This is a genomic window from Massilia sp. MP_M2, from assembly GCF_039123635.1.
Lineage (GTDB): Bacteria > Pseudomonadota > Gammaproteobacteria > Burkholderiales > Burkholderiaceae_D > Telluria.
This window is the reverse complement of the sequence record NZ_JBCHJF010000001.1, coordinates 1-55,870: the sequence shown is the minus strand read 5'-3', so window position 1 is coordinate 55,870 and position 55,870 is coordinate 1. Positions and strand designations below refer to the sequence as shown.

51 protein-coding genes, 1 tRNA gene, 1 pseudogene and 1 riboswitch (1 of these 54 cut by a window edge) are annotated in these 55,870 nt (G+C 64.9%); of the genes and pseudogenes, 25 read left to right on the top strand and 28 right to left on the bottom strand.

The window, feature by feature from the left end; translation table 11 throughout:
- The 3 genes in view from blaOXA (RCH14_RS00265) to blaOXA (RCH14_RS00255) are tightly spaced (at most 9 nt apart) and all read left to right on the top strand, a layout consistent with a single transcriptional unit that may run on beyond the window.
- A protein-coding gene (blaOXA, locus tag RCH14_RS00265) for a class D beta-lactamase (RefSeq protein WP_343024169.1) crosses the window boundary here: on the top strand, positions 1-1,500 show its 3' portion. Its footprint begins 225 nt before the window's first position; only the last 1,500 of its 1,725 coding nucleotides appear in the window; its start codon lies off the left edge, out of view; its stop codon occupies positions 1,498-1,500.
- A gap of 9 nt (positions 1,501-1,509) precedes the next feature.
- On the top strand, positions 1,510-2,373 hold the full coding sequence (gene bla / locus RCH14_RS00260; protein ID WP_343024168.1) for a subclass B3 metallo-beta-lactamase: 864 nt from the start codon (positions 1,510-1,512) through the stop codon (positions 2,371-2,373).
- Positions 2,373-3,149, top strand: a complete 777-nt coding sequence (gene blaOXA / locus RCH14_RS00255) for a class D beta-lactamase (RefSeq protein ID WP_407070050.1) — start codon at positions 2,373-2,375, stop codon at positions 3,147-3,149. Before bla ends, blaOXA (RCH14_RS00255) begins: the two co-directional genes overlap by 1 nt.
- A 107-nt stretch (positions 3,150-3,256) precedes the next feature.
- On the opposite strand, the gene RCH14_RS00250 is transcribed toward blaOXA (RCH14_RS00255), so the two are convergent.
- From RCH14_RS00250 to RCH14_RS00230, 5 genes are all read right to left on the bottom strand, one after another.
- Positions 3,257-4,489 carry an argininosuccinate synthase gene (locus RCH14_RS00250; protein ID WP_343024166.1) on the bottom strand — a complete coding sequence of 411 codons (1,233 nt, stop codon included), beginning with the start codon at positions 4,487-4,489 and terminating at the stop codon, positions 3,257-3,259.
- A gap of 110 nt (positions 4,490-4,599) precedes the next feature.
- On the bottom strand, positions 4,600-5,523 hold the full coding sequence (gene argF, locus RCH14_RS00245) for an ornithine carbamoyltransferase (RefSeq protein ID WP_343025010.1): 924 nt from the start codon (positions 5,521-5,523) through the stop codon (positions 4,600-4,602).
- Between the two features lie 84 nt (positions 5,524-5,607).
- On the bottom strand, positions 5,608-6,519 hold the full coding sequence (gene rsgA / locus RCH14_RS00240; protein WP_343024165.1) for a ribosome small subunit-dependent GTPase A: 912 nt from the start codon (positions 6,517-6,519) through the stop codon (positions 5,608-5,610).
- Positions 6,516-6,860: a 4a-hydroxytetrahydrobiopterin dehydratase gene (locus tag RCH14_RS00235; protein ID WP_343024164.1), complete on the bottom strand. Its 345-nt coding sequence runs from the start codon at positions 6,858-6,860 to the stop codon at positions 6,516-6,518. Before RCH14_RS00235 ends, rsgA begins: the two co-directional genes overlap by 4 nt.
- Positions 6,857-8,119 carry a M48 family metallopeptidase gene (locus tag RCH14_RS00230; RefSeq protein WP_343024163.1) on the bottom strand — a complete coding sequence of 421 codons (1,263 nt, stop codon included), beginning with the start codon at positions 8,117-8,119 and terminating at the stop codon, positions 6,857-6,859. The genes RCH14_RS00235 and RCH14_RS00230 overlap by 4 nt, the downstream gene beginning before the upstream one ends.
- A gap of 47 nt (positions 8,120-8,166) precedes the next feature.
- On the opposite strand from RCH14_RS00230, the gene orn reads away from it, so the two are divergent.
- On the top strand, positions 8,167-8,751 hold the full coding sequence (gene orn / locus RCH14_RS00225; RefSeq protein ID WP_183550437.1) for an oligoribonuclease: 585 nt from the start codon (positions 8,167-8,169) through the stop codon (positions 8,749-8,751).
- A 141-nt stretch (positions 8,752-8,892) separates the two neighbouring features.
- On the top strand, positions 8,893-11,325 hold the full coding sequence (locus RCH14_RS00220) for an ATP-binding protein (RefSeq protein WP_343024162.1): 2,433 nt from the start codon (positions 8,893-8,895) through the stop codon (positions 11,323-11,325).
- A gap of 28 nt (positions 11,326-11,353) precedes the next feature.
- Here RCH14_RS00220 and RCH14_RS00215 read toward each other — a convergent pair whose 3' ends face one another.
- A complete protein-coding gene (locus tag RCH14_RS00215) occupies positions 11,354-12,040 on the bottom strand; it encodes a UPF0149 family protein (RefSeq protein WP_343024161.1) in 687 nt (228 codons plus the stop codon).
- Between the two features lie 143 nt (positions 12,041-12,183).
- Entirely contained in the window at positions 12,184-13,224 is a 1,041-nt protein-coding gene (locus tag RCH14_RS00210) for an alpha/beta hydrolase (RefSeq protein WP_343024160.1), read from the bottom strand.
- A gap of 159 nt (positions 13,225-13,383) precedes the next feature.
- Here RCH14_RS00210 and RCH14_RS00205 point away from each other — a divergent pair, with 159 nt between their 5' ends.
- Both RCH14_RS00205 and RCH14_RS00200 read left to right on the top strand, forming a co-directional pair.
- The gene (locus tag RCH14_RS00205; RefSeq protein ID WP_343024159.1) at positions 13,384-14,391 is read left to right on the top strand and encodes a serine/threonine protein kinase; all 1,008 of its coding nucleotides are present in this window, start codon (positions 13,384-13,386) and stop codon (positions 14,389-14,391) included.
- 109 nt (positions 14,392-14,500) lie between these two features.
- Entirely contained in the window at positions 14,501-16,966 is a 2,466-nt protein-coding gene (locus RCH14_RS00200; RefSeq protein ID WP_343024158.1) for a hypothetical protein, read from the top strand.
- 29 nt (positions 16,967-16,995) lie between these two features.
- Here RCH14_RS00200 and RCH14_RS00195 read toward each other — a convergent pair whose 3' ends face one another.
- Together RCH14_RS00195 and RCH14_RS00190 are read right to left on the bottom strand one after the other, a co-directional pair.
- Complete coding sequence (locus RCH14_RS00195; protein ID WP_343024157.1) at positions 16,996-17,430, bottom strand: hypothetical protein; 435 nt, start codon at positions 17,428-17,430, stop codon at positions 16,996-16,998.
- A gap of 140 nt (positions 17,431-17,570) precedes the next feature.
- Positions 17,571-17,678 (bottom strand): annotated as a pseudogene (locus RCH14_RS00190) (DUF475 domain-containing protein); the annotation flags it as partial.
- Positions 17,679-17,956: 278 nt separating this feature from the next.
- Here RCH14_RS00190 and RCH14_RS00185 point away from each other — a divergent pair.
- The 4 genes from RCH14_RS00185 (at position 17,957) to RCH14_RS00170 (ending at position 27,522) form a co-directional block, all read left to right on the top strand.
- A complete protein-coding gene (locus RCH14_RS00185; protein ID WP_343024156.1) occupies positions 17,957-18,379 on the top strand; it encodes a divergent PAP2 family protein in 423 nt (140 codons plus the stop codon).
- A gap of 275 nt (positions 18,380-18,654) precedes the next feature.
- On the top strand, positions 18,655-19,800 hold the full coding sequence (locus RCH14_RS00180) for an efflux RND transporter periplasmic adaptor subunit (protein ID WP_343024155.1): 1,146 nt from the start codon (positions 18,655-18,657) through the stop codon (positions 19,798-19,800).
- Between the two features lie 27 nt (positions 19,801-19,827).
- On the top strand, positions 19,828-23,034 hold the full coding sequence (locus RCH14_RS00175; protein ID WP_343024154.1) for an efflux RND transporter permease subunit: 3,207 nt from the start codon (positions 19,828-19,830) through the stop codon (positions 23,032-23,034).
- 264 nt (positions 23,035-23,298) lie between these two features.
- Positions 23,299-27,522: an ATP-binding protein gene (locus tag RCH14_RS00170; RefSeq protein WP_343024153.1), complete on the top strand. Its 4,224-nt coding sequence runs from the start codon at positions 23,299-23,301 to the stop codon at positions 27,520-27,522.
- A gap of 88 nt (positions 27,523-27,610) precedes the next feature.
- Here the strand turns inward: RCH14_RS00170 and RCH14_RS00165 are convergent, their stop codons facing one another.
- The 3 genes from RCH14_RS00165 to RCH14_RS00155 all read right to left on the bottom strand — a co-directional run bounded on the left by RCH14_RS00165 (position 27,611) and on the right by RCH14_RS00155 (position 30,654).
- Positions 27,611-28,021 (bottom strand): hypothetical protein, encoded by a 411-nt coding sequence (locus RCH14_RS00165; protein WP_343024152.1) that lies wholly within the window; start codon positions 28,019-28,021, stop codon positions 27,611-27,613.
- 375 nt (positions 28,022-28,396) lie between these two features.
- Entirely contained in the window at positions 28,397-29,158 is a 762-nt protein-coding gene (locus tag RCH14_RS00160) for a histidine phosphatase family protein (RefSeq protein ID WP_343024151.1), read from the bottom strand.
- Between the two features lie 95 nt (positions 29,159-29,253).
- Positions 29,254-30,654, bottom strand: coding sequence for a cation:dicarboxylate symporter family transporter (locus RCH14_RS00155; protein ID WP_343024150.1), 1,401 nt, complete (start codon positions 30,652-30,654; stop codon positions 29,254-29,256).
- A 259-nt stretch (positions 30,655-30,913) separates the two neighbouring features.
- Here RCH14_RS00155 and RCH14_RS00150 point away from each other — a divergent pair, with 259 nt between their 5' ends.
- Positions 30,914-32,722: a methyl-accepting chemotaxis protein gene (locus tag RCH14_RS00150; RefSeq protein WP_343024149.1), complete on the top strand. Its 1,809-nt coding sequence runs from the start codon at positions 30,914-30,916 to the stop codon at positions 32,720-32,722.
- Between the two features lie 30 nt (positions 32,723-32,752).
- Here the strand turns inward: RCH14_RS00150 and RCH14_RS00145 are convergent, their stop codons facing one another.
- From RCH14_RS00145 to RCH14_RS00125, 5 genes are all read right to left on the bottom strand, one after another.
- Entirely contained in the window at positions 32,753-34,111 is a 1,359-nt protein-coding gene (locus RCH14_RS00145; protein WP_343024148.1) for a DUF3526 domain-containing protein, read from the bottom strand.
- Positions 34,108-35,538, bottom strand: a complete 1,431-nt coding sequence (locus tag RCH14_RS00140; protein ID WP_343024147.1) for a DUF3526 domain-containing protein — start codon at positions 35,536-35,538, stop codon at positions 34,108-34,110. Before RCH14_RS00140 ends, RCH14_RS00145 begins: the two co-directional genes overlap by 4 nt.
- A complete protein-coding gene (locus RCH14_RS00135) occupies positions 35,535-36,290 on the bottom strand; it encodes an ABC transporter ATP-binding protein (RefSeq protein WP_343024146.1) in 756 nt (251 codons plus the stop codon). The genes RCH14_RS00140 and RCH14_RS00135 overlap by 4 nt, the downstream gene beginning before the upstream one ends.
- A gap of 165 nt (positions 36,291-36,455) precedes the next feature.
- Positions 36,456-36,785, bottom strand: a complete 330-nt coding sequence (locus tag RCH14_RS00130) for a hypothetical protein (RefSeq protein WP_343024145.1) — start codon at positions 36,783-36,785, stop codon at positions 36,456-36,458.
- 72 nt (positions 36,786-36,857) lie between these two features.
- The gene (locus tag RCH14_RS00125) at positions 36,858-37,052 is read right to left on the bottom strand and encodes a hypothetical protein (RefSeq protein WP_343024144.1); all 195 of its coding nucleotides are present in this window, start codon (positions 37,050-37,052) and stop codon (positions 36,858-36,860) included.
- Between the two features lie 427 nt (positions 37,053-37,479).
- On the opposite strand from RCH14_RS00125, the gene RCH14_RS00120 reads away from it, so the two are divergent.
- Genes RCH14_RS00120 through RCH14_RS00110 form a run of 3 tightly spaced genes read left to right on the top strand, consistent with a single transcriptional unit; the run spans position 37,480 to position 40,517 of the window.
- The gene (locus RCH14_RS00120) at positions 37,480-38,760 is read left to right on the top strand and encodes a CmpA/NrtA family ABC transporter substrate-binding protein (RefSeq protein WP_343024143.1); all 1,281 of its coding nucleotides are present in this window, start codon (positions 37,480-37,482) and stop codon (positions 38,758-38,760) included.
- Between the two features lie 28 nt (positions 38,761-38,788).
- The gene (gene ntrB / locus RCH14_RS00115) at positions 38,789-39,694 is read left to right on the top strand and encodes a nitrate ABC transporter permease (RefSeq protein ID WP_343024142.1); all 906 of its coding nucleotides are present in this window, start codon (positions 38,789-38,791) and stop codon (positions 39,692-39,694) included.
- 13 nt (positions 39,695-39,707) lie between these two features.
- On the top strand, positions 39,708-40,517 hold the full coding sequence (locus RCH14_RS00110; RefSeq protein ID WP_343024141.1) for an ABC transporter ATP-binding protein: 810 nt from the start codon (positions 39,708-39,710) through the stop codon (positions 40,515-40,517).
- Here the strand turns inward: RCH14_RS00110 and RCH14_RS00105 are convergent, their stop codons facing one another.
- From RCH14_RS00105 to RCH14_RS00060, 10 genes are all read right to left on the bottom strand, one after another.
- Complete coding sequence (locus RCH14_RS00105) at positions 40,518-40,775, bottom strand: hypothetical protein (protein ID WP_258836033.1); 258 nt, start codon at positions 40,773-40,775, stop codon at positions 40,518-40,520.
- A 70-nt stretch (positions 40,776-40,845) separates the two neighbouring features.
- Positions 40,846-40,921, bottom strand: a tRNA-Lys gene (locus tag RCH14_RS00100).
- Between the two features lie 97 nt (positions 40,922-41,018).
- The gene (ybgF, locus tag RCH14_RS00095; RefSeq protein ID WP_343024140.1) at positions 41,019-41,774 is read right to left on the bottom strand and encodes a tol-pal system protein YbgF; all 756 of its coding nucleotides are present in this window, start codon (positions 41,772-41,774) and stop codon (positions 41,019-41,021) included.
- 130 nt (positions 41,775-41,904) lie between these two features.
- Positions 41,905-42,429, bottom strand: coding sequence for a peptidoglycan-associated lipoprotein Pal (gene pal / locus RCH14_RS00090; RefSeq protein ID WP_343024139.1), 525 nt, complete (start codon positions 42,427-42,429; stop codon positions 41,905-41,907).
- 33 nt (positions 42,430-42,462) lie between these two features.
- A complete protein-coding gene (gene tolB / locus RCH14_RS00085; RefSeq protein WP_343024138.1) occupies positions 42,463-43,734 on the bottom strand; it encodes a Tol-Pal system beta propeller repeat protein TolB in 1,272 nt (423 codons plus the stop codon).
- A gap of 31 nt (positions 43,735-43,765) precedes the next feature.
- The gene (gene tolA, locus RCH14_RS00080; protein ID WP_343024137.1) at positions 43,766-44,824 is read right to left on the bottom strand and encodes a cell envelope integrity protein TolA; all 1,059 of its coding nucleotides are present in this window, start codon (positions 44,822-44,824) and stop codon (positions 43,766-43,768) included.
- Positions 44,825-44,848: 24 nt separating this feature from the next.
- Entirely contained in the window at positions 44,849-45,280 is a 432-nt protein-coding gene (locus RCH14_RS00075; protein WP_332529818.1) for a biopolymer transporter ExbD, read from the bottom strand.
- A 16-nt stretch (positions 45,281-45,296) separates the two neighbouring features.
- Positions 45,297-45,980, bottom strand: a complete 684-nt coding sequence (gene tolQ / locus RCH14_RS00070) for a protein TolQ (protein ID WP_183550516.1) — start codon at positions 45,978-45,980, stop codon at positions 45,297-45,299.
- A gap of 23 nt (positions 45,981-46,003) precedes the next feature.
- Positions 46,004-46,408 (bottom strand): tol-pal system-associated acyl-CoA thioesterase, encoded by a 405-nt coding sequence (gene ybgC / locus RCH14_RS00065; RefSeq protein WP_343024136.1) that lies wholly within the window; start codon positions 46,406-46,408, stop codon positions 46,004-46,006.
- 246 nt (positions 46,409-46,654) lie between these two features.
- On the bottom strand, positions 46,655-47,401 hold the full coding sequence (locus tag RCH14_RS00060) for an SDR family NAD(P)-dependent oxidoreductase (protein WP_343024135.1): 747 nt from the start codon (positions 47,399-47,401) through the stop codon (positions 46,655-46,657).
- A 174-nt stretch (positions 47,402-47,575) separates the two neighbouring features.
- A riboswitch (ZMP/ZTP riboswitch) is annotated at positions 47,576-47,695 on the top strand.
- A 99-nt stretch (positions 47,696-47,794) separates the two neighbouring features.
- Here RCH14_RS00060 and glyA point away from each other — a divergent pair.
- From glyA to RCH14_RS00010, 10 genes are all read left to right on the top strand, one after another.
- Positions 47,795-49,042, top strand: coding sequence for a serine hydroxymethyltransferase (gene glyA / locus RCH14_RS00055; RefSeq protein ID WP_343024134.1), 1,248 nt, complete (start codon positions 47,795-47,797; stop codon positions 49,040-49,042).
- Between the two features lie 73 nt (positions 49,043-49,115).
- Complete coding sequence (gene nrdR, locus RCH14_RS00050) at positions 49,116-49,583, top strand: transcriptional regulator NrdR (protein ID WP_343024133.1); 468 nt, start codon at positions 49,116-49,118, stop codon at positions 49,581-49,583.
- Positions 49,584-49,686: 103 nt separating this feature from the next.
- Positions 49,687-50,214, top strand: a complete 528-nt coding sequence (gene pilV, locus RCH14_RS00045) for a type IV pilus modification protein PilV (RefSeq protein WP_343024132.1) — start codon at positions 49,687-49,689, stop codon at positions 50,212-50,214.
- On the top strand, positions 50,211-51,260 hold the full coding sequence (locus tag RCH14_RS00040) for a PilW family protein (protein WP_343024131.1): 1,050 nt from the start codon (positions 50,211-50,213) through the stop codon (positions 51,258-51,260). Before pilV ends, RCH14_RS00040 begins: the two co-directional genes overlap by 4 nt.
- A gap of 7 nt (positions 51,261-51,267) precedes the next feature.
- A complete protein-coding gene (locus RCH14_RS00035) occupies positions 51,268-51,912 on the top strand; it encodes a PilX N-terminal domain-containing pilus assembly protein (protein ID WP_343024130.1) in 645 nt (214 codons plus the stop codon).
- Positions 51,913-51,941: 29 nt separating this feature from the next.
- Complete coding sequence (locus RCH14_RS00030) at positions 51,942-52,394, top strand: type IV pilin protein (protein ID WP_343024129.1); 453 nt, start codon at positions 51,942-51,944, stop codon at positions 52,392-52,394.
- Positions 52,391-52,984 carry a GspH/FimT family pseudopilin gene (locus RCH14_RS00025; RefSeq protein ID WP_343024128.1) on the top strand — a complete coding sequence of 198 codons (594 nt, stop codon included), beginning with the start codon at positions 52,391-52,393 and terminating at the stop codon, positions 52,982-52,984. Before RCH14_RS00030 ends, RCH14_RS00025 begins: the two co-directional genes overlap by 4 nt.
- A 38-nt stretch (positions 52,985-53,022) precedes the next feature.
- Positions 53,023-54,186 carry a bifunctional diaminohydroxyphosphoribosylaminopyrimidine deaminase/5-amino-6-(5-phosphoribosylamino)uracil reductase RibD gene (gene ribD, locus RCH14_RS00020; RefSeq protein ID WP_343024127.1) on the top strand — a complete coding sequence of 388 codons (1,164 nt, stop codon included), beginning with the start codon at positions 53,023-53,025 and terminating at the stop codon, positions 54,184-54,186.
- Positions 54,187-54,192: 6 nt separating this feature from the next.
- Complete coding sequence (locus tag RCH14_RS00015) at positions 54,193-54,831, top strand: riboflavin synthase (RefSeq protein ID WP_343024126.1); 639 nt, start codon at positions 54,193-54,195, stop codon at positions 54,829-54,831.
- Between the two features lie 91 nt (positions 54,832-54,922).
- Positions 54,923-55,567: an integrase arm-type DNA-binding domain-containing protein gene (locus RCH14_RS00010; protein ID WP_343024125.1), complete on the top strand. Its 645-nt coding sequence runs from the start codon at positions 54,923-54,925 to the stop codon at positions 55,565-55,567.
- A 9-nt stretch (positions 55,568-55,576) separates the two neighbouring features.
- Here RCH14_RS00010 and RCH14_RS00005 read toward each other — a convergent pair.
- A partial coding sequence (locus tag RCH14_RS00005; protein ID WP_343024124.1) for an integrase core domain-containing protein occupies positions 55,577-55,870 on the bottom strand: 294 nt, incomplete at its 5' end.

Below are 55,870 nucleotides of genomic sequence, written 5' to 3'. Positions count from 1 at the left end.
GTCGACCTGTCGCCGACGACGGCCGACGCGGTCGCGATGCCCGCCCAGGCCGTCGGGTCCACCAGCACGTTGGCCAATCCCCGATCGTGGCTGGCCTGGAGCGCGTGGGCATGGGCGCTGGCTTACACGGGCGGTCTGCTGTGCATGCTTGCCCGCTTAATACATGGCCAGCGCGCGCTGGCGCGGCTGCTGCGCGCCGGTGCGCGCCTGCCGTCGGACGCAGCACTACCGCGCATGATCGAAGTCGACGCCGTGATTTCCCCGATGCTGGTCGGCCCGTTCCGGCCGCGCCTGCTGTTGCCGCTGGCCCTGCGCACGATCGATCCGCTGCAGCGTGACCTGATCGTTGCCCACGAACTGATGCACTGGCGCCGGGGCGATCTGTGGTGGCTCCTCGCCTGCGCGCTGCTCCAGGCGCTGTGCTGGTTCAATCCTGCGATGCGCCTGCTGCGCGCGCGCCTGGTCTGGGCCCAGGAGCTGGGCTGCGACCGCGACGTGCTGCGCGGCCGGCCGCAAGTCCAGCGCAAGGCCTACGCTGCCGCACTGGTCGCGCAGCTGCGCTTTCAGTACCAGGCGACGCCAGCGAATGCGCTGGCCTTCGGCGGCGTCGCGCCGGACACGCTGGCCGCGCGCGTCGCGCTGATCCGTACGCCAGGGCTCGACCGGCACGCGGCCCGCGCCCGCTGCGCCGGCCTGGGCGCGCTGGCGCTGGTGTTCGGCGCCAACCTTGCGCTGCAGCCGGCGCTGGCCTGGGACGATGCGCCGCAGGCGCTCGACTGCACCCTGATGCTCGACGCCGCCACGGGTGCGGTGCTGGTCGAAGAAGGGCGCTGCGACGTGCGCACCACGCCGGCGTCGATCTTCAATATTGCCGTGAGCCTGATGGGGTTCGACGCTGGCATCCTGCAGGATGCCCACACACCGGCGCTGCCGTTCAAGGCGGGTTACGTCGACTGGCTGCCGTCGTGGCGCGCCACCACCGATCCGACGAGCTGGATCCGCAATTCGACCGTCTGGTACGCGCAGCAGGTCACTGGCCGCCTGGGCGAGCGCCGCATGCAGGATTACATCGGCCGCTTCGACTACGGCAACCAGGACCTCAGTGGCGGCGTCGACATCGCCTGGATCGCCTCGTCACTGCAGGTCTCGCCACGTGAACAGGCCGCGTTTCTGCGCAAGGTGGCCAACCGCGAACTGCCCGTCAGTGCGCGCGCATTCGACATGACCGCGCAGCTGCTGCGCTTGCCCGCGCTGGCGGATGGCTGGCAGGTGTACGGCAAGACCGGCACTGCCTCAGGCAGCGCGCGCGATGGGGCCGGGGACACGGGCCGCGCGCTCGGTTGGTTCGTTGGCTGGGCCACGAAGGATGGACGCACCGTCATCTTTGCGCGGCAGACGCTTGGCCCACGCCACCCGGACCGCGCGGCCGGCCCGCTCCTGAAAGAACACTTCCTGCGCGCGCTGCCGGGAAGACTCGCAACGCTCTCTTTGTCCACATAAGGAATCGTCATGATGAAACACACAAGCCTGGCACTCGCCGCGGCTGGCCTCGTCGCGTGCCTGCAACCGGCCATGGCCAACGACTGGAACACGCCGCAGGAACCGTTTGCCCTGTACGGCAATAGCTACTACGTTGGCACGCGCGGCCTGTCGGCGGTCCTGATCACCTCTCCACAGGGCCACATCCTGATCGACGGTGGCAGCGATAAATCGGCCCCGCAGATCGTGCGCAATATCCGCCAGCTCGGCTTCAAGGTCGAGGACATCCGTTTCATCCTGAACTCGCACGCGCACTTCGATCACGCGGGCGGCATCGCCGCGCTGCAGCGCCTGTCGGGCGCCCAGGTATTGGCCGGCAGCGCTGGCATGCCGGTGCTGGCGAGCGGCCAGGCTGACAAGGGCGATCCGCAATTTGGCGACTTGCCGCCGATGGCGCCGATCGCGAACGTGCGGGCGGTGCGCGACGGCGAGGTCATCACCCTTGGCCCGCTGGCGGTGACGATGCACGCCACGCCCGGCCATAGCCGGGGTGGCGCCAGCTGGACCTGGACAGCGCTCGAGCAGGGCAAACCGGCACGCATGGTGTATGCCGACAGCCTCAATGCCTTTGGCGCGGGGTCGTTCCGCTACAGCGGCGATCCCGCCTATCCGACGGCGCGCGCCGATATCGAACGCTCGATCGCGGCGGTGGCCGGCCTGCCATGCGACGTGCTGGTCTCGGCGCACCCGGAAGGCAGCGACCTGTGGCAGCGCTACGCCATGCGTGCAGCGCGGGGCAATACCGCCTTCATTGACAATACCGCCTGCCGCACGTATGCCGACAAGGCCCGTGCGCGTCTTGCCACGCAACTGGCCAAGGAGGCCGCACAATGATGAAGCAGGTTCTTGCACTCGCCCTGATGGCGTGCTGCGCCGTCGCCCAGGCTACCGAATGGCACGACAGCGCCGCCATCACGCAGCTGTTCAAGAAAGAGGGCGTGACTGGCACCTTCGTCGTGCACGACGTGGCGAAGGACACCAACACGGGCCACGACCGCCAGCGCGCCGCCAAGCGGTTCATTCCGGCGTCGACCTTCAAGCTGCCGAACTCGTTGGTCGCACTGAGCACCGGCGCCGTCGCTTCGGTCGACGAGATCGTGCCCTACGGCGGCAAGCCGGTCGCCCGCGCCGAGTGGGCCAGGGACATGGGCCTGCGCGAAGCGATCAAAATGTCGAACGTGCCCGTCTACCAGGAAGTGGCGCGTCGCATCGGCATGGCGCGCATGCGCGCCGCGCTCGTACGGATGAATTACGGGAACCGGGACACCGGCACGGTCGTGGACCGCTTCTGGCTCGATGGCCCGCTCGAAATCAGCGCGCTCGAGCAGACGGTGTTCCTGGCCCGCCTCGCGCAAGGCCAGCTGCCGTTCGAGAACGTGCACATGGACGCCGTGCGCGCCATTGCGCGTCAGGATGGCCCGGCCGAACTGTATGCAAAAACCGGCTGGGGCAAGCGGCCCGGCCAGCCCGATATCGGCTGGTGGGTCGGCTGGATCGAAAAGGATGGCAAGCTCTACACGTTCGCGCTGAACATCGATATCCCGGACGGGGCGCCCGACAAGCGCGTGACGCTGGCGAAAGCGGCGCTGCAGTCGATGGGGCTGCTGTAGCGCCACGTCAGGTTGAGCGCGTGGGCGGGAAACCCGTCCACCCTACAAATGCAAAAAGCCGCCCGAAGGCGGCTTTTCTGTGACGGCCTCGTGGCCTGTCGCTGAACTTACTGCCCGCGCTTGGCGCGGGCCTTTGCCGCAATCCGCATGCGCAGCGCATTGAGCTTGATGAAGCCGCCCGCGTCGGCCTGGTTGTATGCGCCGCCATCTTCATCGAACGTTGCGATGTTCATGTCGAACAGCGAATCGGTCTTCGAATCGCGCGACACGACGATCACATTGCCCTTGTACAGCTTGATGCGCACCCAGCCGTTGACGGTGGCCTGCGTGTGGTCGATCAGCGTCTGCAGCGCGACGCGTTCCGGCGCCCACCAGTAGCCGTTATAGATCAACGACGCGTAGCGTGGCATCAGGTCGTCCTTCAGGTGCGCCACTTCGCGGTCGAGGGTGATCGATTCGATCGCGCGGTGCGCGCGCAGCATGATCGTGCCGCCCGGGGTTTCGTAGCAGCCGCGCGACTTCATGCCGACGTAGCGGTTTTCCACCAGATCCAGGCGGCCGATGCCGTGCTTGCCGCCCAGGCGGTTCAGCTCAGTCAGGACGGCGGCTGGCGACAGGCGCTTGCCGTTCAGGCCGACGATGTCGCCGCGCTCGAATTCGACGTCCAGGTATTCCGCTTCGTCCGGCGCCGCTTCTGGCGAGACGGTCCAGCGCCACATCGATTCCTCGGCTTCGGCGCTCGGGTTTTCCAGGTGACGGCCTTCAAAGCTGATGTGCAGCAGGTTGGCGTCCATCGAGTACGGCGCGCCGCCGTTTTTGTGCTTCATGTCCACCGCGATGCCCGCGTCTTCTGCGTACTTCAACAGTTTTTCGCGCGACAGCAGGTCCCATTCACGCCATGGGGCGATGATCTTGACGTCCGGCTTGAGCGCATACGCGCCCAGCTCGAAACGCACCTGGTCGTTGCCCTTGCCGGTCGCGCCGTGCGAGATGGCGTCGGCGCCGGTTTCGTTGGCGATCTCGATCAGGCGCTTGGCGATCAGCGGCCGCGCGATCGACGTGCCCAGCAGGTATTCGCCTTCGTACACGGTGTTCGCGCGGAACATCGGATAGACGAAGTCGCGCACGAATTCTTCGCGCACGTCGTCGATGTAGATGTTCTCTGGCTTGATGCCGAACTTGATGGCCTTGGCGCGTGCCGGTTCCAGTTCTTCACCCTGGCCGAGGTCGGCGGTGAAGGTGACGATTTCGCAGCCGTAATTGTCTTGCAGCCATTTCAGGATGACGGAGGTGTCGAGGCCGCCGGAGTAGGCCAGTACTACTTTCTTGATGTCGCTCATGGGAGTTCCAGTGATGGAGGATGGTAGAGGAGTAATGGTCAGCTGGCTCGCAAATCCAGCCCGGCAAGCGCCGGGATGGACGGCCAACGATCAAGCTTCAGGGGTAAAAATCAATCTTCGATGCGACCGAGCAGCAGGTACTCGATCAGGGCTTTTTGCACGTGCAGGCGGTTTTCGGCTTCGTCCCAGACCACTGATTGCGGGCCGTCGATGACCTCGGCGGCCACTTCTTCGCCGCGGTGCGCCGGCAGGCAGTGCATGAACAGCGCGTCGCTCGCAGCGCGGGCCATCTTGGCGCTGTCGACGATGAAGCCGTCAAACGCTTTCATGCGCTCGGCGTTTTCTTTCTCGTAGCCCATGCTGGTCCAGACGTCGGTATTGACCAGGTGTGCACCTTCGCAGGCATCCGACGGATTGTCGAACAGCGTATAGCGCGTGGTCGAAACCAGGCTCGGGTCCATCTCGTAGCCTTGTGGCGTGGCGACGTTCAGGTGGAAGCCGAACACTTCGGCCGCCTGCAGCCACGAGTACAGCATATTGTTGGCGTCGCCGATCCATGCGACCGTCTTGCCGGCGATGGAGCCGCGGTGCTCGTGGAACGTGAACACGTCCGCCAGCACCTGGCACGGGTGGTGTTCATTGGTCAGGCCATTGATGACCGGCACGCGCGAATTGGCGGCGAAGCGGTCGATGATGTCCTGGCCAAAGGTGCGGATCATGATGATGTCGCACATGCGGCTGATCACCTGGCCGGCGTCTTCCACCGGTTCGCCACGGCCGAGCTGGCTGTCGCGCGTGTTCAGGTAGATGGCGGCGCCGCCCAGCTGATGCATGCCGGCTTCGAACGACAGGCGCGTGCGCGTCGAGCTTTTTTCGAACACCATCACCAGCGTACGGTCGACCAGCGGGTGATACACCTCGTAGGCCTTGAACTTGCGCTTGATGATCGCCGCGCGCTTGATGACGTATTCGAACTCGTCGCGCGTGAAGTCGGAAAACTGCAGGAAGTGCTTGATCGGTGGAGTGCTCGTCATCATAAGTCTGCTCGTGTCTGCTGCGATGTTTGTCCCTTGAATTATAAGGGGAATTTCTTTCCGTTAGGGAAAGTAGTCAGGGCCTTAGTACAGGGTCTGCGCCGATTCGTGCAGCAGTTGCCCGTAGAGCTCATGGCGGTGCTTCCAGATTTTGCCCTGTTTCACGGCATCGAGAATGGCGCAGAACGGCTCGGCCATGTGGCGGCAGTTGTAGTACTTGCAGCCACCCAGATACGGCTTGAACTCCACAAAAGCGCGCTCGAGCATGCCCTCGCTCAGGTGATACAGGCCGAACTCCTGGAAGCCCGGCGAATCGATGATCGCGCCCGCCTTGCCATCGAATTCCGGCAGCCAGTACAGGCGCGTGAACGTGGTCGTGTGCTTGCCGGTGTCGAGCGCGGCCGAGATTTCGCGCACGGCGATGTCGGCGTCCGGGATCAAGAGGTTGATCAGCGACGACTTGCCCATGCCCGACTGGCCGATGAAAATCGACGACTGGCCAGCCAGCAGCGGCTTGAGGATCTCGACCGTTTCTTCAGGCTGCGCCTGGGCCGATACCTCGTGCACCGGGTAGCCGAGGCGTGAATACTGCGCAGCGCGTTCGCGCGCGCGCGGCAGCAGGTCCGTCACGTCAGTCTTGTTGAGGATCAGGTGCGCCTCGATGCCGGCCGCTTCGCAGGCCACCAGCGAGCGCGATACCAGGTCGTCGGCAAAGCCGGGCTCGGTGGCGATCACGATGAACAGGCGCGAAATATTCGCCGCCAGCAGCTTGGACTTGTACTGGTCGGAGCGGTACAGCAGCGTGGTGCGCTCGGCGATGCGCTCGATGACGGCCTGGTTCTCGGACGTCCGGACCACGTGCACGACGTCGCCCACGGCCACATTGGTCTTCTTGCCGCGCGTGACGCACTGCAGTTTTTCGCCGTCGATGTCGGCCAGATAGTGGCGGCCGTGGGCCGCGATGATGGTGCCGGTCAGTTCGTTGGATGCGCTCATGCGTTTTCCTGGTTGAGGTACAGCGCATTGGCTTTCGCGGCGCAAATAAAGTCGTTGTCGGACAGCGCACTGCCCGCAGAATGGGTGGTCCAGCTGACGCGGCAGGTGGCGTAGCCCACTGCCATGTCAGGGTGATGGTCTTCGTGCTCGGCAAGCGCAGCCACCGCGTTGACGAACGCGATCGTGGCGCGGTAGTCGGGCAGCGTGAAGGTGCGGGCCAGGACGTTGTCGGCCGCGCTCCAGCCGGGCACTTCGTGCAGCAGCGTGGCGATGGTAGCCGCGTCGAGCGCGGCCGACGTGCGCGTGCAGTGGCGCGACGTGAGTGGGAGCGTCAGGTTCATGCGGCCGCCATCGTCAGGCGCTTGACCCGGACCGATGCCGGCGGGTGCGAATCATAGAACGCCGAGTGCAGCGGATCGGGCGTCAGCGTCGACGCATTGTCTTCGTACATTTTCACCAGCGCCGACACCAGGTCGCGGTGATCGGTGTGCTGCGCAGCGAAGGCATCGGCCTCGAATTCATGCTTGCGCGACGTGATCGAGCCGAGCGGGGCGAGCACGAAGGTAAACACCGGCAGCACGAGCATGAACAGGATCAGCGCCATGCCGTCGTTCGACGCGTTCATGAACGGCAGCACGCCCAGGCCCGTGTAGAACCAGGCCTGGCCTTTCAGGTAGCCGAGCAGGGCGAGGAAGGCCAGCGAGATCGCGAACAGCGTGATGACGCGCTTGACGATGTGGCGCAGCTTGAAGTGGCCCAGCTCGTGCGCCAGCACCGCTTCGATTTCCTGCGGTTCGAGGCGCGCGAGAAGCGTGTCGAAGAACACGATGCGCTTGGCCCGGCCAAAGCCCGAGAAATACGCATTGCCATGGGCGCTGCGCTTGCTGCCATCCATGACGAACAGGCCGCGCGACGCAAAGCCCACGCGCGTCATCAAGCCATCGATGCGCTCCTTGAGACTGACGTCGGCCAGTGGCGTGAATTTGTTGAACAGCGGCGCGATCACGGTCGGGTAGAACGCGATCATCAACAGCTGGAACCCGCTCCAGACGAACCACGTGTACAGCCACCACAACGCGCCGCTCGCTTCCATCAGCTTGAGCACGACCCACAGCAGTGGCAGGCCGATCAGCGCGCCCACGAACGTGCTCTTGACCAGGTCGCCCCACCACAGGCCGGGCGTCATCTTGTTGAAACCGAAGCGCTGCTCGAGCACGAACTGGCGGTACCAGTCGAGCGGCAGGTCGAGCACACTGGCGATAACGGCAAAGGCGACCACCAGCACCAGCTGGTGCATCAGGCCCGGGCCGGTAAATGGCAGGACCGCCAGCGACAGCAGTTGCAGCCCGCCCATCAGCGTGAAGCCGATCAGGACGATGGCGCCCCACAGCGTGCCGATCAGGCCGAGCCGGGTCTTGGCGACCGTGTAGTCGGCCGCTTTCTGGTGCGCCGCGAGCGGCACTTTCGGCGCAAACTCGGCCGGCACGCTGGCGCGGTGGCGCGCGATGTGCCGGATATGGCGCGCAGCCAGCCAGGTGCGCAGCGACAGCGTGAGCAGCAGGAAAACGACGAACAAAACCGAAAACGCGAATGAAGACATTCTGTGCCTGTGAGAAAATGCAGGATTGATTAGGCAAAGAGAGAATTATGTCACAAGCGACACCTTCCGCAGTGCCGGGTACGCCCCAGCGTCCGAATGAATTCAACCTCGTCTGGCTCGACATGGAAATGACGGGCCTTGACCCGGACAACGACCGCATCATCGAGGTCGCCGTCGTCGTCACCGATCCCGACCTGAACATCATCGCCGAAGGCCCGGTGTTCGCGATCCACCAGTCGGATGAAACACTCGACAAGATGGACAACTGGAACAAGGGTACCCACGGCAAGTCGGGCCTGATCGACCGCGTGAAGGCGTCGACCGTGACCGAAGCCCAGGCCGAAGTCGAGCTGATCGAATTTCTCAAGCAATACGTGCCGAAAAACAAGTCGCCGATGTGCGGCAATTCGATCTGCCAGGACCGCCGCTTCATGGCGCGCGGCATGCCGAAGCTCGAAGCGTTCTTCCACTACCGCAATCTGGACGTGTCGACGCTGAAGGAACTGTGCCGCCGCTGGAAGCCCGAGCTGGCGTCCGGTTTCAAGAAGCACCAGAAGCACACGGCGCTGGCCGACATCGTCGAGTCGATCGAAGAGCTGCGTTACTACCGCGAGCACTTCATCAAGCTGTAAAGCGCGGCTGTGATGCGCAAGGTGTAAAGTTGGGCAAGAAATATTGTCAAACCCGAAAAAGCTGCAATTCGGCAAGCAAGATATGCGACAATCCTTGCCATGGCCTCGCTCTCAGCTATCGTTTTTTCGGGTGACAGTGTGATGGCTGCGCAGATGCGCAGCCACGACTGGCAGTCTTGTCCACTGGGCGACCCCGACACCTGGCCGCCGTCTCTCCGGACGGCGGTCGAGATGCTGCTGCATTCCGCGTTCCCGATGGCCGTTGCGTGGGGCGCGCAGCACATCGTCCTGTACAACGATGCCTATATCCCGATCCTCGGCGAGCGCCATCCCGGTGCGCTTGGCCAGCCGTTCGCGGCCGTGTGGCCCGAGGTCTGGCCCGAGCTGCAGCTGCAGGTCGAGCATGCCATGGCAGGTACGCCGGTTTTCCTGGAAGATTACGCGCTGTGCCTGCTGCGTAACGGCTATCCCGAGCCCACTTGGTTCACCTTCTCGTATGCGCCATTGCATGCTGCCGACGGCAGTGTCGGCGGCGTGTTCTGTACCGCGATGGAAACCACCGCCCGTGTGCTCGGCGAGCGCCGCGCGGCGTTCCGGCTCACGCTGTCCGACGCCCTCGCGTCGCTGGACAATCCGGGGACGGTGATTGCCACGGCCAGTGCGCTGCTGGGCGCAGAATTGGGCGCGGGGCGCGTGTTGTATGCCGAGACCGATCCGCTCAGCGGTGCGCTGGGCGCGCCGCACCCAGGCTCGCCGGCTGGCGCGGCGCTGCGCGCGCAGCCACATCCCATCGGCCCCGCCCTGATGGCAACGTTGCAGCGCGGCGCCGTGGTGTGCATCCACGACGCTGCCAACGATCCGCGCGCGGCGCAGTCGCCGTTCGACGAGCGCGTGGGCGCCGTGCTGATCGTGCCGCTCATGTCGGCGGGCCGTCTGGCCGCGTGCCTGCGCGTGGATGCGCCGACGCCCCGGTCATGGACCGAACACGATATCCGGCTGGCGCGCGATGTGGCCGAGCGCACCTGGACGGCGGCGGGCACGGCGCGCGCGCGCGCACAGCTGCGCGACGAGCGCGATCGGGGCCGCGAGATCTTCGCCAACATCTCCGAAGGGTTCGCGCTGTTCGACCGCAACTGGGTGATGCAGCGCATGAACGCCGAAGGCTTGCGCATTTGCGCTGTCACCAGCGAAGAGGTCATTGGACGCAATCACTGGGCCGTGTTCCCGGCCATGATCGATTCCGAGGCCGGCCGCATGTATGACAGCGTGATGGCGACCCGCAAGGCCGGCAGCGCCGAACAGTGTCGCGTGCTGCCCGATGGCCGCCGTGTCTGGATCGATATCCGCGCCTACCCGACGCAGGACGGCGGCATCGCCACGTTCTTCCGCGACATCACCGACCGCAAGCTGGCCGAAGAAAAGCTGGTCGAGGCCGACCGCCGCAAGGACGAATTTCTGGCGATGCTCGCGCACGAGCTGCGCAATCCGCTGGCGCCGATCAGCGCCGCGGCCGAACTGCTCCGGCTCGGCAACGTCGATGCGCGCCGGGTGCACCAGAGCAGCACCATCATCAGCCGGCAGGTGCGCCACATGACGCGGCTGGTGGACGATCTGCTCGATGTCTCGCGTGTCACGCGCGGCCTGATCACACTGGGCCAGTCGCGCGTGGCCGCGCGCACCGTGGTCGAGGAAGCGCTCGAGCAGGTGCGCCCGACCATCTACACGCGCGCGCAGACGCTCACCGTACGCCTGCCGCCCGAGGGTGTCGCCGTACGCGGCGACAAGGCGCGCCTGGTGCAGGTCGTGGCCAACGTGCTGGCCAATGCGGCCAAGTACACGCCGCCGGGGCGCGGCATCGACCTGCGCGCCGACCTGCACGGCACGCGCCTGGTGCTGAGCGTGCGCGACGAGGGCATCGGCATGGACCTTGAGCTTACCGGGCGCGTGTTCGACCTGTTTACGCAGGCCGAGCGCTCGTCGGACCGCGCCCAGGGCGGCCTGGGGCTCGGGCTGGCGCTGGTCAAGCACCTGGTCGAGCTGCACGGCGGCACGGTAGGCTGTTCGAGTCCGGGACTGGGCAAGGGCAGCACGTTCGTCATCACATTGCCGCTGCTGGTCGAAGAGGCGCCAGACCTGCCGGCGCCCGTGGTCAAGGCGCCAGCGGCTACCCCGCGTCTGAAAGTGCTGGTGGTCGATGACAACACCGATGCAGCCGAGATGCTCGGCCTGCTGCTGGCAGCGCAGGGGCATGAAGTGGCGATCGAGCACGGGGCGCTGGGCGCACTGGCGCGATCGCGCAGCATGCGGCCCGATGTCTGCCTGCTCGATATCGGCCTGCCCGACATCGACGGGCACGAACTGGCGCGGCGCCTGCAGCAAGACCCCGCGATGGCCGGGGCAGTGCTGGTTGCCGTGACGGGCTATGGGCAGCCGCAGGATCGCGAGGCGGCGCTGGCCTCAGGCTTTGCGCATCACCTTGTCAAGCCGCTTGAGGTAGAGGTGTTGCTGGAGGTACTGGCAGGGGTACGGGGCAGGGCGACCGAGCAGTTCGGGGAGAACGTCGGGCCGGATTGACGGCCAGGCCGCCAATCCCCCGGGGTACTTATTCAGCGCCGCAGCACTTCTTGAACTTCTTGCCACTGCCGCAGGTGCAATCGTCGTTGCGGCCGACTTTCGGCTCGTCGCGCACGATCGTTTCCACCGCCGGCTTGCGCAGCGGCAGCCAGTGGCGGTAGATCGCCGGCACGTTGGCCTCGATCTGCAGCGCCAGTGCATGCACCTTGACCGGATCGTCGACCTCGGCCAGTTCGGTTTCTTCGATTTCATCCGCGCCCAGCAGGTAGATCGGGCGGATCAGTTCGGCGACGTCGCTGTCCCAGATCGCATCCCACGAGCCGGCGCGCAGTTCGACGCCTTCCCAGAAGCCCCAGCACCAGGCTTCCGGATCGATCAGGACCTTGCCATCGACCTCATGCTCGCAGAACAGCGGCTCGAAGTCCTTCGGCGCGACCTCGAACGTGATCAAGACTTCGTTCATGAAGCGCATGATCAGATTGACGATGCGTTCTTCGTCGCGCTTGTTCTTCCATTTCGGCGCGGCGGCCTCGTCCTCGCCCCAGACCATCGGCAGCCACTCGGCCGGCATGATCGATTCCGGGCCGATCGCAATGGCGGTCAGGTAGCCGTGCAGGGTGTCCATCGTCATCGCGTCGTCGGAGCAACGGTCGGAGAGCAGGAACTGGTCGAGTTCGTCGAATTCTTTTTCGGAGAGGGGCTGTTCGAGGTGCATGGGGTAGGTGGTCTGTGGCGCGAGCGCGCCGGTTGCGTCAAAGGCGCCAGTGTAACGCCTGCGCCGTCGCCGGGCACGAAAAACCTGCCGGCGAGGCGCTGCTTGCAACGTTTACTTCAGTGTCGGACGGAAGTACAGCACAATTAACGCTTGGCGTTGAATGCCTTGGTCAGCTCGTCAGCTGCGAACTGCTGGGCTTCCTTGGCCTTCGGCACCACGGCGTCCATGCCGAAGAACTCGTGGGTCACGCCGGTGAAGTGGCGATAGTTGACGGTCACGCCTTCCTTCTTGAGGCGGTCGGCGTAGGCTTTACCCTCGGTCATGAGCGGATCGATTTCCGCAGTGATCACGGTTGCCGGTGGCAGGCCCTTGAGCGAGGCGGCCTTCATCGGCAGTGCGTGCGGGCTCTTCGGATCGGCGCCGTAGTGCTTGAAGAACCACGTCATCATCGCCTTGTTCAGCGGCTTGGCGTTGGCGTTCTTCTTGTACGACGCGTTGTTCATGTCGTCGTTGACGACCGGGTAGACCAGCAGCTGGTGCGCCGGCATCTGGATTTTCTTTTCCATCGCCATCATCGACACCACGGTCGCCAGGTTGCCGCCGGCCGATTCGCCCGCCACAGCCACGCGCATCGGGTCGCCATTGATGCTCTTGGCATTGGCCAGCGCCCACTCGTAAGCCGCGAACGCGTCTTCGGTCTGGGTCGGGAACTTGTGCTCAGGCGCCAGACGGTAGTCGGCCGAGATCACGATCGCCTTGGCCTTCTTGGCCAGGCCGCGCACCGATGATTCGTACACCTTGGTGTCGGCAATCACGAAGCCACCGCCGTGGAAGTAGACGACCACCGGGAACGGACCCGCGCCTTCAGGCGTGAAGATATGGATCGGGAAGCTGCCGCCCTTGCCCTGGATCGATTGCGTCTTCATCGTCACGCCTGGTTCCGGCGCCGTGCTCTTGCCGGCGTCGGTCAGGACCTTCTTGACAGCGTCAGTCGGCGTTGGCTGCTTGCGCGCTTCTTCCGGGGTCAAGGTGTCGATTGGCTTCGGCTTCAGGGCCGCCATCGCGTCCAGCACTTTCTGCATGTTCGGCTCGGCCTTTGCCGGCTGCGTAGCGGTTTGTGCAATGGCGGTGCCGGCCAGCAGGCCAGCGGCGAGAGCGACGACGGTCAAAGTCAGTTTTTTCATGGTCAGTCCGATGCAGTTGATTTGTTCGCAGCATGATTGCGCGGGTACATACATGACATGACACCTTGTTACATTGTCACACTCTGTGCGAGAACGAACACAGCAGCAGTGAAATGGTCGCAATCACCACGTGGACGTGCGCCGCCGTACAATGGGGGCATGGATACCTTGAATCTCGACAACGAAACGCCCGACCATCCCTACGCGCGTCTGGATCCAGCAACCGTGCTCGATGCGCTCGATAGCGTCGGCCTGTACGGCGATGGGCGCCTGCTGGCGCTCAACAGCTACGAGAACCGCGTGTACCGCGTCGGCCGCGAAGAGGGCGAGCCGGTGGTGGTCAAGTTTTACCGACCCGAACGCTGGAGCGACGAGGCCATCCTGGAAGAACACGCCTTTGTCGCCGAGCTGGTGGCGCAAGAGGTCCCGGTCGTGCCGGCCATCGCGATCGACGGGCGCACGCTGCATACGTTCGACGGCTTTCGCTTTTCAGTGTTCGAAAGCCGTGGCGGGCGCGCGCCCGAGCTGGGCGACCCCGCCGTGCTGGAATGGATTGGCCGCTTCATCGGCCGCATCCATGCGCAGGGCGCGGTCAAGCCTTTCTTGTTGCGCCCGGCGCTGGATCCGGTCACGTTCGGCCGCGAGCCGTTCGACTGGCTGCGCAGCCACGACTTCGTGCCCCCCGAGCTGATGCCGGCCTGGTCGAGCGTCATGGAGCAGGCGCTTGAAGGCGTGGCGCGCTGCTACGAGCGCGCCGGCGAATTGCCGCTCGTGCGCCTGCACGGCGATTGCCACGGGGGCAATGTGCTGTGGACGCCGGACGGGCCGCACTTCGTCGACTTCGACGATAGCCGCATGGGGCCGGCGGTGCAGGATCTCTGGATGCTGCTCTCGGGCGAACGACAGGAGATGGTGGGCCAGATGGCCGACGTACTGGCCGGCTACGAGGATTTTTGCGATTTCCACCCGCGCCAGCTGTATCTGGTCGAAGCATTGCGCACGCTGCGCCTGATCCATTACTCGGCGTGGCTGGCGATGCGCTGGACCGATCCGGCATTCCCGGCGGCTTTCCCATGGTTCAATACCCAGCGTTACTGGCAGGACCGGATCCTCGAATTGCGCGAGCAGGTTGCGCTGATGGATGAGCCGCCACTGTGGCAGATGTAGGCGGGTGTGCCAAAGCGCCGAGCTGACGCACGATTGCCATCCAGTTCGGCGTAGCACGTGAGCCGGTTTTGCCGGATAATCAACGGGACCGCCGCCACAGAGACTCCGCATGGAACCGAACCCAGCTCAACAAGACGACACCGACTTCACGATCGACCTGTCGCCGGCCTCCGGCGCGCTGGCGCCGCCCGATGCGAGCCCAATGCCCGTGGCCGCTGCCGCGTTCGCGCAGGCGGTTGTGCCGATTGTGCCTGTCTTGCCGGTGCTGCCAGTGCTGCCAGCTGCCAAGCAGACTGTTGAGCCTGCCGCGCATGGGGGGCGCAAACCACTCGAAATGCGCGAAATCCAAGAGGCCATCGCGCGCGTCGAAGCCGAAGCCAAGGCCAATATGGCCGCTGAAAGCCGCCACATTGCCGAAGCGCGCGCCCGTTCGCTGGCCGACGAGCGCGCGTCGATCGACGTTGCCGCGGCCGCCGCTGCGCAAGCCAATTCCCAGGCATCCGAAGACGCCATCGCCGCCAACCGCGAACGCCTCGACTCGCTGCGCGCCGCCGCGCAGGCCTCGAGCGAGCGCCTGGACGCGATTCGCCACGAAACAGCAGAGCTGCGCGCGCGCGTGAAAAGCGATACCGAAGTGCGGGTCGCCACCGAAGCACGTGCGCGCCTCGAAGAAGAAGCGCGCCGCCGCGCGACGGCCCAGATCGAAGCCGAGGCCGAACTGGCCGCCAAGGCCGCCCGCGCGGCCGACGAACTGGTCGTGCACACCGAGCAGGCGCGCCTGCAGGCGGTGGAACGCATGGCCGCCGTCGAGGCGGCGCGCGAAGAAGTCCAGCACAATGCCAGCGCCGACGCCCGCATCGCCATCCTGGCGCGCGAGCGCGAACGGGCCGAACGCTCGGCGCGCCAGACCGCCGAAAAGCTGGCCGACGCCGAGGCCGAAGCCCTTGAGCTGACCCAGCAGCGCGAGCGCGCCGACCAGATCGCGCTCACCTCGGCCTTTGCCCGCGCCGCGGCCGAAGCGCGCGCACTCGAAGAAGCGCGCGCCTACGCCCACATTGAGCAAGAGCGCGAGGCGATCGCGCTGGCCCAGGCCGAATCCGAACGGGTGGCCGGCCAGTCGCTGCGCATGCGCCTGCAGACCGAGAAAGACATCCGCGACGCGGCCGTGCACCGCGAGCGCCAAGAACAGATGGCGGCCTCGAGCGCCGCCGCGCGGCGCGATGCCGAAACACGCATCCTGGCCGCGACCGAAGCGCGTATCGAGGCCGACCGCAAGCTGCGCCTGGTGGCCGAAGACCGTGCCCGTGCCGAAGAAGAAGCGGGCGAGCAGGTGCAGGCGCGGCTGGAAGCCGAAGCCCAGGCCGCGCTCGACGCGCGTGCACGCACGGCAGCCGACGAAGCGGCCACCGCCGCGGCGCAGCGCGAAGCCGAAGAACACCGGCGCGAGCGCGTGCTGGCCGACGAGCGCGCCGCGCTGGCGCAGGCGGCCGCCGAGGCCCAGGCGGCATCGAACGACGACGACGCGGCGGCCCTGGCGCTCGAAGCGGCGCAGGTGCAATTGCAGCAGGAAGCAGCGCAGTTGGCGGCGCAGCGGCGCGAACAGGCCGAGCGCCTCGTGCAGGTAGAGCACGAGCGCAAGGCGGCCGAGGCGCAGGCGCTCACCGCACTGGAACAGAAAATCGCGGCCGAACACGAGCTGACGCTGGCGGCGCAGGCGCGCGGCGAGGCTGAAGCGGCGGCTGCCGCAGCCCTGCAGGCGAAAGTCGAGGGCGAGCGGCGCATCGAGGCCGCGCAGCGGGCGGCCTGGGAAGCGCAGCAGGCGCAGGCCGACGCAGCCATCGAAGAAGCGTCGCAGGCCGAGGCGGCAGCCGCCGCGCAGCAAGCCCATGCGCGCCGCGCGGCCGAGCTGGCGCAGGCCCAGGCCGAACGGGCCGAGCTCGAGCAGCAGCAGGTGGCGCTGACCGAAGCAGCCATTGCTGCTGAACGCGAGGCGACGCGGGCCGCGCGCGAGGCATTGTTGCTGGTCGAGCGCAAGCTGGCCGCGCAGCGCGAACAGGCCGCCGCCGACACCCGCGCCAATGAAGCGCAAGGGGCGCGCCTGGCGTCCGAACAGGCAGCGGCGCAGGCGGCCGTGGCGCGCGCCGACGCCGAACAGGCGCAGGCCGAACTGGCGCGCCAGCGCGAGCTGGCCGAGCTGGCGGCAGTGCAGGCGGCGCTCGAAAAACGCGAAGCACAGCGGGCGTTGCTCGAACACGCGCAAGAGCACGCCGAGATGCAGCGCAAGGCGGCGCACGCGACGCAGCAGATGGCCCACGCGCGCAAGCAGCTGGTCAATCTGGAAAGCCGGCGCCAGGACGACGATGCGGTCGAGCTGGCCGCGACGCAGCGCGCCATTGGCGAGCGCAAGGTCGAAGCAGGGCAGCGTTCGGTCTCGGCCGACCTGACGCGTGAAGTGCTGGGCCGGTTCAAGCAGTCGCAGGCGCGGGCTGGCGACACATCGGCGGCGCAGGCGGCCGCCAGGCTGGCTGAGGTGATCGCGACCCAGCGCGAGCTGGACGCGGATCGCAAACCATAACGTGGACGGGTGGCCCGTCCACCCCCGGCTTACTGTGCCGGCGCCTGTTCAGGCAAACCGGGCGCCTGGCTTGGCGACAGCGGATTGTCCGGGCCGCCGGCCACTTTCGACACGAAATACTCGGTCTCGCCAAAGCACGTGGTCGGCACACCCTTGTGCTGGTCGTACGTCAGTTGCACGCGCTTGCCCATGCTGGCCAGCAGGGCCGGCACCACGGTTTCGTCGCGCACCGTAAACACGAAGCGCTCGGGAATCGCGCCCGGCATGCTCGAGAGCAGAATCTCGCCTTCCCACGTTTTGCACAGCCAGCCGCGCTTGGAGAACTTCTGCAGGTAGCCGGCCCGTTCACCTTCCGAGTACGACCAGGTCAGGGTGAACCAGGTGTAGCCTGCACCCAAAACAGCGACGACGGCGATGAGGATGAGCAGGATGGCGGAGGTGCGCTTGGGCATGGTGGTCGGCATGGTTGTGGCTGGTCGATCAAGAAAGTGGTCGGGGTTGTCAAACGTGCAGCGCAAACGCGGTGCGCGCCCATTCTGCCACGCCTTGCCTTAATCGCAAACCGGGATTCCTGACAACGGGAGGATTCAGCCCGTCTGGCTGGCTTGTAGACCAGGAACACGGTCATCGAGCGCCCAAACATGGCGCCGCTGGCCAGCCCCAGCATGATGATGACGACATCGTTGGTGATGGCAAACGCGCCGATCACGGACCGCAGCGCGAGCAGCACGGCCAGGCCTTCGGTGCCGTACTTACCGACCTATGCTTCGAACCAGTCGAACCAGTCGAACCAGTGCAGCTCCCGAACAGCGCCACCAGGATGCCGACGGTGAGGAACCACCAACGCCAGAATTCATAGGTGCCTCTTGTGCGCGGGTACTCGTTGGGACAATATTACCGTGTCCCCGCCAAAATCGACCGTACCGAAAGTCGCCTGCCGAGCCTTGCTTCTGAGATAATTCTGCCCAGCATTTTTCACTCTAAGAAACCATGGAACTCATTTATCTCGTCACACCGGTACTGACCTGGATGGTCGTCGGTCCGATCAAGTTTTTCATTTCCAGTGTCCGCTATCGGCGCTGGGCCTTCGACCTGGTCGGCAACGGCGGCTTTCCCAGCAACCACAGCGCCGTCGTCTCCAGCATGGCCACGCTGATCGCGCTGCGTGAAGGCATGGGCCATCCGGCGTTCGGCGTGGCCGTCACGCTCGCCTTCATCGTGATGATCGACGCCAATAGCCTGCGTCAGCACGTCGGTCGCCACGCTGTCGCCCTGAACCGTCTGCACGACGTTAAAGAGGGCCAAGTCATCCTGCGCGAGCGCATGGGCCACACCCGTGTCGAGATCGCCGGCGGCATCCTCACCGGCATCGGCATGGGCTTTTTGATCCATACCGTGCTGGGCGGGTTCTAGTGTATGTACGGGGTGCGTGCGCCGCGCATCCCGCTGGACGTCCGGGCGTCCGGGCGTCCGTCGTTGTCCGGGGTTGGTCCGTTGCTTGTCCGTTTCATACTGCATTCCACCCGGGACGGAATGCAGTTCATCGCCAGATTCCGCACTTCATCCATCCATTTCCGCAAACCACAGGTTCGTCAATTGACGCTGCCGGAGACCTCCTGAATACTGCGCGCTGGATGTATCTGAACTTATTTTTATAAAAACACCGAGTCCATTTCCGGAGAATCACCATGCTGCGCAAAACACTCCTCGTTCTAGCCATCGCATCAAGCTTAGTCGCTTGCGGCAAAGATTCCAAAGCCCCCGAGGGCAAGGACAACAAGCCGACGCAGCTGAGCGTGGCGCAAGAGGATGTCTTGACGATCCAGAGCGCGTCGGTGTCTTCGGGCCCGGTGATCACCGGCTCGATCGAGCCCGAGCGCCGCGCCGACCTGCGCGCCGAGGTCTCGGCCATCGTGCTGCAGGTGCTCAAGGAGAACGGCGAGCCGGTCAAGCGCGGCGACGTGCTGGTGCGCCTCGACGAAACCTCGATCCGCGACACCCTGATGTCGGCCGACGACATGCAGCGCGCGGCCTCGCTGGCAGTCGAACAGGCCAATCGCCAGCTCGAGCGCCTGAAAACCCTGACGGCGTCGGGCATGACCTCGGCCAAGGCGCTCGACGATGCCGAAATGGCGCGCAACAACGCGCTGAGCGAATTGTCGAGCTCGCGCAGCCGCGTTGCCACCGCGCGCCAGCAACTGGCCCGCACCACCGTGCGCGCGCCGTTCGACGGCATCGTCTCCGAGCGCAAGGTCTCCAATGGCGACACTGCCACCATCGGCAAGGAACTCGTCAAGGTCATCGACCCGACCAGCATGCGCTTCGAAGGCGCGGTCTCGGCTGATTCGGTCAGCAGCGTCAAGATCGGCCAGAAGGTCAATTTCCGCGTCAACGGCTACGCGGACCAGACGTTTGCCGGCGTGGTCAAACGGATCGATCCTGCAGCCAATCCGGTGACGCGCCAGGTCGAGGTGCTGGTGGGCTTTGTCGACAATGCGCAGCCGCGCGTGGCGGGCCTGTACGCCGAAGGCCGTGTCGACGCCGCCGCGACCGATGCGCTGATGCTGCCCGAGAGCGCACTGGTTCGCGTGGGCGACGCCAGCCACACCTGGCGCATCCGCGACAAGACGCTGTCGAAAGTCAAGCTGGTGGTCGGCGCGCGCGACGCACGCACCGGCAATGTCGAGATCAAGCAGGGCCTGGCGGCCGGCGACGTGGTGCTGCGCTCGCCCACGTCGAACCTGAAGGACGGCCAGAAGGTCGACATGCCGAACGCCCGTGTGGCCAGCGCGAATGGCGCTGGCGCGGGTGCAGGCGCAGTCCAAGGCAAGTAAACCAGGAACACCAAAGGAAAACCCACCATGTTCCTGTCCAATTTTAGTGTCAAGAAACCGGTCGCGACGATCGTCATCATCGTCGCGATGATGGCCATCGGCCTGCTGGCCCTGTCCAAGCTGAAGGTCAACCAGGAGCCGGACGTCCAGATTCCGATCATCGTGGTCGATATCCCATATCCGGGCGCATCGCCCGAGACCGCCGAGCGCGAGATCACCAACCGCCTCGAAAAGCAGATGCAGGCGATCCAGGGCGTGAAACAGGTCAATTCCAACTCGTACGAAGGCGGCGCCTCGATCTGGATGGAATTCGACTTCAACCGCGACCTGATCGAAGCGTCGGACGACGTGCGCAATGCGATTGCCGCCGTGCGCTACAAGCTGCCGATCGAAATGCGTGAGCCGGTACTGCGCCGGATCGATCCGTCGGCCCAGCCGATCATGTCGCTGGCACTGTCGTCGAGCACCCAGAGCCACGCCGAAATCTCGCGCTACGCCGAAGACGTGCTGGCCGACGAATTCCGAGGCATCGACGGCGTCTCCACCGTGGTCGTCAATGGCGCGCTGCGGCGCGAACTGTCGGTGCTGCTGCGCGCCGAGAAGCTGAGCGAATTCAATGTCTCGGCGTCCGATGTCACCAATGCGCTGCGTAACGGCAATACCAATGCGCCAGTGGGCAAGCTGCGTAGCGAACTCGACGAAAAAGGCATCCGCCTGGTCGGTCGCATCGAGCGGCCCGGAGACTTTTCGCAGATCGTCGTCAAGCGTAATGGTGACCAGATCGTGCGCCTGAGCCAGGTCGCCGAGATCCGCGATGGCTTTGCCGACATCAATACGTTGTCGGTACGCAGCGGCAAGCCGAACGTCGGCCTGCAGATCTCGCGCTCACGTGATGCCTCGACCGTGTCGCTGGCCAAGCGCGTGCACGAAGTGGTGGCGGCGCAAAGCAAGCTGCTCCCGGCCGGCACCGAACTCGAGGTCGTGCGCGACGGCGGCAAGGATGCGCAGTCGAGCCTGAACAACGTCATTGAGGCGCTGGTACTGGGCGCGGTGCTGACCGTGTTCGTCGTCTATGCGTTTCTGAACTCGTGGCGCTCGACCTTGATCACCGCGCTGGCCTTGCCGACGTCGGTGCTGGCCGCGTTCATCGCCGTCTGGCTGTGCGGCTTCACGCTGAACTTCATGACGCTGCTGGGCCTGTCGCTGGCGATCGGCGTGCTGATCGACGATGCAATCGTGGTGCGCGAAAACATCGTGCGCCACATGGAAATGGGGTCCGATCGCCGCACGGCAGCGCTCGAAGGCACCGCCGAGATCGGCATGGCGGTGGCCGCCACCACATTCTCGATCATGGCCGTGTTCGTGCCGGTGGCCTTCATGCCGGGTGTGTCCGGCGAGTGGTTCCGCCCGTTTGCGCTGACCGTGACCTGCTCGGTGATCGTTTCGCTGTTCATTTCGTTCACGCTCGACCCGATGATGTCGGCCTACTGGGGCGATCCGCCGGATCACCACAGCCGGCCAAAGAAAGGCATCGGCGCCGTACTCGACCGCTTCAATCACTGGTTCGACCACCAGGCCGACCGCTACGGCCGCGTGATTGCGTGGGCGCTGCATCACCGCCGCGCGATGGCATTCCTGGCCATTGCCAGCCTGATCGGCGCCCTGGCCATGCACCATTACTTTGGCGGTTCGAGCTTCTTGCCCAAGCAGGACTCGGGCAACCTGCAGATCGAAGTGCGCACGCCGGCCTCGTCGTCGATCGAGTATGCGCGTCGCAAGCTGGAAGCGGCAGCCGTGCTGGCCCGCACCTTGCCTGAAACGAAAGACACCAACAGCAACGTCAAGACCAGCGGTGGCACGATCTACGTCGACATCGGCAAGCGCAGCGAACGCAAGCGCACCGCGTCCGAAATCGCCATTGAACTGCGCGCCAAGATCGCCAGCCTGGTGGGCGCCGAATACACGGTCATCGATGACCTCTCCGGCGGTGGCAAGCCGGTGCAGGTGGAATTTACCGGTCCCGATTCGCGCAAACTCATGGAGCTGACCACCGCCTACATGGAAAAGCTGCGTGAAGTGCCTGGTGCGGTCGACGTCGCGCTGTCGGAGCAGGATCCGAAGAACGAGCTGCAGATCGTGCTCGACCGGGGTCTTGCCAATGCCCTGGGCATTTCGGTGGGCGATGCTGCGCAATCGCTGCGGGTGGCGTTCGCCGGCATCGAAGTGGGCGACTGGGTCGATCCGACGAGCGAAACCCGCGACGTCGCCGTGCGCCTGCATCCGGACGACCGGGTCAACACCGACAGCATCGAGCGCCTGCCGATTCCGGTCGCGGGCACCGGCATGATGGTGCCGCTCGAGCAGATCGCCTCGATCACGATGGGCAAGGGCCCGTCGGCGATCCGCCACAAGAATGGCGAGCGCATGATCACCGTGTCGGCCAATGCCCAGGGCCGTTCGGCGGGCGAAGTCACGACCGACGCGATGAAACTGGCGCGTACTTTCGACTTCCCGCCGGGTTATGGTCTGGCGCTGGGCGGTTCGGGCGAAGACCAGGCCGAACTGTTCAAGGAGATGGTCATTGCGCTGTTCTCGGGCATCGCGCTGATGTACCTGATCCTCGTGATGCAGTTCGGTTCGTTCACGGCGCCGATCGGCGTGATGCTGTCGTTGCCGCTGTCGCTGATCGGGGTGGTGCTGGCCCTGATCATGACCGGCAACACGCTCAACCTGATGAGCATGATCGGCATCCTGATGCTGATGGGGCTGGTGGCCAAGAACGCGATCCTGCTGCTCGATGCGGCCCGGGCGCTCGAGCACGAAGGGATGGACCGCGAAGAAGCGCTGATGGCGGCCGGGCGCAAGCGTCTGCGGCCGATCCTGATGACCACCTTCGCGCTGATCGCGGGCATGCTGCCGGTGGCGCTGGCCCTGGGCGACTCGGGCGAGTTCTATCAGCCACTGGCAATCGCGATCATCGGCGGCACCATCACCTCGACCATCCTGACGCTGCTGGTGGTGCCAACGTTCTACGACAGCATCGAGATCGCACGCGACCGCATGGTGGCCAAGTACGGCCGCCGCGCCGAGCACCGCAACGCGCTGGTGGCGTTCCTGATGACCTTCATCGAAGCCATCCTGGCGCTGACCCTGGTGCGCCTGGTCTACCGGCTGATCATGCGCCTCGTGCGGCTCGCGACAGGCCGCGGCCGCGCCAAGGTAGCGCCGGTCTGATCCATCAGGGCAGGGCGCTGTACATGGCCCTGCCGACCTTGCCCGACACGGCCAGTCTTGTACTGGCCGTGTTTATTTATTATTAACTTACGGTCACTAAATCCAGGTTGTAAAATAGCACCTCGGGAACCGGCGGACGACGGGTTATGGTCTAATAGCGGCTGTTTTGCCATACCCCCTGCGATCAGGGCGCATCTGCAACAGCGGCGTGCCTTCGCGCAACGCCACGCCGCGTCTCTTTTTTCCTCCGTAAGGTCCAGCCCCATGCCCGTCGCCCAGTCCATCGCCTTGTTCGCCAACGACGACCTGAACTGGCTCGGTGGTGGAGGCGAGATGGGCGAACTGATCCGCAGCATGGACTGGTCGGCCACGCCGCTGGGGCCGCTGTCCGGGTGGCCGCAGAGCCTGCGCACATCGGTCAGCCTGTGCCTGTCGTCGACGTTTCCGATCCTGGTCTGCTGGGGCCCGGACGACATCCAGATTTACAACGACGCCTATCGCCCGATCTGCGGCGACCTGCATCCGGCGGCGATGGGCGCGCCGTTCAGGGTGATCTGGGCCTCGGCCCTGCCAGTCGTGGGCGACGCGTTCGAACGCGCGCACGGGGGCGAGGGGGCGTATATTCGCGACCAGCAGATGTTCCTCCACCGCAGTGGCTACCTCGAAGAAGCCAATATGACGTTCTCGTTCTCGCCGATCCGCGACGAGTCCGGCGCGGTCGGCGGGGTATTCCACCCGATCACCGAAACGACGGCCCAGGTGCTCGGCGCGCGCCGCAGCAAGGGCTTGCGCGACCTGACCGCCAGCCTGGCGAGCGTGCGTTCGATCGACGACATCGGTGCCCAGCTCGAAAATCACTGCGCGCAGATGACGGCGGACGTGCCGTTTCTGCTGTTCTATCAGATCGATGCCGAGACCGGGATGCTGGTACTGCGCGGCAGCGCCGGCCTGGCGCCGGGCAGTGCGCTGGCCCCCGCGTCGAGCGCCCTGGACGACAGCATCTGGCCATTTGCCCGCAGCAGCGCGTCGCATGCGGTGGAACAAGTCGATGACGTCGCGACGCGGCTCGCGGGCGTTGCTTGCGGCCCTTATGAAGACCCGCCGCGCTCGGCGCTGGTGGTGCCGCTGACCTTGCCGGGTCAGCAGGAATTGTTTGGCTTTGTCGTGGCCGGGGTCAGTGCGCGCCGCGCGCTCGACGCCGACTACCGCAACTTCTACGCCTTGCTCGGCGCGGCCGTCAATACCGCCGTGGGCAACGTCGTCGCCTACGAGCAGGAACAGCGCCGCGCGGACGAGCTGGCCCAGATCGACCGCGCCAAGACGGCGTTCTTCTCGAACGTCTCGCATGAATTTCGCACGCCACTCACACTGATCCTTGGCCCGCTCGACGATGCGCTGGCCGATGTGCCCGAGTCGATGAGCGCGATCCAGCGCCAGCGCGTCGAGCTCACGCAGCGCAACTCGCTGCGCCTGCTCAAGCTGGTCAATTCACTGCTCGACTTTTCGCGCATCGAGGCCGGCCGCGTGCAGGCGAGCTACGTGCCGGTCGATCTCACGCGCCTGACGGTCGAGCTGGCCGGCGTGTTCGAGTCGGCCATGGCCAAGGGTGGCCTGCACTACAGCGTCGATCTGCAGCCACTGACCCAACCGGTTTTTGTCGACCGCGACATGTGGGAAAAGATCGTCTTCAACCTGCTGTCGAACGCCTTCAAGTTTACGCTGCACGGGGGCGTCATGGTGACGCTGCGCGAGCATGCGGGGATGGCGCGCCTGTCGGTGCAGGACACCGGCACCGGCATTGCCGAGCACGAGCTACCGCGGATGTTCGAGCGCTTCCACCGCATCGAGGGCGCGCCGGGCCGCACCTATGAAGGCACCGGCATCGGGCTGGCACTGATCCAGGAGCTGGTGCGCCTGCACGGTGGCACGATCGCGGTCTCGAGCACCCTTGGCGAAGGGACCTGTTTCGATGTCGACCTGCCGTTTGGCGACGCGCACCTGCCACCGGAGCGCATCGTGCGGGCGCCCGAGGCGACGGTCGACCGCCAGCGCATGGGCGCGGCGTTTGTCGAGGAAGCACTGCGCTGGCTGCCCGATACGCAGGAAGGCGCCGCGCCGGCGCCGGCGCCGGATCCGGACACGAGCGTGCCCGCGCAGTCTCAAGCGCAACCTGCGGCACGCCCGCGCATCCTGGTCGCCGACGACAACAACGACATGCGTGCCTACCTCAAGTCGCTGCTCGAACCGCATGCCGACGTGCGCGCGGTGGCCGACGGCCAGGCCGCTTACGAGATGGCGCTGCTGGACCCGCCCGACCTGTTGCTGTCGGACGTGATGATGCCGCGCCTGGATGGCTTCGGCCTGATCGCCAAGGTGCGCGCCAGCGAGCTGCTGCGCCATCTGCCGGTGATGCTGCTGTCGGCGCGCGCCGGCGAAGAAGCCAAGGTCGAGGGCCTGCAGGCCGGCGCCGACGACTATCTCGTCAAGCCGTTTTCGGCCAACGAGCTGCTGGCGCGTATTGGCACCCAGGTGATACTGGGGCGCGAGCGGCGCCAGAACGCACGCGATGCGCAGGCGCGCGAAGCGCATGTGCGGGCGCTGATCGACGCCTCGCCTGCGATGCTCTGGACCACCGACAACGACAGCCTGTGCACCTACCTGAGCCGGCGCTGGTACGACTATACGGGCCGCACGCCCGAGCAGGACCTGGGCATGGGCTGGCTCGAGAACGTGCACCCCGACGACGCCGCGCGCGCGGGCGACATCTTCCTGGCCGCCAGTGCGGCGCGCCAGCCGTTCTCGTTCGACTACCGCCTGCGCGGCCATGATGGCAGCTACCGCTGGTTCATCGACGCCGGCCTGCCGCGCGTGAACGCCGCCGGGGCGCCGGATGGCTACGTCGGCACCGTCATCGACGTGCATGCGCGCAAGCTGCTGCAGGAGCGCTTCGAGCGCGTGTCCGAGGCAGGCGACATCGGGGTCTGGTATGCCGACGTGCCGTTCACGCATTTCCAGCTCAATGCCGAGATGGCACTGCATTTCGGTGTCGACATGGGCCGTCCCGCCTCGGTGAGCGAGCTGCTGGCGGCGGTCGATCCGGAAGACCGCGTACGATTCGCCGAGAGCGTCCAGCAAGCGGTGCGCGCCGGCGCGCCGCTGGACCTCGAGTTCCGCACCCGCGTTGCAGGCCATGGCGCTGGCGGCACTGGCGCGCCGCGCTGGTTGCGCGCCATCGGCTGGTGCGGGCTGGACGAGAATGGCCGGCCCGAGCGCTTCGATGGCGTCACGCTTGACATCGACAGCCAGAAGCACGCCGAGCAGGAGCTGCACCGCCTTGCGCGCGAACTGGGCGCGAAGAACCAGGCGCAGAGCGATTTCCTGTTCACGCTCGCGCATGAACTGCGCAATCCGCTCGCGCCAATCCGCTCGGGCCTGGAACTGATGCGCATCGGCGCGGCCAGCGGCGACGTGCAGGCGATCATGCGGCGCCAGGTCGATCACATGGTGCATCTGGTGGACGATCTGCTCGACATGGCGCGCCTGGCCGAAGGCAAGGTCACGCTGCGCTGCGAGCGTGTGCTGCTGGCCGACGCGGTGCGTGAAGCCGTCGACATGAGCATGCCGCTGGTCGAGCGTGGCCGCCACGCGCTGGCCGTCGACTTGCCCGACGCTGACGTTGGCCTGCACGCCGACCGCCATCGCGTCGCCCAGATCCTGAGCAATCTGCTCAACAACGCGGCCAAGTACACGCCACCGGGCGGCGCGCTGGAAATCCGGGCGCGGATCGAGGGCGACGAGGTGGCGATCGCGGTGCTGGACAACGGCATCGGCATTGCCGCCGATGCGCTGGGCGGGGTATTCGACATGTACGCGCAGGCCCACGCGGGCGCCGAGATGGCGCAGGGCGGCCTGGGTGTCGGATTGAACCTGGTGCAGCGCCTGGTGAAGCTGCATGGCGGCCGGGTTGCCGCCACCAGCGCCGGGGTCGGGCAGGGCAGCCAGTTCACGGTCTGGCTGCCACTGCCGGCCGACAGCGCCACGCCGCCTGCAGCGGCGGTGAGCGCCGCGCTGCCGGCGGCGCGCACCGAGCCCGGCGTGCTGCGTATCCTGGTGGTGGACGACAACGTCGATGCGGCCCAAACGCTGCAAGCTTTGCTCGAGATGAACGGGCACGCGGTAACGGCGGTGCACGACGGCGCCACAGCGCTGCTGCAGGCAGCAGCGCTGTTGCCGCACATCGTGTTCCTCGATATCGGGCTGCCCGACATGACCGGGTATGACGCGGCCGAAGCGCTGCGGCGCATGCCCGGTATGGACGGCGCGACGCTGATCGCGCTCACGGGCTGGGGCGCGGAGCAGGACCGGCTCCGCTCGAGCCAGGCAGGGTTCGATCATCATCTGACCAAGCCGGCCGATTTTCTGATTGTTGAACAATTGATCCGCGACGTGGCGGACCGGCTGTCGACAGCGTCGCCTGCGCTGTCTTAAAACAAACAGCCCGACTAAAAAGCCGGGCTGCGAAGCTGCACCGAACCCGCCCCAGTGTCCAGGGCGATGTTCGGCAGATTGACCGCGATTACTTGCCGGTCGTGCCGGTTGGCGGCGTGGTGGTGCTGGTTGGATCGGTGGTCTGTGGGCTGGTGGCGCCTTCTGCAGTGCCGGTCATGCCCGTGGTGCCGGTGGCGCCGGTCATGCCGGTCGTGCCAGCTGCGCCCGACGTATCGGTCGTGGTGCCGGTGGTGCCGGTGGTGCCAGCAGCGGTGCCCGTGCCCATGTCGCCCGTACCCGTGGTGCCGGTGCCGGTTGCACCGGTGCCAGTGTCACCCATGGTGCCGGTGGTGCCCGAGGTTCCGCTAGGCATGGTGGCCGTGGTGTCGGCTGGAACGGTCGTGGTGGTCGCTGCTTCGTCTTTCTTGCATGCGCCCAGCAGGGTTGCCAGCACGGCAGCGGTCAGCAGGATTTTTGGTGCCTTGGTCATTGCATTCATTTTTTACTCCTCGATTGACGTCTATGTGTGTGCCGCAGATCCCGGATCGTTTGTTGGGACATTGCGGCGCCAGGTCAGTTCCACCGTGACGCGATGGTCGCTGGTGAAACGGTGAGGGTACCCACGCAATACGCGGCCCCGGTGCGTACTTCAGTAAATCTTGTTCCACTTCAATGTGTTCCAATGCATCTGTGTCGATTAGAACGCAAGAGCGTCAGCGGGTTCGTTAGATACCGCACACTTACCGGAATTGGTAACATTTTTTACATAAGCGCGGTGACCGCCAGTGGCCCAGGTTCCCACGTGCACTAACCCTGACACGGGCTTTTCCGTCAGCATCACTGATGGCGCCTGCCGGCCGATCTGTAGTCGACCTTACGCGTGGGGGGCGGATGCGAGGTCCTTGGCCACCGTGACCGGCGTGCCGGTCTCGTTCAGCGGCGCGACGAAGTTGACCAGGCGTAGGGCCAGGTCGCCGCGCTTGCCGGCCCCGGGGTCGAATTCGTAGGACGTGACGGAGCAGTTCGGCACATCGTCGTTGCGGTCGAATTCGAGAATCTGCGCTTCGGTGAGGTGCTCGAACAGGTAACGGAAGCAATTGACCGTGACTTGGTGCGCGACGATCAGCACGCGCTCGCCGCTGAAATCGCGTTCAAGTGTGTCCATGACGCTGCGCAGGCGCAGGATCACATCGCACCAGCTTTCGCCGCCTGGAGGACGGAAATAGAACTTGCCGACATGGCGACGCTGCTCGTAGAGATCGGGGAAGTCGTGCGCGATGCCATGCGTGGTCAGGCGGTCGAGTACGCCGAATTCTTTCTCGCGCAGGCGCTCATCTTCGAGGACGCACAGGCTGTCGCGGTCGAGGTGGCGCATCACGAGGTTGGCTGTTTCGGTGGCGCGCACATAAGGCGAATGCAGCACGACGGTCGGGCGCTGCGCGGCGGGCAGCGACGCGAACCAGACCCCGAGGGCGTCGGACTGGCGCTCGCCAAGGTCGGACAATGGCACGTCGACGTCGCGTTCGGCGATGTCGATGCGGTGGCCTGCGGCTGCTTCAGCCAGCTCGCGCGCGACATTGCCGGCGCTTTGTCCGTGCCGGACGACCCAAATTTCCTGTGGCCATTTTTGTTCCATGAAGTTCGCCAAAAAGTTATCTTGGCGTCATCATAGAAGGTTTCACGACGGCCTCAGCGCACGATTGTCCCGTGCCAGGCCGGCCTCCAGCAGCCTCAGACTGCCCGCGCCTCGCTGTCCAGATTGATGTCGGCGTCGTCGTCAAACACCCGCATATCGGTCTGCCCCATGACCCGGCTGGTGACCGTGCCGGCAGCGATGGAACCGCTGACGTTCAGGGCCGTGCGGCCCATGTCGATCAGCGGTTCGACCGAGATCAACAGGCCCGCGAGCGCCACCGGCAGGTCCATCGCCGACAGCACGATCAGCGCCGCAAACGTGGCGCCCCCGCCAACCCCGGCCACGCCGATCGAGCCGAAGGCGATGATCGCCAGCAGCGGCAGCAGGAACGCAGCCGTGAACGGATCGACGCCGACCGTCGGCGCGATCATCACCGCCAGCATCGCCGGGTAGATGCCGGCGCAGCCGTTCTGGCCGATCGTGGCGCCGAACGAGGCGGCGAAGTTGGCCGTGCCTTCCGGCGTGCCGAGGCGCGCGGTCTGGGTGGCCACGCTCATCGGGATCGAGCCGGCGCTGGTGCGCGACGTGAACGCGAACACCAGCACCGGGAAGATCTTCTTCACGTAGCGCCAGGGTTTCAGGCCCGCCGCTGCGACCATCGCCAGGTGGACGCAGAACATCAGCGCCAGCGCCGCATACGAGGCGACCACGAAGTTGAGCAGGCCAAGAATGTCTTGCCAGCTCGAGCTCGATACGACCTTGGCCATCAGCGCGAACACGCCGTACGGGGTCAGGCGCAACACGAGCGTGACCATGCGCATCACGATCACATGCGCCACGTGCACGAAGCTGCTGAACGACGTGAAGACTTCCGGCTTCTTGCCGGCGATGCCGGTGGCCGAGACGCCGATGAAGATCGCGAACACCACCACCGCGATGGTCGAGGTCTTGCGCGCGCCGGTCATGTCGAGGAATGGGTTGGTCGGGATGAAGGACAGCAGCAGCGACGGCAGCGACAGCTCCTTCGCCGCAGCCAGGTTGCCCTGCATGTATTCGCCGCGCGCGACTTCGGCGGCGGTGGAGGTCAGGCCGACGGCCGACAGGCCGAACAGCTTGGCCATCAGGATGCCGATCGAGGCCGCGACGATGGTCGTGATGAGCAGGATGCCGATCGTGAGCGTGCTGATCTTGCCGAGCGAGGAGGCGTCGCGCAGTTTCAGGATCGCCTGGATGATCGAGACCATGATCAAGGGAATGATGATCATCTGCAGTAGCTGGACGTAGCCGCTGCCGATCACGTTGAGCCAGGCGTTGGTGGCCTTGATCTCCGGCCCCGTCACATCGTACAGCGCCTGCAGCGCGGCGCCGAGCACCACGCCAAGACCAAGGCCGGCGAACACGCGCTTGGTGAACGAGACGTGGTTGGCCTGCAACCGGTACAGGAAGACGCAGACGGCCAGGGCGATGGCCAGGTTGAGCAGGACGGGAAGTGTCATGGGGGCTTCGATGGGACGGCGTGGACAATCGCGTCATTTTATCGACAAAGTTGCCTGTTCACAGTGCGATTGTCATTTTTGCCAATGCGGTATGTGCAGTCTGTACCCGTGGCCAGTGACTGTTGCGGCGCAGCGACGTCCGTCCCAGCATATATAGGGAAACGGTCAATCTCCCGTTCAATACTTCCCCTGGGCCAGGCAAAGTTTCTATAATCCAATAAAACGCCTTCCTGCACTTCTTCACGTCATCCGAGCGAACATGTTCAAACATCTCAGCATCAAGTCGCGCCTCATTTTCGTCATCGCTTTTCTGGCGGTCGAACTCATCGCCGGTGCCGTCATCGGCATCTATAACCTCGGCACGGCCAACGCCGAGCTCAAGCAGATGTACGATCGCCGCCTGGTCGGCTTGAGCCAGGCCGGGGAAGTCACCCAGCTGATCACGGCGAACCAGCTGACCGTTGCGAAAGCCGTCAACCTGGAAGATGCCGGCCAGCGCCGCGCTGCGATGGACACTGTCGAAGCGACGAGCGCCACCATCAACAAGCTGTGGGGCCAGTTCACGCAGATCCCGATGAGCGAGAAGGAGCGCGCGCTGGTCGGGGAGATCGCCGCGGCGCGCAAGGCATTCCTCGATGGCGGCCTGCTGCCGGCAGTGGCGGCGATCCGCGCCAATGACAATGCGCAGGCGATCCAGCTGCTGAACGGGCCGATGACGCAGTTGTATGCAGCACTCAATACGCTGGGCATCCGGCTGATCAACGAGCAGCAGGCTGCGGCACTGGCCGAATACCAGGCTTCGCAGGCTACTTTTGAGCTGGTGCGCGCGGTGTGCCTGGCCGGCCTGGCCTTCGGCCTCATCATGGCTGCACTGGTCGGGTATCTGCTGGTACGCGCGATCGTGCGTCCGATCGAGCAGGCCGTGAAGATCGCCGGCGCCGTCGCCCAGGGCGACCTGACCCAGACCATCGAGGTCACGTCGACCGACGAAACCGGGCGTCTGTTGCAGGCACTCAAGGACATGAACGATTCGCTCGTGCGCATCGTCGGCCAGGTCCGCACCGGCACCGACAATATCGCCACCGCTTCAAGCGAAATTGCGGCTGGCAACCTGGATCTGTCGTCGCGCACCGAGCAGCAGGCCGGCTCGCTCGAAGAAACCGCATCGTCGATGGAAGAACTGACGTCGACGGTCAAGCAGAACGCCGACAACGCACGCCAGGCCAATGCGCTGGCCACGTCGGCCTCGGACGTGGCGGGCAAGGGCGGCGCCGTGGTGGCCGAGGTGGTGCAGACGATGGGGGCGATCAACACGTCGGCCACCCGCATCGTCGACATCATTGCCGTGATCGACGGCATCGCGTTCCAGACCAATATCCTGGCCTTGAACGCGGCCGTCGAAGCAGCGCGCGCCGGTGAGCAGGGGCGCGGCTTTGCCGTGGTGGCAGGCGAGGTGCGCAGCCTGGCGCAGCGCAGCGCGGCCGCAGCCAAGGAAATCAAGGTCCTGATCGACGACTCGGTCGAGAAGGTGCACCACGGCTCGGAACTGGTGGACCGTGCCGGTACGACGATGGCCGAGATCGTGCAAAGCGTGAACCGCGTGACCGACATCATGGCCGAGATCACCGCAGCCAGTCAGGAGCAGACGGCCGGCATCGAGCAGATCAACGGCGCTGTGGCGCAGATGGATCAGGTGACGACGCAGAACGCGGCGCTGGTCGAACAGGCGTCGGCGGCGGCGACGTCGCTGCAGGAAGAAGCGGCCAAGCTGGCGCAGACCGTGGGCGAGTTCAAGCTCGCGACGTCGCCGGGTGTGCGCGCAGTCGTGGCCAAGCCGCGCGTGGTTACCAGTGCGCCGAAGATGGTGGGCAATGCAGCACCGCCTGCGGTGGCCAAAGCGACGCCGCCTGTGGTAGCCAAACCTGCGGGCAAGCCGCTCGCGAAAGCGCCGGTAAAACCGGTCGTGACGAACACTGGCACCGATGCCGCGCCAGGCGCGAAGCCGGTGAAGCAGGCGAAGGCCGAAGCAGCCAACGCCAGCACCGGCGACGGCTGGGAAGAGTTCTGATCGGAGGGAAAGGCGGCCCGGCAGCCAATCCTATCGCACCGTGCGCAAGGTGCGCAGCCCCGCCCCCAGCAGCAGCAGGGCCAGCACGGCCAGCGCCAGCAACTGCCCCGGCGCCAGCGTCCCCTTCATCGCGCCACCGTCATACACCGGCACCTTCGCCGCATCGTCCGGGGTGAACGGGCGTTCATTAAACATGTACGGATAGAAGAACTGCCGCAGCCGCGTGTGATACGCCCCGATCCGGTCGTGGTACGCCAGTTGCGAGGCCAGGTCGGTATCGGCCAGCCGGTGCAGCAGCACCTGCACGTTCACCGACGCCAGCAGCAGCCCCGCGCGCGCGGTCCAGTCTTCGCGCGCCATCATGCTGGCGCGATACTGCGCCACGCTTGGTGCCACCGCGTCGTCGCCTGCCTGATGCATCGCGTAATACCACTTCCAGTGGAAGCGCCCGGTGACCGGCGCCGTGTCCTTCCATTCTGGATGCGTGCGGAAGAATTTTTCGAACGTTTGGGGCTTGGGCACGTCCCACGCCGAGTGCACGGCCTGGCGTTGCGCCAGCGCCAGCTCGACGCCTTTCGACACCGGCGACAGGCGCGCGATGCCCGCATCGGCCAGCGTGGGCAGGATCATCGTCAGCCCCACCAGGCTCGCCAGCAGGATCGCGGCGCTGCCGGCCGACGTGCGCGCACGCGCCGCCACCCAGGCCGCGAGGCCAAACCAGAACGCCAGGTACAGCGTCGCCACCAGCGCAATCTGGCCGAAGCCGGTCGCGCCGGCACCGGCGACGAACGCGCCCACCGCCAGCGGCAGCAGCGCAGCGAGCCATAGCAATGTGTAGCGCAAGCCGACGCGGCGGCGCCATGTATTGGCCGCGCCTTTTGGCAGGGATGCCAGCAGGCGCAGGCGGCCCGCTTCGCGCTCGCTCGAGACCAGGTCGTGCATCAGCGCGATGACGAACAGCGGCGTCAGGTACACCAGCACGAACGCGAAATCGAAGCGCCCCGGCATGGCCAGCTCGGGATTGATCGACTCGGATTCGTACAGCTGCGCATGCAGACCGAGGATGCGCACGCGCAGCGCCGACGGCTGCAGATCGCGCCCGCCGATCGCGGCAAACGCCAGCGGCGATGGCGGATTGACGGTCAGGTGCGGCAGGTAGTAGCCGACCGCGCCCGCCTCGGCGCTGCCGCTGCGAAGCTGCGTGGCCAGGATGGCCGCGTGGTCATGGGCATGGCTTGCGGCGATGCGTTCGAGCGTGGCGCGCTGCTGGCTCACGGCCTGCAGGCCAGTCCAGACCGACAGTGCGGACAAGAGCGCCAGCAGCACGACGGCCCCGACGGCCAGGCGCGAGTGCGCGATCTGGCGCAGTTCCAGAAATAACGTTTTCATGCCGGATTCCTTTCCAGGCGTTTGGCGACCCAGCCGCCGATGACGAATAACGCCAGCAGCCAGCCGCCCAGCAGGGCAAGCGCGGGCCAGGCGTGGCGCGCGGCGACCTCGCCGAACGGGGCAGGGGCGTAGCCGAAGCGGGGCGTCTCTTCCCAATGGTGCTTGTCGATGCGCTCGTCGCCGGCGCCGGTGGGCGTGACGACGTTCACGTGCAGGCCGTTGAGTCGCTGGACAAAGGCGTAGCGGTAGCGTTCACCTTCGAGCAGGAAGCGTGCGTGGCTGTCGAGGTTGGTGCCGGACAGTGCGGTCGACATGCGGCGCAGCGCAATCAGCGGACTGGCCACGCTGGCCGAATGGACGATCGCGTTCTCCTCGGTCTGGCGCGCGTAGTCGGCGCGCATGAATTCGTCGAACAGGGCGCTCGTCATGCGCTCGCCCTCGGCCATCAACAGACCGCTGTAGTTCACCGGCAGGTCCTCCACGCGCGCCACGCCGTAGTGTTTCAGCGTGCGCGCCCGGAACGCATTGAAGTATGGGTCGTCCGGATTGTGGCTGTCGCCGATCGCGGCCAGGCGCTCGTGGATCGCGACTTCGGTCTCGATGCGGCTCGGGCGGGCCACGTTGCCGGCCGCGATATCGGGCATCACGCGCGGCAGCAGAATCGCCGTGACGATCCAGCCGGCCACCAGCGCCAGCAGCGCGTCGCGCGCACGGGGCAGCGACGCCGATACCAGCACGGCGGCCACGACCCACACCAGGAGGTACAGCGCATACCCGGCCAGCAGCGCGAGCGCCTCGGCCGCGACAGCCGGGTGCACGACGGCGATCGCAACGAGGGCGATGAAGGCCGGCGCACCGAGCAGCAAGGCCACGCCCGCATGGGCTGCGAGCTTGCCGAGCAACAGGGTCGCGCCGCGCACACCCTGCACGATCTGCAGCCGCAACTGGCCGCGCTCGCGTTCGCGCGCGACGCTGCCGAAGGCGAGGAACACGATCAGCAGCGGCGTGAGCACCTGCAGCACGAACGCTGGGGTCAACTGGCCGAAACGCAGCAGCACCGACGACTGGGCGGCGTCGCTGAAGTTGGCACTGTTCTGGCGGTGACCTTCCAAAAACAGCGTGCTGCCGGTGAACGGATCGACGCCGAAATCGAAGAAGGCGAGGGGGCTCAAGGGCCGGAACACATAGTGGCCGTAATGGACGACGCGGTGCGGGTGGCGGTCTGGCTGGTTGGCCCACTGGGCGTCGACCGTGCTCTGGAAGCGCGCGCGTTCGGCGTTCACGGCGCCCACGCGCTCATGGCTGACGACGATGGCCACGAGCGTGAGCGCCAGCATCAGCATGCCGGCGGCAACGGCCACCTGGTTGCGCAGCATGGCGCGCCACTCGCCCAGGGCAACCGCGGGCAATGCCCGGGAAACGCTCATGCGGCCTCCGGCCTGGCGGCAGTGGTGGCGGTGCCGGCGTAGCGCCGGTACAGGTCGCGCACGTCATAATGTTCGGCGCCGCTGGCGGCCACTTCATGGCTGATGTGGCCACGCTCCAGAAACCCGATGCGGTCGGCCACTTCGGCTGCGCCAAGCAGATCGTGCGTGACCATGAAGATGGCGCTGCCGCGCGCGCGCAGGTCCTGCAGCAGCGTGTTGAATTCGCTGGTGGCCTGCGGATCCAGGCCCGTGGTCGGTTCGTCGAGCAGCAGCAGCGGCACCTGGCGCGCCACGGCCAGCGCGATTGCGACCTTCTGGCGCATGCCTTTCGAGTAGCCGCCCAGGCGACGCTGCCATGCAGCCGGATCGAGCCGCACCGCGCGCAACGCATCGTCGATGGTGGCGTCGATCGCTGAACCCGTCCGATCGCTGCCGGCCAGGCGCAGGAAGTAGTCGATGTTTTCGCGGGCGCTCAGGTGTTCGTAGAGCGCGACGTTTTCCGGCACGTAGGCAAGCTGGCCCCGCGCGGCGAGCGGATCGGCGGCGACGTCGATGCCGCACACGTGCACGCTGCCGGCCTGCGGCGCCAGAAAGCCGAGGAAGGCGTTGAGCGTCGTCGATTTGCCGGCGCCATTGCCGCCCAAGAGTGCATAGATTTCACCGCGTGCAACGCGCAGGTTCAGGTCGCGCAGGACGGTCGTGGCGCCGTAGGCGACGGTCACGCCGGTCGCCTCCATGGCAGGAGTGGTCATGGTCATCGTGTTCTTTCAAAGTCAAAAGGTAAGCCGGCGCACGCACGCAGCGTGCGCGTTCGATGGAGACGCGCGCAATGGCGCGGCGCCGGCAAACGAGATGGAGATGACTCGCGCCGCTACGCCGTCAGGTCACTCGGGTGACCGCGTCGGCGCATGGACGAATCAGTGGACGGACTGGTGGCGCGGTGGCGCCTGGGGGGAAGGGATCAGGTACTGGCGCCGATAGAACGGCGCAGGGCGCGGCAGGCGCGCGAGGAGGTAGACGACCGCCAGGAAGACGGCCAGCAGCTGTGGCGAGACGGCCGGCAGGTCAGCCGTGCCATGGGCAGCGACCTGGCAGCTGACGCAGTCGGACAGCTGTTCGGCCAGGTCGTGCTCGTGGTACGAGCTGCCGATGAGTTGCAGCGCCAGGATCAGCGCGCACGCACACAGGAACAATCGGCTCAGGGCCGTGCTTGTGTGGGTACTGCGGAACGTGTGCAACAGCGACATGCAATCCTGGTTGAACGGGTGAAGGCGCAGTATAGCCCGGCGATCGCGGCGCGGGCAAGGCACCAGCCCGGCTTACTCGAACGCCACCAGCAGCGTGGCCAGGCCGATGCAGACGACGGCGACCACGCCGATGCGCTGGCGCTGGCGGCGGCGGCTCGCGACGATGTCTTGCGCGATATGACGGCGGGGCTTCTTCGGGTTGCTGCGGTCGACGGCGGTCGCCGTCTGGATTGGCGTGCGGTGACGCTGGACTTGTTCGGTGTGCATTGATGGCTCCAGTTGCAGGCCCCGGCGTTGCACGATCAGTCCTGTGCTTCTGCATGTTTTTGAGGCAATAAACAATCCTAGCATGCACGCATTGGGTTGTGGCGGAGCGCATTGTCAACCGTGCGCGCGTACCGACATCTCTGCCGGCATGGCCCGCAGCCCCTGCAGCGCCGTCCAAAAAGAGGCGCTGCGCGATCGTAGTGCGCCGCGCGCGCCATGCTGCGGTGCACCGCAGCGATCGGCATTCTCGCGTTCACTCTGGGATGATCACTGGCACGAAGCTTGCATAACGACTAATGCGCAACGGAGCGCACGAGGTGCATGCCAACGCTGGCCCGCCTCCCCGGACAACGACGTCTACCAACGCATGAACACGTTCATGTGGGGTAGCCGTTTTTTTTTGCCTGATCACTTTTTGGGATTCGCGATGGAAAATCAACAGCGTCAAGCGCAGGGCAACCCGTCCACCGGCACGAACGTCGATGGGACACGCAGGAACATCATTCAGGGAGCCTCGCTGGCAGCAGCCGGCGGCCTCTTGGGGCTGGCCGGGGGCGGGGCATGGGCGGCGGGGTCGGACAAGCCCGAAAAGACCGAGATCAGGATCGGCTTCATTCCATTGACCGACTGCGCATCGGTCGTGATGGCGTCGGTGCTGGGCTTTGACAAGAAATACGGCGTCAAGTTCGTGCTGAGCAAGGAGGCTTCGTGGGCCGGCGTGCGCGACAAGCTCGCCAATGGCGACCTGGACGCCGCCCACGTGCTGTACGGCCTGCTCTACGGCGTGCAGATGGGCATTGGCGGCCAGAAGAAGGACATGGCCGTACTGATGGGCCTTAACAACAACGGCCAGGCCATCACGCTGTCAAAGCAACTGGCCACCAAGGGCGCCGTCGACGGCGCCTCGCTCGCCAAACTGATGCGCACCGAAAAGCGCGACTACACGTTCGCGCAAACCTTCCCGACCGGCACCCACGCGATGTGGCTGTATTACTGGCTCGCCGCCAACGGCATCAATCCGATGAAGGATGCCAAGGTGATCACCGTCCCGCCCCCGCAGATGGTGGCCAATATGCGTATCGGGAATATGGACGGGTTCTGCGTCGGCGAGCCGTGGGGCCACCGCGCCATCATGGACGGCATCGGCATCACAGCCACGACGACCCAGGACATCTGGCGCGACCACCCCGAGAAAGTGCTGGGCTCGACGCTGGCGTTCGCGAAAGCCAATCCGAACACGTGCCGCGCGATGATGGCCGCCATCTTAGAGGCGAGCAAGTGGATCGATGCGTCGCTGGCCAACAAGAACAAGATGGCCGAAGTCATCGCCGCCAAGTCGTACGTCAACACCAGCAAGGACGCGATCGACCAGCGCATCATGGGGCGTTACCAGAACGGCATGGGCAAGACCTGGGACGACGCGAACCACATGAAGTTCTACAACGATGGCCTGGTCAACTTCCCGTTCCTGTCCGATGGCATGTGGTTCATGACGCAGCACCGCCGCTGGGGTTTACTCAAGACCGATCCGGATTACCTGGCCGTGGCCACGTCGGTCAATCAGGTCCAGTTGTACAAGGACGCGGCATTGATGACCAAGACGCCGATCCCGGCGGGCCTGCTGCGCACATCGAAGCTGATGGATGGCACCGTGTGGGATGGCAAGAACCCACAGGCGTATGCCGCGTCGTTCAAGGTCAAGGCTTGACCATTCACCCGTACTGCAAGGAGCCGTCATGAATGCCCTGTTGAAATCCGTTCCCAACGAGCCGGCGCCAGCGCCGGTGGCTGTCAGCGGCCCGGCGCGCACCGCCACGCCGCGCAAGCCAGCCGCCGGCGCCCTCGCCAGGCGCCGCGCGCAGCCATTCGCCACGGCGGTACGGCGCGTGGCGCCGCCGCTGACCGGCATCGCGCTCGTGCTGCTGGTCTGGCAGGTGATCGCTGCGCAGAACGAGGCGTTTCCGTCGCCGCTGGTGACGTGGCGGGCGGCGCTCGAACTGTTTGCCGACCCGTTCTACCGCAACAGCCCGAACGACCAGGGCATCGGCTGGAACGTGCTGGCGTCGCTGCAGCGCGTGGCGGTGGGCTTTGGCCTGGCGGCACTGGTCGGGATCCCGCTGGGCTTCGTGATCGGACGCGTGCAGTTTGTTAGCCGCATGTTCGGCCCGATCATCAGCCTGCTCAAGCCGGTCTCGCCGCTGGCCTGGCTGCCGATTGGCCTCCTGGTGTTCAAGTCGGCCGACCCGGCGGCGATCTGGTCGATCTTCATCTGTTCGATCTGGCCGATGATCATCAACACGGCCGTCGGCGTGCAACGCGTGCCGCAGGATTACATGAACGTGGCGCGCGTGCTGAACCTGTCGGAGTGGAAAATCCTCACCAAGATCCTGCTGCCATCGGCACTGCCGTACATCCTGACCGGCGTGCGCCTGGCGATCGGCACCGCATGGCTCGTCATCGTGGCGGCCGAAATGCTGACCGGCGGCGTGGGCATCGGTTTCTGGGTGTGGGACGAGTGGAACAACCTGAACGTGGCGCACATCATCATCGCCATTGCCATCATCGGCGTGGTCGGCCTGCTGCTCGAACTGGCGCTCGTGTCGCTGGCACGCGCACTGACCCACGAACAAGTGGCTAACTGAAAGGGTTTCGATCATGGATGAACTGCAAAAGAAATTCATCGACATCACCGGCGTCGAGATGGCGTTTCACACGAAGAAGGGTGTGTTCCCGGCGCTGCAGGGGATCGACCTGACGGTGTGCAAGGGCGAATTCATCACGCTGATCGGCCACTCGGGGTGCGGCAAATCGACGCTGCTGAATCTGGTCGCCGGACTGCTCAAGCCGACGGCAGGCTTGCTGATCTGCGCGGGCCGCGAGATCGGCGGGCCGTCACCGGAGCGTGCGGTGGTGTTCCAGAACCATTCGTTGTTGCCATGGCTGACGTGCTACGAGAATATCCATCTGGGTGTCGAGCGGGTGTTTGGCGGGTCTGAATCGCGCGCGCAGTTGCGTGAGCGGACGCTGGAGGCGCTGGCGCTGGTGGGTCTCACGAGCGCCGAGACCAAGCGGCCGCATGAAATCTCGGGCGGCATGAAGCAGCGCGTCGGCATCGCGCGGGCGCTGGCGATGCAGCCGAAGGTCTTGCTGATGGACGAGCCGTTCGGCGCGCTCGACGCGCTCACGCGCGCGCACTTGCAGGATGAGCTGCTCAAGATCGTGGCGGCCACGAAATCCACGGTGGTGATGGTGACGCACGATGTGGACGAGGCGGTGCTGCTGTCGGACCGGATCGTCATGCTGACCAATGGCCCGGCGGCCACGATCGGCGAGATCGTCGCCGTGGGGCTCGAGCGGCCGCGCGACCGGGTGGCGCTGGCGCAGGATGCGCGCTACACCGAGCATCGCCGGCAGGTGCTGGAGTTTTTGTACCGCAAGCAGGCGCACCCGGCGGTGGCGGCCTGATTACGTGGCTTTTTTCTTCTGCACCTGACGCTGCTGCTGCTTGCGCTGCGTCTGGTTGCGGTTCTGTTTGCCTTCGTGGAGCGCGGTGGCGTCCAGCTTGGCCTGCTCGGCGGTGCGCAGCTCTTCCTTGTCGTCGTGCGCGACAAAGTAATCGTTGGCCTGCGCATCGACTACCAGCTTGATCGCCGCTTCGTCGGTGAGGTCATACATCTCCGTGAGGAGCGTGGTCACCTCGTCGAGAAAATCTTCATAAGTCATGGTGCGATCATCCTAATGTAAGCGGAACACAAAAAAGCCAACCCGAAGGTTGGCTTTTTTGCTGAATCTTTGGTAGGCCGTGCGGGATTCGAACCTGCGACCAACGGATTAAAAGTCCGCTGCTCTACCAGCTGAGCTAACGACCCGAAGAAGCAAGATTATAGGGGGCGACACGGGCGCTGTCAAATGCCGCGCCCGGTCTATGTCTCACGTGTGCCTCAAGCGTGTGACATGCCGGTGTGCTTACTTCAGGGACGCCAGGCGATCGCGTGCGGTCTGCGCGGCGCTTGAGTCGGGGTACTTCGCCACCAGCGTCTGGAGCGACTTCTTCGCGTTCTTGTTGTCCTTGAGCAGGGCGTAGCTGCTGGCGATATTGAGCATCGCGTCCGGCACCTTCTGGCTCGTGGCGTAGGTGGTCGTGACGACCTGCTGCGCCGCAATGGCTTTTTTGTAGTCGCCCAGCGCGTAGAAGGTATTGCCGAGCCAGTACTGCGCATTCGATGCGTATGGCGACTGCGGGAACTGCCGCACGAACTCTTGCAGCGCGACCGAGGCGCCCTTGTAGTCGCCCGCCTGGAACATGGCGGTGGCGGCTTCGTACGCGGTTTTTTCGGTTGGCAGCACTTCAGCGGCCTGGCCGTCGATGACTTCGGCGCGCGGCTCGACCTTTTTCAGGCGCGCATCGAGGTCGGCGTACAGCTGCTTCTGGCTGTTCTGCGCTTTGGCGACTTCGTTGGCCAATACTTCGATCTGGCCGCGCAGGCGGGCGATTTCCTGCATCGTCTGCTCGTGCTGGTTGAGCATCTCGATCTGCGCCGTCTTGTCCGATTTGCTGTCGATCCGTGCGGTCAGGTCGCGCGTGATGTTGTCGACCTTGGTGCGCAGGTCCAGGATGGCCTTGCGCGCTTCTTCGTCGTCGAACGGGCCGGCGGCCGCGTGCAGCGGCATCCACAGGGCCAGGACGAGGCATGCGAGGCGGGGCTTGGACAGTTTGATCATAAGCGTTGTGTTCTTTCTACTAAGCCGGTTACTTGAGCGATTGCCGAGATAAAACAAGGGGCGGGTAGCAGTCTGCACTGCGTCCCGCCCCCTGTCAATCGAACCTGTCCGGCTTGTTCAGCCGAATCGATTATTGATAGACGATGTCTGCGCGGCGGTTTTCAGCCCACGATTCTTCGTTGCTGCCGGTGGCTTTTGGCTTTTCTTCGCCCAGCGACACGGCTTCGATCTGGCCTTCCGATACGCCCATCGAGGCCATCGAACGACGCACGGCTTCAGCACGCTTCTGGCCCAGGGCCAGGTTGTACTCGGTGCCGCCGCGTTCATCGGTATTGCCCTGGATCAGGACCTTACGCGAGGTGTTCTTGGTCAGGAAACCCGAGTGGTTCTGGACCACTGGCTGGCCATCAGCGCGCACGACGAAGCTGTCGTAGTCGAAGTAAATGCTGCGCTTGGCCAGAACGCCTTGTGGGTCGTTCAGCGGATCGACGCTGCCGGTCTGGACCGGGTTGATGTCACGTGGATCAGCAACTGGCGCTGCCGGCGTTGGCGATTTCTCGACGACCGGGGTTTCGTTCAGCTTAGGCGCCGACGAGCACGCGGCCAGCAGGGTTGCGGTGGAAACGATGAAAGCTACACTCTTGAAGTTGCGCATGGATTTTCTCCTGTTATGTTGAGGTTTTACTTCTTACTTCATGAAGGGACCCCAGCTGGGCTCCCGAATGTTTCCCGCTTTGGTCGTCAAGCGTTGCTTGACTCGTCCATCCACAGACACCACGGCCAGCGAGGTGCGACCGCCACCCTTGGTTGCATACATGATGTACTTGCCGTTAGGCGAAAAACTCGGTTCAGTGGCCCCATCGGCCAGGCGCAGTTCCTGGCCGCTGGCCAGGTCCATCGCATATAAGGAGTAAGCGCCGCCGCGCTGCGAAATCCAGGCCAGCGTCTTGCCGTCGGACGACACGCGTGGGCTGATGTTGTAGTTGCCATTGAACGTCACGCGGGTGGCATTGCCGCCCGCTGCGCTCATTTTGTACACCTGAGGACCACCGCTGCGGTCGCTCGTAAAGTAAATGGTCTTGCCGTCGGCCGAGAACTGTGGCTCGGTATCGATGGCCGGGTTGTTGGTCAGGCGCTTGTGGCCGGTGCCACCCGAATTGACCGAATAGATCTCGGTATTGCCGTCCTTCGACAGGGCCACGGCCAGGGTCGAGCCGTCCGGCGACCACGATGGCGCCGAGTTGTTGCCCTTCTGATTCGAGACCACATTGCGCCGACCTGTCATCAGGTCTTGCAGATACACGACCGGCTTGCGGTCTTCCATCGACACGTAGGCGACTTTTGATCCGTCCGGCGACCAGGATGGCGAAATGATCGGCTCCTTGCCCTGGGTGGCGATGACTTCGTTCTCGCCATCGGCGTCCGACACGGCCAGGATGTAGCGCTTGGCGGCGCTGTCGGCCTTGACGTAGGCGATGCGGGTCGAGAAGATGCCGCGCACGCCGGTCAGCTTTTCATAGACATCGTCGGCAATGCGGTGCGCCTGCAGGCGCGTGTAGCGGGGCTGGACTTCGCCACCCATCTGCGAGATTTCGCCGCCCTTGACGGTGTCCATCAGCTTGTAGCGGATCGCGAAACGGCCATCCGGCTGCTTCGACACGCTGCCGACCACGAGCGCATCAGCGCCGCTGGCCTTGAAGGCAGCCAGGTTGATGGTGCCGGCATCGCGGTCGCTGATGACCTGGCCGGCGTCGATGACCTTGAACACGCCACTGCGCTCGAGGTCGGCGCGGATGACGGCCGAGACTTTATCGGGCGCGACGGATTCGTCGGCGAAGGCCGCAATGGCGACCGGAATCTGGTTGCTGCCGACACCGGCGATTTCGATTTGCAGCTGCGCATTGGCTGCTGATCCCATGGCGAGGGAAGCGCTAAACAGCAGGAAATGGATTTTTTTCATAGTTTCTCTTGTAAAACTGGTTCGAACCGAATCAATCGTAATCGCGCATCGAGAAATTCACGTCAAGCGTACGCTCCACGGTCCCGTCCTTCTTTTTGGGCAGTGGCGATGCTTTCTTGATACCATTTTCCACTGCCCTGTCAAATTCTGGCACACCGCTGCTTTTCACCAATCGAACCGACATGATTTCACCGGTTGGCAACTGGTCCACGCGGAACGTGGCGCGTGGATTTCCCGACACATCGGTGTTACCCGGATAGGCCGTGCTGCTCTTGATGGCCGCCGTGATCGCGGCGATATAACCGCCGTCCGATTTCGGGCCCGTCGATTTCGCGGCGCTGCCGCTGCTCCCCATGGCGCCGGCCATGCGCTTGAGTTCGTCGGCACGCAACTTCGCGAGCTTGGCGTCTTCGGCAGCGGCTGCCTTGGCTTTCGCCGCGTCCGCTTTCTTCTTGTCGGCGGCCGCCGCCACCTGATCGGCTTTCTTTTTCTCGTCCGCTTCTTTTTTCTTTTCAGCAGCGGCCAGCGCTGCGGCTTTCTTTTCGGCTTCTTTCTTTTTCTCTTCGGCTTCCTTCTTCGCCAGCAGCTCTTTTTCTTTTTCCTTCAGCTTGCGCTCGGCCTCGTCCTTCTTCTTTTGTTCGGCGAGCTTTTCTTCACGCTCGCGTTTTTCCGCGTCACGTTTCTCGGCCAATGCCTTTTTCTTTGCTTCCTCGGCCTTGCGTTCCTTCTCGCGCTGCAGCGCGATGTCTGGCGCTGGCGTCGGGGCCGGTTGCTCGACCACCGGTGGCGGTGGCGGCGGTGGTGGTGTGCGCACCGGCTCCGGTTCAGGCGCCGGTTCCGGCTCAGGGGTTGGCTCTGGCTGCGGTGCAGGCTCGGGCGGCAGCTCGGGGGCGGCGGCCGTCTGCACCGACATGTCCCACACTTCCGCTTCGACGGTGATCGGCGTCTTGGCCGTCCAGCTCACACCAATCCACAGAAACGCCAGCAACGCGGCGTGCACGACCACTGCCAGCAGGAACGATGGCAGGCGGCTCGGTTCGGGCGGCACGTGGTACGGCACGCCGGCGTTGTCTGGCTTTATTTCGGGCATATTCTAGGCATCAATGCATCGACATCACTGCGTGGCCAGGCCAACGCGGTTGATACCCATCTTCTTGGCTTCCGAGATCAGTTGGATGACGTCGTCGTACTTGCTCTCGCGGTCGCCCGCGATCAGTACCGGATAATCCGGGTGTTCTTCATGCAGCGCGCGCAGGCGCTGAAGCAGGGCGGAGCGGTCGGCCACGTCTTCCTGGGCCACGCGCCCTTTGCCTTGCACACCGATCGACAGGCGATTCTCGGGCTCGATCGAAATCTGGATATAGGTGTCAGGCGGCAGTGCCGATTTCTCGGCGCGCGGCAGGTTCACCACGCTCGGCGCCTGGTTGGCCGGCACTGCCATGAAAATAATGAGCAGCACCAGCATCACGTCGATGTAGGGAACGACGTTGATCTCGGATTTGAACTTGCGGCGACGTCCACCGCGCATGCTGCTGGAAAAGGCCATCGACAGGCTCCCTGAATCAGCGCGACTGGCGCTGCAGAATGTTCGAGAATTCTTCGACGAAGCTCTCGAAGCGGTTGGCCAGGCGGTCGATATCGTGCGTGAAGCGGTTGTACGCGACGACGGCCGGGATCGCGGCAAACAGGCCGATCGCGGTGGCGATCAGTGCCTCGGCAATACCCGGCGCGACAATCGCCAGCGTGGCTTGCTCGACGCTGGCCAGGCCGCGAAACGCGTTCATGATGCCCCAGACGGTGCCCAAGAGGCCAATGTACGGCGAGACTGAACCGACCGAGGCCAGGAAGTTCAGATGCGATTCCAGTGCATCGAGTTCACGCTGGAACGAGGCGCGCATGGCGCGGCGGGCGCCGTCGAGCACCGAGTTCATGTCGAGCGTTTCGCGCGAAGCTTGCTTGCCCTTGATGAATTCACCCATGCCGGACTCGAAGATGCGCGCCAGGGCGCCGCTCTGGTCGCGCTGGCTGCTGGCGCTCTGGTGCAGCGTATGCAAGTTGCCGCCGGCCCAGAAACTGCGCTCGAACTGTTCGGTTTGCGCACGTGCAGCGCGGATCGCGAATACCTTGCGGAAGATGTACGTCCAGCTCACGATCGACAGCAGCAACAGCAAGGCCATGATCAATTGCACCAGTACGTGGGCATTGCCGATCAGGGCGACGAATGAAAGGTCTGGGGTGACGGTCATGGGCTATTTATTTAGGTATGTATTCAGGCGGCACGCATTTTAGCAGCCACGTGGTCGGGCAAGGGGCGCGGGCGCATTGTGGCAATATCGACACAACACACGGTGACGGCGGCCGTATTGAGCAGGGTGTCACCGCGCCAGGCCTGCTGCATGAACTGAACCGATGCGCGGCCCAGCCTGGCAACACTGGTTTGTATCGTCAACTCGTCGTCGAGGCGCGCCGCCCCGTGATAGTCGAGCGTGACGTTCTTGACGACGAAGGCGGTGTTGTCCGCATCCAGAAGGGCTTGCTGCTGCACGCCAAGTGCGCGCAGCCATTCGGTACGGGCGCGTTCGAAGAATTTCAGGTAATTGGCATAGAAGACAATGCCGCCAGCATCGGTATCTTCGTAATACACCCTGACTGGCCAGTTAAATACTGAAGACATCGTTACTGCCGATACATGAAAATGAGAAACATTCTACGCGAGTTTCCTTCTCGACATCACCGTAACAGGACTTCGAGTGTGGAAATTACTGACGTACCCCTGGCACAAAATTGTGCTTTTGAGCGGTAGTAGACTTGAAGCTTGGCAAAAAGACCAATCACTGTAACATTTTCTCACAAATGGCGGGCACGCTCTCGGTTGCCCTCGACGGTACCCGCCCAGCCGCCTGCGCGGCCGCTCGACAGGTCAGGCGCGCTTGATCGTGAATGGCGAAAAGCCCTGGCAGGTTGGCATCATTTCGATGCTGTTGACGTTGACATGGGGTGGCAGCGTCGCAATCCAGTAGGCAGTGTCGGCAATATCCTTCGCGCTCAGCGGCGTCGTGTCTTCGTAGACCTTGGACGCAGCCGAATCGTCGCCCTTGAAGCGCACGTTGGAGAATTCCGTGCCGCCGGACAGCCCCGGCGCCAGGTTGGTGGCGCGCACGCCGGTACCGACGAGATCGGCACGCAGATTGAGCGTGAACTGTTCGACAAACGCCTTGGTCGCGCCGTACACGTTGCCGCCCGGGTAAGGGTAGTGGCCGGCGGTCGAGCCGATATTGATCACCAGCCCGCTGCCGCGCGCAACCATGTCGGGCAACACGAGACGGGTCATTGTCACCAGGCCTTTGCAATTGGTGGCGATCATGGTTTCCCAGTCTTCCAGCGGCACTTCGTGCGCCGGCAGCGTATTGAGGGCCAGCCCGGCGTTATTGATCAGCACATCAATCTGCTTCCAGTCGGCCGGCAAGCCGGCCAGCGCCGTCTCGATCGATGCGCGGCTGGTGACGTCCAGCGTCACCGGCAAGGCGGCGTCGCCCAGCTCGGCTGCCAGGTCGGCGATGCGATCGGTGCGGCGGGCCGCCAGCACCACGCGGTGGCCGTGCAAAACGAAGGTGCGCGCCATTTCGGCGCCGAAGCCGGCCGATGCGCCGGTGATGAGGACGATCATGATGAATCCTTGAAAAGGGCAGTAAGCGGAAAGTGCGAAGGCTGATGCAGGGTTGCAAAATTGTAGCCGAAATGATCAGGACGCCGTGGCGGGCAGACGATTGCGCCCTGGCTGGTCACCAAGACGGCGCTTTCCTTGCCCTTCAATGGGGAGTTCAGTACAATTTGCGGACTTTACGTCTCACGTAACTGGCGAAACACTGCGCAAGCGCAACCGATTGGTGCGCGGCGCGGCAAAGGTGGGGTCCCACCGGGGAACGTGAGATGCCATACGCCGTTCGCCTGGGCAGCCATCAACCGGTACGCGTTCGATCGCGGCTGCCCGCGCCCTTTGGCTCCCGCACCCGCATACAGCGCCGCTCGTTGCCTGGATTACTATCGATTGGAGTTTTACATGTTTGCTAAAGACCATACGCTGGCCAATGTCGATCCGGATCTGTGGAATGCCATTCAGAAGGAAAACGTCCGTCAGCAAGACCACATCGAACTGATCGCGTCGGAAAACTACACCTCGCCAGCCGTGATGGAAGCGCAGGGCTCGCAACTGACCAACAAGTACGCCGAAGGCTATCCGGGCAAGCGCTACTACGGCGGCTGCGAATACGTCGACGTCGTCGAGCAGCTGGCGATCGACCGCCTGAAGCAACTGTTTGGCGCGGAAGCAGCCAATGTGCAGCCGAACTCGGGCTCGCAAGCCAACCAGGGCGTGTTCTTCGCTGTGCTCAAGCCTGGCGACACGATCATGGGCATGTCGCTGGCCGAAGGTGGTCACCTGACCCACGGCATGCCACTGAACATGTCGGGCAAGTGGTTCAACGTCGTCTCGTACGGCCTGACCGCTGAAGAAGACATCGACTACGAGGCCCTCGAGCGCCAGGCGCACGAGCACAAGCCGAAGATGATCATCGCCGGCGCCTCGGCGTTCTCGCTGAAGATCGACTTTGAACGCATCGCCAAGGTGGCCAAGGCGGTCGGCGCTTATTTCATGGTCGACATGGCCCACTACGCCGGCCTGATCGCTGCGGGCGAGTACCCGAATCCGGTGCCGTTCGCCGACTTCGTCACCTCGACCACGCACAAGTCGCTGCGCGGCCCGCGCGGCGGCATCATCCTGATGAAGGCCGAGCACGAGAAGATCATCAACTCGGCGATCTTCCCGGGCATCCAGGGTGGCCCGCTGATGCACGTGATCGCCGGCAAGGCCGTTGCGTTCAAGGAGGCGCTGACCCCTGAATTCAAGACCTACCAGCAGCAGGTCGTCAAGAACGCCAAGGCACTGGCCGACACGCTGACCGCACGTGGCCTGCGCATCGTGTCGGGTCGCACCGAATCGCACGTGATGCTGGTCGACCTGCGCGCCAAGAATCTGACCGGCAAGGAAGCCGAAGCGATCCTGGGTCAGGCTCACATGACGTGCAACAAGAACGGCATCCCGAACGACCCGCAAAAGCCGTTCGTCACGTCGGGTATCCGCCTGGGCAGCCCGGCCTTCACGACGCGCGGCTTCATCGAAGAAGATGCCGTCACCGTCGGCAACCTGATCGCCGACGTGCTGGACAACCCGCACGACGCCGCGACCATCGAGCGCGTCAAGGGTGAGGTCAAGAAGCTGACGGCCAAGTACCCGGTCTACGCTGCCTGATCTGGCTGACTTTGTCTATCCGGGCCGGTTCGCTGGCCCGCTAGTCTCCATGTAGTATTCCAGCCCCGGCGCCATGAAATGTCCCTTTTGTCAGCATGAAGATACCCAAGTCCTCGATACCCGCGTATCGGAGGAGGGGGACGCCATCCGGCGCCGGCGCCGCTGCGGCAAGTGCGACAAGCGCTTTACCACCTATGAGCGCATCGAACTGTCGATGCCGATCATCGTCAAGAAGAACGGCAGCCGTACTGAATTTGCTTCGTCGAAGCTGCGCGGCAGCCTGATGCTGGCGCTGCGCAAGCGGCCGGTGGCGGCCGAAGCCATCGACCAGGCGGTGGCCTCGATCGAAGAAAAGCTGCTCACCAGCGGCCTGCGCGAAGTCGACACCGGCCATGTGGGCGAGCTCGTGATGCAAGAGCTCAAGGGCCTCGACAAGATCGCGTATATCCGCTTCGCTTCCGTCTACAAGAATTTCGAAGACCTGGATTCATTCCAGGCGGCGCTGGTCGAAGTCGGGCATCAGCGCAAGCTCGACAACTAATCCCTTCCCGAGGTTCCCCGAACGGCGCGGCGCACGCTTGCGCCGCCGCACGGGCGTGCAAGGCCGGCCTGATAACGTCGTAGCTCGTTATCGGGAGGCTGGCGTGCGAATCCATTCACATTGTGGTTTTACGCTCATCGAAGTGCTGGTGGCGCTGTTCGTGCTCGCGATTGGCGTCGTCGGTGCCGGCGCGGCCCAGTTGGCGGCCGAGCGCACGCGCCAGCAGGCGTCCTTGACGGCCGAAGCGGGCCAGCTCGCCAGTTCGCTGGCGGCGCGCATGGGCGCCAATGCAACCGTGGCCCGCCTGCCCGCTGCGGACAATCCCTATCTTTCGCTCGACTACGACGCTGCTGCCGACGGCCCGCCTGTCGCCGCCGCCGCGTGCTTCGGCAGCGCCATATGCGATCCGCTCGCGCTGGCGGCGTTCGACCTCGATGAGACGCGCCTGCTCGTGCATGCCCGCTTTCCCGGCGGGCGCATTGCCGTGTGCCGCGATGCGGCGCCGTGGGATGCCGGCAGTCGCCGCTATCGGTGGGCCTGCAGCGGCGGGGCGCATGCGGCGGTGGCGATCAAGATCGGCTGGCTCGGCAATGACGACCTGCCGGCGTTCGTGCTGATGGTGGCGCGATGAGGCACTACCGTCACCCGTGCGCGCGCCAGGCCGGCTTCACCATCGCCGAGTTCATGGTGGCGATGGTACTGGGCCTGGCCGTGCTGCTGGCGGCAGGCTCGCTGCTGATCGGCGCCACGCGTGCGCACGCCGCGCTGCTCGAAGCCGCCGAGATGGACGACGCCGGCCGCTATGCAACCGATGCGCTGGCGCGCGCGGTGCGCCTGGCGGGCCACGTCGACTGGGCGGCGCATCCCTCACCCGACCCGGCGGCGCCGGCTGCCATTGCCGGGCTGGATGCGTCGTCGCTGACCTACGCCGGCGCCGGCATCGATGACCCGCTACCGCTTGCTGTGAATGGCAGCGACGTGCTGGCGCTGCGCTTTGCCGGCACCGGCGCGCCACCAGCTGGCGATGGCGGCACGCTCGACTGCGCCGGCTTTCCGGTGCATCGCGAGCAGGAAGGGTGGAGCATTTTCTATGTCGCGCGCAATGCGCAGGGCGCTGCCGAACTGCGCTGCAAATACCGCGGCGCCGGCAACTGGTCGTCCGATGCCGTGGCAGGGCGTGTCGACAGCTTCCAGGTGCTTTACGGACTCGATACCGATGGCGACGGCACGCCCAACCGGTATGTGAACGCGAGCGCGATCCGGGCGCTGGATGCGGCGCTGGTGCTGGCCGGGTCGACAGCCAGCGAGCGTGACGCCGATCTGCGCACGCGCAGCCACTGGAAGCGCGTTGCAAGCGTGCGGGTGGGCTTGCTGCTGCATGGCCCACGCCAGCCTCAGGGCAGCGGCGCGCACCTCGTGCATTGGCTGTTTGGTCCTGGCTACGACGGTGCACTGGCCGCTGCCGACCCGGGTGTCCGGCTGGCGGCGGCCGACCTCGATCGCGGCGGCGATGCGCGCCTGCGCAAGGTGTATGGCGCGGTGATCGGGCTGCCGATCGCGCTGCCCGTTTTGGGATCGGCGGTGCCGCCCGCTGCGCCACCCGCTTTGCCTCCCGCGCCACCGCCTGCTTCGCCGCGCGCTGTGCCATTCACCGCGCCGCCCTTGGCCGCGCCTTGAGCCGCACATGCGCAACCGACACTTCCCCATGCCACGGCGCCAGGCTGGCATTGCGCTCATCACTGCGCTCGTGCTGATGCTGGCCGTGCTCATGACCGGCATTGCCTCGGCGCGCGGTGCGCTGCAAAGCACCCGTGCAGCGGCGTACGAACGCGATCGCGTGCTGGCCATACAAATGGCCGAGGCCGCCTTGCTCGATGCCGAACACGATATCGCCGGCGGCGCAGCGCCGGGCTCGGCGCGCGCCAACGCGATTCTTGCCGGTAGCGCGGATGCCTTCGTCGGTGGCTGTCTTGGTGCCCGCCCGTACAGCGGCTTGTGCGTGCACGACGCCGACGCCAACCGGCAACTGTCCAGACTGGCTGATGATGCAGGGCCGGCCATCGCGTTCGGCACGTTCACCGGCACCACGCTGCCGACCGGCGAGGGCGGTTTGCCGCTCGAGGCGCCGCGCTACCTGATCGAACTGATGCCGGCGCCGGGCGACGGGCAGCTCTACCGCATCGCCGCGCGCGGCGTCGGCAGCATGCCCGGCGCCAGGGCCGCCGTCCAGGCCTACTACCACATGCCATCGGCCGGCGCGCACGGCCGGCGCGTCGGCTGGCGCGAGATCGGCAACTGGTCAGCATTGATTGTTGCCGCCGCCGAATGAGTCAACGGCGCAAACAAGGAGCAAGGTCCATGACGCGATATCGCACTGGCTTCACGCTGATCGAGCTGCTGGTCGTGCTGGCGGTTGTCGGCATCCTGACATCGGTCGCCTACCCGTCGTATGCGCGCCAGATCGTCAAGGCCCGCCGGGTCGAAGCCCAATTGGCGCTGCTCGACCTGATGCAGCGCCAGGAACAATACCGCGCGCAGCATCACACATATATTGCGTTCTCGATCGCCGCCAGCACCTTTGATGCAGGCCAGTTTCGCACCTGGCTGGGTAGCAGCGCCGCTGCCAGCGCCTATGAGCTCGATGGCAACGCCTGTCCGGGCCAGCCGCTGGCCGCCTGCATCGTGCTGCGTGCGCGGCCTGGCACGGCCAACGTCAACGCCGCATTTTCCGATCCGGAATGCGGCACGCTGACGCTGGACAGCACCGGCGCGCAGGGCGCCAGCGGTGCGTCCTCACGCTGCTGGCCATGACGGCCCCAGTCGTCCACGCGATGGTCCGCTCCAGCCTGCGAAACCGCTGCACCGGGCTGTCCCTGTCCGAGCTGGCCGTGGTGCTGGGCATGGTGGCGATCACGGCGTCGCTGGCGGCGCCCGGCCTGCACCGGATCGTGCAAGGCCAGGAACTGCGTGTCGCCGCTAGCGACCTCTACAGCGCGGTTCAGCTCACCCGTTCGCTGGCCATTGCCCGCAACGAACCCGTGCTCCTGACATCGAACGATGCGGCCGGCATCGACTGGTCGCGCGGCTGGACCGTGTATGTCGATCGCGATCACAACCGCCAGGCGGGCGCGGGCGACGACATCCTGGCCGTGCGCGCCACGCTGCCGCAGGGCGTTCAGGTGGGCTATTCCTTTGCCAGCTCTGCAGCCCCGCAATACATCGCCTACAATGGCGCGGGACGCAGTTGCAGCGATACGGGTAGCGCCGCGGCGCGGCCGGGCACGCTGTCGCTGTTCCACGGCGGCGCGGTACGCCGTATTAAAATCAATATGCTTGGCCGGGCGCGCCTGTGTAATCCGGCCCGCGACGCCGGCTGCGACGGCGCCGCCGCACCGCCCTGAAACAAGCCTGGAACAAGCGCTTTGTACGGCGCGCATCGATGAAAGACCACGTGACGCACGACAGCCAACCCATTCTCAACGACACCGAAGGCATGGCCGCGGCGCTGGCCTGGGCTGCGCGCGGCATGTTCATCACGGCGCCCAATCCGCGCATCGGTTGCGTGATCGTCAAGGACGACGTCGTCATCGGCGCCGGCCACACCCAGCCCGCCGGTCAGGCGCACGCCGAAATCCAGGCGCTGCGCGACGCCGCCGTGCGCGGCAACGATGTGCGCGGCGCCACTGCCTACGTCACGCTCGAACCGTGCAGCCATCATGGCCGCACGCCACCTTGTTCGGCCGCGCTGATCGCCGCTGGCCTGGGGCGCGTGGTCGCGGCGATGGTCGATCCCAATCCGCTCGTCGCCGGGCGCGGGCTGGCGCAGCTGGAAGCGGCGGGCATCGCCGTGCGCTCCGGGATCATGGCGCGCGAAGCGCAGGAGCTGAACATCGGCTTCTTTTCGCGCATGGTGCGCGGCCTGCCGTGGGTGCGCCTGAAAGTGGCGGCCAGCCTGGATGGCGCCACGGCGCTGGCCGGCGGTGAAAGCCAGTGGATCACCGGCCCGGATGCACGCGCCGACGGCCATGCATGGCGCGCTCGCGCCAGCGCGATCGTCACCGGCATCGGCACCGTCAAGGCCGACAACCCGCAGCTCACCGTGCGGGGGCTGGCCACGCCGATGCAACCGCGCCGCGTGATCGTCGACAGCCGCCTCGAGATCGATCTGGCCGCCCATATTCTGCAGGGCGAGCCGTGCTGGCTCGTCGCGGCAGCCGGGCAGCCGGGCGACCAGAAAGCGGCTGCCCTGCGCGCCGCCGGTCACGAGGTGCTGTATCTGCCGAATGCCCACGGCAAGGTCGATCTGCCGGCGCTGATGCGCGAACTGGGCCGGCGCGAAGTCAATGAAGTGCATGTCGAAGCCGGCAGCAAACTCAATGCCTCGCTCGTGCGTGAAGGCTGCGTCGACGAATTGCTGGTCTACCTGGCGCCCAGCCTGATCGGCCCGGGGCAGGGGATGTTCGACCTGCCGCCGCTCACGCAGCTGACCGAACGGCGCCAGTTGCGCTTCCACGACGTCACGCGCGTGGGCGACGACCTGCGCATCCTGGCCCGCTTCGCCGAAGCCGCCACTCCATCTTCTGCTACCCCCAACAAGGAATAACGTCGTATGTTTACTGGAATCGTCGCCGCTGTCGGCACCATCACTTCCGTTGCACCATTGTCCGGCGGCCTGTACGCCGGCGTGCGTCTCGCCATCGATGCCGGCCCGCTGCCGCTGGCCGACGTCGGCCTGGGCGACTCGATCGCCATCAATGGCGCCTGCATGACCGTGACCGAAATAAACGCCACCGGCTTCACGGTCGACGTCTCGCGCGAAAGCCTGAACAAGACCGTGGGCCTGGACGCGCCCGGTGAAGTCAACCTCGAGAAAGCCCTGACGCTGGCCGAGCGCCTGGGCGGACACCTGGTGTCGGGCCACGTCGACGGCCTGGGCGTCGTGCACAGTTTCGAGCCGGTCGGCGAATCGCGTGAACTGATCATCGATGCGCCGCACGAGCTGGCGAAATTTTTGGCCTACAAAGGTTCCATTGTCGTCAATGGTGTGTCGCTGACGGTCAACCGGGTGCACGACCTGGAAGAAGAGGACCAGAAAGTCTGCCGCTTCTCGATCAACCTGATTCCCCACACGATCGAGGTCACCACGCTGCGCCACCTGGCCGCCGGTTCGCGTGTCAATCTCGAGATCGACCTGATCGCGCGCTATGTCGAGCGCATGCTAGCAACGTCCATTAACGTCTCGCGCTGAATAAAAACGTATATTATTCAATGCCTTGCAATGTTTTTGGACAGTACTAGACAGATTGATCTATTAGCTGTATGGCGGTATTATTGGCGGTATGAATACGCCAAACCAAAAAAATACCGTCAAGTTGACGGAGCTAAGTGTCAAGACGATCCGCGTTCAAGAAAAAGCGCAGAAGTTCGCCGACGAAAAGGGCTTGTACCTCTATGTCACTCCGACAGGATTGAAGTCCTGGCGCTACGACTACCGTTCTAACGGAAAGCGCGTAACCATCACTTTTGGCAGATTTCCAGACGTCAGTTTGGCGGCAGCTCGACGAAAGCATCTTGAAGCGCGCTCAACACTTGCGAGCGGTGCCGATCCAGCCCATCAGAAGAAAATCCAGAAGCTATTGCGCCTGAATGCTCACAGCAACACGTTTGACGATGTAGCCAAGGCATGGTTTGCCGGAAAGGAAGCCAGACGTTCGACAGAGTGGAAAGAGTCGCATGGCCTCTACCTGCGTCGTGACCTATCTCCGTATTTGGGCAAGCTACCTCTCACAGATATTTCAAGCGAAGTTCTGCTCCAGGTATTGGAAAATGCGCGTGCGAGATCCGGAGCGAAGACGGCCGACCGTGTAAGGCAGACGGCAGTGCAAGTTCTCGACCACGGTAGGCGCAAGCTACTGATCTCTGTGAACGTTGCGCGAGGCCTTGTAGGCTGGACCGGTAATCCCCCCATTTTTAGAGCACGCTAAAAGTAGAGGTTAAGCGGCGAGCGCCAGTTTCTGTTTTGGCGTAATACCACCGAGGGCCATGTTGGGCCGGTCGTGATTGTAGGTCCACAACCAGCTGGTGGCAAATTCCTGGATTTCGTCAAGCGTCTCGAACAAGTGATGGGCTAGCCAGTCGTAACGAACCGTCCTGTTGTAGCGCTCAACGTAGGCATTCTGTTGGGGCTGGCCGGGCTGGATGAAATCGATGCGGATGCCGCGTTTTGCGGCCCACGCCAAGGTCACTGCGCTGATGTATTCAGGACCGTTGTCGCATCGAATGGATTC

What these genes read in the sequence shown, in the direction of transcription:
- RCH14_RS00105 (WP_258836033.1), bottom strand. Translation starts at nt 40,775, where the DNA reads ATGACTTATGAAGATTTTCTCGACGAGGTGACCACGCTCCTCACGGAG.
- RCH14_RS00135 (WP_343024146.1), bottom strand. Translation starts at nt 36,290, where the DNA reads ATGACCACTCCTGCCATGGAGGCGACCGGCGTGACCGTCGCCTACGGC.
- RCH14_RS00110 (WP_343024141.1), top strand. Translation starts at nt 39,708, where the DNA reads ATGGATGAACTGCAAAAGAAATTCATCGACATCACCGGCGTCGAGATG.
- RCH14_RS00210 (WP_343024160.1), bottom strand. Translation starts at nt 13,224, where the DNA reads ATGAAAAAACTGACTTTGACCGTCGTCGCTCTCGCCGCTGGCCTGCTG.
- RCH14_RS00030 (WP_343024129.1), top strand. Translation starts at nt 51,942, where the DNA reads ATGACGCGATATCGCACTGGCTTCACGCTGATCGAGCTGCTGGTCGTG.
- RCH14_RS00150 (WP_343024149.1), top strand. Translation starts at nt 30,914, where the DNA reads ATGTTCAAACATCTCAGCATCAAGTCGCGCCTCATTTTCGTCATCGCT.
- RCH14_RS00195 (WP_343024157.1), bottom strand. Translation starts at nt 17,430, where the DNA reads ATGCCGACCACCATGCCCAAGCGCACCTCCGCCATCCTGCTCATCCTC.
- RCH14_RS00120 (WP_343024143.1), top strand. Translation starts at nt 37,480, where the DNA reads ATGGAAAATCAACAGCGTCAAGCGCAGGGCAACCCGTCCACCGGCACG.
- RCH14_RS00015 (WP_343024126.1), top strand. Translation starts at nt 54,193, where the DNA reads ATGTTTACTGGAATCGTCGCCGCTGTCGGCACCATCACTTCCGTTGCA.
- RCH14_RS00185 (WP_343024156.1), top strand. Translation starts at nt 17,957, where the DNA reads ATGGAACTCATTTATCTCGTCACACCGGTACTGACCTGGATGGTCGTC.
- tolB (WP_343024138.1), bottom strand. Translation starts at nt 43,734, where the DNA reads ATGAAAAAAATCCATTTCCTGCTGTTTAGCGCTTCCCTCGCCATGGGA.
- pal (WP_343024139.1), bottom strand. Translation starts at nt 42,429, where the DNA reads ATGCGCAACTTCAAGAGTGTAGCTTTCATCGTTTCCACCGCAACCCTG.
- tolQ (WP_183550516.1), bottom strand. Translation starts at nt 45,980, where the DNA reads ATGACCGTCACCCCAGACCTTTCATTCGTCGCCCTGATCGGCAATGCC.
- RCH14_RS00145 (WP_343024148.1), bottom strand. Translation starts at nt 34,111, where the DNA reads ATGAAAACGTTATTTCTGGAACTGCGCCAGATCGCGCACTCGCGCCTG.
- RCH14_RS00075 (WP_332529818.1), bottom strand. Translation starts at nt 45,280, where the DNA reads ATGGCCTTTTCCAGCAGCATGCGCGGTGGACGTCGCCGCAAGTTCAAA.
- RCH14_RS00215 (WP_343024161.1), bottom strand. Translation starts at nt 12,040, where the DNA reads ATGCACCTCGAACAGCCCCTCTCCGAAAAAGAATTCGACGAACTCGAC.
- tolA (WP_343024137.1), bottom strand. Translation starts at nt 44,824, where the DNA reads ATGCCCGAAATAAAGCCAGACAACGCCGGCGTGCCGTACCACGTGCCG.
- RCH14_RS00165 (WP_343024152.1), bottom strand. Translation starts at nt 28,021, where the DNA reads ATGAATGCAATGACCAAGGCACCAAAAATCCTGCTGACCGCTGCCGTG.
- RCH14_RS00230 (WP_343024163.1), bottom strand. Translation starts at nt 8,119, where the DNA reads ATGTCTTCATTCGCGTTTTCGGTTTTGTTCGTCGTTTTCCTGCTGCTC.
- argF (WP_343025010.1), bottom strand. Translation starts at nt 5,523, where the DNA reads ATGACGAGCACTCCACCGATCAAGCACTTCCTGCAGTTTTCCGACTTC.
- RCH14_RS00040 (WP_343024131.1), top strand. Translation starts at nt 50,211, where the DNA reads ATGAGGCACTACCGTCACCCGTGCGCGCGCCAGGCCGGCTTCACCATC.
- ybgC (WP_343024136.1), bottom strand. Translation starts at nt 46,408, where the DNA reads ATGTCTTCAGTATTTAACTGGCCAGTCAGGGTGTATTACGAAGATACC.
- orn (WP_183550437.1), top strand. Translation starts at nt 8,167, where the DNA reads ATGTCACAAGCGACACCTTCCGCAGTGCCGGGTACGCCCCAGCGTCCG.
- RCH14_RS00180 (WP_343024155.1), top strand. Translation starts at nt 18,655, where the DNA reads ATGCTGCGCAAAACACTCCTCGTTCTAGCCATCGCATCAAGCTTAGTC.
- ribD (WP_343024127.1), top strand. Translation starts at nt 53,023, where the DNA reads ATGAAAGACCACGTGACGCACGACAGCCAACCCATTCTCAACGACACC.
- rsgA (WP_343024165.1), bottom strand. Translation starts at nt 6,519, where the DNA reads ATGAGCGCATCCAACGAACTGACCGGCACCATCATCGCGGCCCACGGC.
- bla (WP_343024168.1), top strand. Translation starts at nt 1,510, where the DNA reads ATGATGAAACACACAAGCCTGGCACTCGCCGCGGCTGGCCTCGTCGCG.
- RCH14_RS00175 (WP_343024154.1), top strand. Translation starts at nt 19,828, where the DNA reads ATGTTCCTGTCCAATTTTAGTGTCAAGAAACCGGTCGCGACGATCGTC.
- ntrB (WP_343024142.1), top strand. Translation starts at nt 38,789, where the DNA reads ATGAATGCCCTGTTGAAATCCGTTCCCAACGAGCCGGCGCCAGCGCCG.
- RCH14_RS00060 (WP_343024135.1), bottom strand. Translation starts at nt 47,401, where the DNA reads ATGATCGTCCTCATCACCGGCGCATCGGCCGGCTTCGGCGCCGAAATG.
- RCH14_RS00140 (WP_343024147.1), bottom strand. Translation starts at nt 35,538, where the DNA reads ATGAGCGTTTCCCGGGCATTGCCCGCGGTTGCCCTGGGCGAGTGGCGC.
- RCH14_RS00125 (WP_343024144.1), bottom strand. Translation starts at nt 37,052, where the DNA reads ATGCACACCGAACAAGTCCAGCGTCACCGCACGCCAATCCAGACGGCG.
- blaOXA (WP_407070050.1), top strand. Translation starts at nt 2,373, where the DNA reads ATGAAGCAGGTTCTTGCACTCGCCCTGATGGCGTGCTGCGCCGTCGCC.
- RCH14_RS00130 (WP_343024145.1), bottom strand. Translation starts at nt 36,785, where the DNA reads ATGTCGCTGTTGCACACGTTCCGCAGTACCCACACAAGCACGGCCCTG.
- ybgF (WP_343024140.1), bottom strand. Translation starts at nt 41,774, where the DNA reads ATGATCAAACTGTCCAAGCCCCGCCTCGCATGCCTCGTCCTGGCCCTG.
- RCH14_RS00205 (WP_343024159.1), top strand. Translation starts at nt 13,384, where the DNA reads ATGGATACCTTGAATCTCGACAACGAAACGCCCGACCATCCCTACGCG.
- RCH14_RS00220 (WP_343024162.1), top strand. Translation starts at nt 8,893, where the DNA reads ATGGCTGCGCAGATGCGCAGCCACGACTGGCAGTCTTGTCCACTGGGC.
- RCH14_RS00250 (WP_343024166.1), bottom strand. Translation starts at nt 4,489, where the DNA reads ATGAGCGACATCAAGAAAGTAGTACTGGCCTACTCCGGCGGCCTCGAC.
- RCH14_RS00200 (WP_343024158.1), top strand. Translation starts at nt 14,501, where the DNA reads ATGGAACCGAACCCAGCTCAACAAGACGACACCGACTTCACGATCGAC.
- RCH14_RS00035 (WP_343024130.1), top strand. Translation starts at nt 51,268, where the DNA reads ATGCGCAACCGACACTTCCCCATGCCACGGCGCCAGGCTGGCATTGCG.
- RCH14_RS00155 (WP_343024150.1), bottom strand. Translation starts at nt 30,654, where the DNA reads ATGACACTTCCCGTCCTGCTCAACCTGGCCATCGCCCTGGCCGTCTGC.
- nrdR (WP_343024133.1), top strand. Translation starts at nt 49,116, where the DNA reads ATGAAATGTCCCTTTTGTCAGCATGAAGATACCCAAGTCCTCGATACC.
- RCH14_RS00235 (WP_343024164.1), bottom strand. Translation starts at nt 6,860, where the DNA reads ATGAACCTGACGCTCCCACTCACGTCGCGCCACTGCACGCGCACGTCG.
- RCH14_RS00160 (WP_343024151.1), bottom strand. Translation starts at nt 29,158, where the DNA reads ATGGAACAAAAATGGCCACAGGAAATTTGGGTCGTCCGGCACGGACAA.
- RCH14_RS00025 (WP_343024128.1), top strand. Translation starts at nt 52,391, where the DNA reads ATGACGGCCCCAGTCGTCCACGCGATGGTCCGCTCCAGCCTGCGAAAC.
- RCH14_RS00170 (WP_343024153.1), top strand. Translation starts at nt 23,299, where the DNA reads ATGCCCGTCGCCCAGTCCATCGCCTTGTTCGCCAACGACGACCTGAAC.
- RCH14_RS00010 (WP_343024125.1), top strand. Translation starts at nt 54,923, where the DNA reads ATGAATACGCCAAACCAAAAAAATACCGTCAAGTTGACGGAGCTAAGT.
- glyA (WP_343024134.1), top strand. Translation starts at nt 47,795, where the DNA reads ATGTTTGCTAAAGACCATACGCTGGCCAATGTCGATCCGGATCTGTGG.